The following is a 57,671-nucleotide window of genomic DNA, read 5'->3' on the forward strand; positions in this document are numbered from 1 at the left end:
ATACCACCGATTCCCGAGATTGGCAGTTGTTCCAAACCAGCAGCGGAACGAAGCTGTTGCAGGAACCGAAGGGCAATTGGCTTAACTCCCTTGCCGGACAAGCCAGATACGGAAGACTTGCCGTCGATGTTTGGCAGACCGACATGCTTGTCCAGGTCAACGTTGGCAACGGACTTAACAGTGTTAATCAGTGAGAAGCCAGCCGCACCGCCCTCAAGGCAAGCCTTGACAATAGGAACCATTGACGTGATGTTTGGCGTCATCTTAGGCATAATCGGCAGGCTGCTGCCCTTCCGTACGGCGATAACATCCTGCTTACACAATGCTGGGTTGGTACCAACATCGGACCCCATCTTGTGTGAGGTCATCTGTGGACATGACAGGTTCATTTCAATGATATCGGCACCGGCTTCTTCAACCCGCTTGGCCAGATAAGTCCATTCATCATCGTTTTCACCCATGATTGAGGCAATCAGCACCTTATTCGGGTATTCTTCCTTCAACCGCTTCATGTCGGCTAAATCCTGCTCCAGAGGGTGCTCAGAAAGCTGCTCCATGTTTTTAAAGGCAACAAAAGGAGTATCTTCCTTAGTTAATTCATCAAACCGTGGTGAAACTTCATCGATCACGAAACGGTCCGTTGAAACAGTCTTATAGACAATTCCGCCCCAACCAGCATCATATGCCCGTTTGCACATCTCGTAACAGTTGTCGACTGGCGATGAAGACAAGCAGAATGGGTTTTCAAAATGAACCCCTAAAAAGTCGACTGATAGATCTTTTTTAATCATTGTTTTGTCCTCCTAATACACGATCGATTTCCTCGGCAACTTCCTTACCTTTTTGTACGGCTACAACAACCGTCTTGTCGCCATCGACAATATCACCGGTTGCAAATACCTTAGGATCCTTGGTGTGGTAGCGAGCTTCCCGGAACGGGATTTCATTGTGCTGAATGTCGATATCTAAGCCATCAGCATCAACTTTCTGACCAACCGCCAGAATAATCTTGTCGGCCGTGATGGTCAGCTCACTATCGATCTTACGGTGCTTGAAGGTGGCCCGGTTCTGGTGAACCTCCTTTGGCTCGTAGCCATCGATAATCGTCACGCCAGCCTTTTGGGCACCCGCCAGTTCCTTCTTGGAGGCCCGGAACTCGTCGAATTCCTCGTAGACAACGTCCGTAACGTGCGGAACATCCAGCTTCTTCAGGGTCGTGACAACGTCCATCGCAACGTCACCACCACCGATAACCAGCACATTATCTGGAACATCGATGTTTCCCTTATTTTCCTTGGCCCGGGCCAGGAACGAGATAGCGGATTCTGTGCAGATATTGTGTTCAAACATCGGGATTGTCTTGGCAGCACTGGCACCGATGGCAACGATTACGGCATTGTACTTGGCCTTCAGTTCATCCATCGTGATGTCCTTGCCGACCGTCACATTGTAGTTAATCTTGGCCCCAAGGTTAACAATCCGCTGGACCTCGTAGTCGACAATCTCTTCTGGCAGCCGGTATTCTGGAATCCCGTAGGTCAGGTAACCGCCGGCCTTAACCTGCTTTTCGTAAATATCAACGGCATAACCCTTCTGCCGCAGGGTCGTCGCTGCTTGCAGGCCAGCCGGGCCACTACCAATGATAGCAACACTCATGCCGTTGTCCTTACCGGCATGCAGGATCTGCATGTTTTCCTTGCGTTCCATGTCAGTAACGTAACGCTGAATCCCGCTGATATCGATTGGACCATCGATCTTGGCACGGGTACATGCCTTTTCACAGTAGCGTTCCGTTGGGCAAACCCGGGCACAAATGGCCCCCAGGGCGTTGTTCTCCCGGATAGTTTCGGCCGCCCCCTTAACGTTACGGAAACGAACACTCCGGATAAACTTAGCTGGGTTAGTGTGGGCAGGACAAGCCTTGGAACATGGGGCATCTTCACATAAGAGACAACGTGCTGCTTCCTGCATCACCGTTGACATTGTGTAGCCCTTTGGCTCTTGGTTATATTTTGAAGTCATCAGGATAACCTCCTCAAGTTACTAGGTATCAAAACAATTTAGTGATTAACGTCACTTACTACACTATTAATGATACATTTCAATCGCTTCCATAAGAATTAGGGAAATCCCCATGTATAAACGCTGTTATATTCCATCTATATTTATTTTACTATATACAAAAATCATATTAACGATCAGACCGTTATCCTCTATCCAAAAATGGTCTACCTAGTAAATCCCAATAATATCAGTAATCTATAGCGGATTTTAGATAATTGACATATATAATAGCACAGTAATTAATCCCGAATTATAACTACTATCGGAATATTTTTTCTTACTTTAATCACCGGCCTTTCTTCGGTAAATCACTCTAACTTATAACAGTATTTATATTTAACTTGATTTTGTGAATATTCAAACTTATACTTTTAATTGTAAGCGCCGTCAATAATTCTTCGATAGTTAAAAGGATGGTGATATTATGTCTATTACAGATATCTTAATAGCCCTGGTTCCTGCATTTGGCCTTGGTTTTCAAGTCATTAGCATGCAGCTAATTGGTGGTAAATATACCAATAAGGTAATGGGGATGGCGCTTACCACCTTACTGGTCGGAATTGTCGTCTTCTTCATCCGGCCACCGCACATCACTCCCGGTTTGCTGATCGGCTCAGCACTATGTGGAATTGGCTTTAGTGTTGGTATTATTCTTCAGATCAAGAGTTTTGACCTGGTTGGGGTCACAATGACAATGCCAATTTCTGTTGGTGAGCAGCTAGTCGGGACCGCCCTGGTGGGGGCAATCTGTTTCCACGAATGGACTACCGCGACCCAGTGGATGCTGGGGATCGGTGCCCTGGCATTGATCATCGGCGGAATTGCCATGACTGCTTACCATGAGAAAGGTGGTGGCGCCGGGACCAACGTCAAGAAAGGGATGATTTACCTCCTGATTTCTTCGCTTGGGTTCATTGCCTACGCCTCCTTCCCGACCGCCTTCCACCTCGACGGCTGGGAAATGATTCCCCCACAGGCAGTCGCAATCTTCATTACCATCTTCATCATGGTCGCCTTCCAAAAGGGCAACGATATGTGGAAGATCAAAACCTGGGAGAACATGATTACAGGTGTTTGTTTTGCATTTGGTAATCTTGGGATCATCTTCTCCAACGCCATCAACGGGGTGGCGGTTGGTTATACCTTCTCACAGTTAAACGTAATCATCTCGACACTGGGCGGATTCCTAATCCTCCACGAGGTCAAGACCAAGAAGGAAACCACCTTCACAATGATTGGTCTGGCGCTCGTTGTTATCGGGGCCATTATGATTGGAATTACCAAACAGTAGCATAAAAGGAAGCATGTGATGCTTCCTTTTTTTGCTGCTATTAAAGGATTATAATAAGGGGTGATAAAGAGGCTGGCGAGAAAACAGATTTTTCTCCCAGCCTCGGTGACGTAAGGATGTGCAAGAGTGAAAAACGTATTGATTGCGGATAACCACGCGATTGTCCGCCTGGGCCTGAACACCCTGCTTGACTCACTTTCTGATTTTCAAGTGATCTGCCAGGTTGACAACGGCGTCGATGCTTACATGCAAATTGAGCAAGGAAACGTAGATATCCTGATTTCCGGTCTGGCAATGCCACCAGGCGAAAGCGGCTTGCTGACAACTAAAAGGGTTCATGATGCTTTCCCCAATGTTCAGATCATGATTCTTTCAGGCTGCGAAGATCAGTCCTTAATTAACCAGGCAATCCATAACGGGGCAAAGTCTTATATCTTCAAGAGTTCCCCCACCAGTGAGATTGTAACCGGTCTGTACCATCTGGCAAACGGTGAGCGTTACCTCGACAACAATATCATGATCACCAAGCAGGACCTTGCGGAGATCAACTATGGCAATACAGCAATCGACATGGCTGGTTACCAGGGGCTTTCCAAACGGGAACGGGAGCTCTTCCCTTTTATTGCCCTCGGCTATTCCAATAAGGAAATCGCCAAGAAGCTGTTTATTTCAACAAAGACTGTTGAAGCTCATAAGGCCAGCATTATGCGGAAACTGGCCCTGGATAATCAAGCAGCGCTAATTCGCTACGCTGTTCATCATCACCTGATTAATTTTTAAAATGACAAAGCGACTGGAAGAAAACAGTATTTTCTTTCAGTCGCTTGTATTTTTAGGTATTGCAGCGTCATGGTCTATTCCGACTATGAACGGTGTTTGATCTCCTTATGATAGTTATTACGGACAGCCGCAACCTGAACCTGAACCACGCTATTACGGTTGAAACGGGCAAATACCATCGCCTCATCTAGCAACTGGTCAACCGCATCAGTTGACATCCCAGCAGCAATTGCATTATTAGCCAGTAACAGCTTGATCCGAGGCATGAAATAGGTAACGTGGTTAGTCGCACAGATATTGATGGTCTCCGTCAACACCCGGTCACTGATCGCCAAGCGATGGTTAAGGGCGTGATACTCCGCAGCATAATACATCATTGAGATAATCCGGAGATAGCGTTCCTTGCTCGTATGTGCCCATTTGCCGTTGGCATTTGCTTGGAGGTAGTTGATCACCTTAGCAAAGAAAAAGTCCGCCTGATCCATCGACCCCTGGCGAGCATATAGGACCCCCGAGCCTAGGTAAGCCAGCTGTGAGTAAATCGTCTGATGACGCTCGTCTAGCTCCTCTAGAATCTTTGTAAAGTTAAACAAAGCTGCGGACCCCGGCTGGTTAGTTAGTGTGGCCAGCATCCCACGCAGGTAGTAGTATTGCATACGGTCCTGAGATGCTGTCAGGGTGGTTGCATCCAGTTGGTCAAGCTGCTTTAGGGCCTGGGGAAAGTGTTCTGCCATCAAATTCTCCTCAATGCCATTCAGGGTTGCTCGCAGATAGCAGACGGTCGTCTCGTCGTCGCGGTTAAGGTCATCAATGGTCAGCCCCAACCGCCGACAGAGTTGGTCAAGGATACTTAGCGACGGTACTTTCCCGTTGTTTTCAAACTTACTCAGGGTTGATTGTGTACAGATTCCCTGACTAAGGGCTATCTGCGAGTAGCCAAGGGCCTTGCGCTGACGGATAAACTTCTTGATATCCATGTGATTTCCTCCTGGCTAACCATGGATTCCCAAGGCAATCTTGGCAAACCGGCTCATTCGTGAGATATCCCAGACGGGCTCCCAAACAAGGTTGATCTTGCAGCTTGTAACGCCGTCAACGCTCATCACTGCTGCCGTAATCTTCTCGTTCAAAACATCACCGAGCGGACAGCCCATCGTCGTCAAGGTCATTGTCACGGTACAGTTGCCGTCATCATCAACCTTGACATCATAAATCAGCCCCAGGTTGACCAAGTCAATCCCTAATTCCGGGTCAATCACCTTTTCTAGGGCATCCATGACCTTGTTTTCGATTGGCGAAAATGGTACTGCTTCTTCATCTGCCATCGTTTCTTCCCTCCATTTCAAAACAATCATTATCCCAAAAAGCGGCTTGGTGCCTGCGGAAATTGCGCCGCCAGGTATCAAAAGCCGCTCAGTTTTTATTAACCGATTGAGCCTTCCATCTCAAAGCTGATCAAGCGGTTTAATTCAACCGCGTACTCCATCGGTAGTTGCTTGGTGAATGGTTCCACGAAGCCCATAATGATCATCTCGGTGGCCTTGGCCTCGGAAATTCCCCGACTCATCAAGTAGTATAGTTGCTCTTCTGAAATCTTAGAGACCTTGGCCTCATGTTCCATGGCCACGTGTGAATTATCAATTTCATTGTACGGAATCGTATCCGACGATGATTGATCATCCATAATAATGGTATCACATTCAACATGACCCTTGGAACCATCAGAATGCTTGCCAAATCGTACCGTCCCCCGGTAGTCCGTTGAGCCACCGGTCTTGGCAATTGACTTGGAAACAATAGAACTCGACGTATTCGGGGCATTATGAATCATCCGGGCACCAGAGTCCTGGTGGATTCCATTGCTGGCTACGGCGATCGAAAGCATCGTGCCCCGGGCACCCTCACCGTTGAGGTAGACACTCGGGTACTTCATGGTGACCTTAGAACCGAGGTTACCATCAACCCACTCCATAGTGGCATTTTCGGCCGCGGCCGCACGCTTGGTTTCAAGACTGTAGACGTTATCTGACCAATTCTGAATGGTCGTGTAACGACAGTAGGCATCTTTGCAGACATTGACCTCAACGACTGCGGCGTGCAGGCTATCAGACGAATAGTTTGGCGCGGTACAGCCTTCGACGTAGTCAACACTGGCCCCTTCGTCAACAATGATTAGGGTCCGTTCAAACTGCCCAGTATTCTCCGCGTTTAACCGGAAGTAAGACTGGATTGGTGTCTTTACCTTGACCCCTTTTGGTACATAGATAAAGGAACCACCAGACCAAACAGCAGCGTTTAAAGCCGCAAATTTATTGTCAGTCGGTTGTACAAGTTTGCCAAACCACTTCTTGAAGAGGTCTGGATACTCTTTAAGGGCCGTATCAGTGTCGGTGAAGATGATACCGAGCTTAGCGAAGTCTTTCTTCATGTTATGGTAAACCACCTCAGACTCGTACTGCGCCGAGGCCCCCGCCAAGTATTTACGTTCGGCTTGGGGAACCCCCAGTCGGTCGAAGGTCTTCTTGAGGTCTTCGGGAACGTCCTTCCAATCCCTGAACTTCTTATCAGTCATCTTCTGGTAGTAGAGCATATCCTTAAGATCCAATCCAGACAGGTCTGGACCAAACTTCGGCATATCCAGTTTCTTGTAGATATGGTAGGCTTTCAGGCGGTAATCTAACATCCACTGCGGTTCGTGCTTCTCAGCAGAAATCTGGCGAACGATTTCCTCAGTAAGCCCCCGCCCGGTTGAATATACCGGCTTGACATCGTCATGAAAACCGTATTCGTAGTTTTCGTCTTTAACGATGCTTGCTGCTGTTTCTTTACTCATTGTTATCCTCCTCATCACTTTGCTTCAATAGTGCCCGCTGTAATGCCCACCATGACAAGGTGGCACACTTGATCCGGGCCGGGAACTCCATGATACTGGTCAGAATCTGGGCATCGCCAAGCTGGGCAAGCTCCGATGCTGAGCGTTGTTTACCAATCGCCATGTCGGAAAAGATCTTGGCCATCGCCAGGGCCTGCTCCGTAGTCTTTCCCTTGACGGCGTCGGTCATCATACTGGCTGAGGCCTGGCTGATCGTACATCCTTCCCCGGTATAGGCAATATCCTCGATCTTATTATCAGCAACTTTGACCTGCAAGTTAATCGTGTCACCACAGGTCGGGTTGTGCAGGGTCATCGCGTTGGTGGACGTTGGCAGCTCCCCCTTGTTGTGCGGGTGGTTAGCGTGGTCTAAGATCACTTCCCGATATAATCCATTTAATTTAGAAAGTCCCACCGTTAAAGAACTCCTTTGTCTCTTTGATTGCTTTGATTAACTGATCGGCATCGCTCTTCGTGTTGTAGAAGTAGAAGCTGGCCCGGGCAGTTGCTGTCAAGCCCAGTTCTTCCATCAGCGGCTGAGCGCAGTGGTGGCCGGCACGGACCGCTACCCCATCCATATCAAGAGCCGTAGCGACGTCGTGGGGGTGCAGGTTGGCCATGTTAAAGGCAATCACCCCCGTATGTTGACTGGGATCCTGAGGGCCATAGACCGTCACGTATGGTAGGGCCGTCAGCTTAGGCAGGACGTAATCAACCAGTTTCTGTTCCTGAGCCTGAACATTAGCCATCCCCAGGGACTGCAGGTAGTCGATTGCGGTACCCAGTCCCACGGCTCCGGCAACGTTTTGGGTTCCCGCCTCAAACTTGAGTGGGATATCCGCCCAGGTACTGCGATCGCGATGAACATCACTGATCATCTCACCACCGTACTGGTACGGTGGCATGGCCCGCAGGAGGCTGGCCTTGCCATAAAGGACCCCGATCCCCATCGGACTCATCATCTTATGGCCGGAAAAGGCATAAAAATCAACATCGAGGTTGCGAACATCAACCGGCATGTGTGGGGCCGCCTGGGCACCATCGCCAACGATGATTGCCCCGTGCTGATGTGCCAAAGCTGCCAGTTCCTTGAGCGGGGTTACGGTCCCTAAGACGTTGCTGGCGTGAGCGACAGCCACGATCTTGGTCTTGTCGGTAATCTTCTGCCGGGCATCCGCCATGTCGAGCTGCCCCTGATCGGTGAGACCGATGTACTTAAGGGTGGCGTGCTTACGCAGGGCCAACTGTTGCCACGGGATCAAGTTGCTGTGGTGTTCCATAATCGAGATAACAATCTCATCACCAGCCTCAATATTGGCCTCCCCATAAGTAGCAGCGACCAAGTTCAATCCATCCGTGCACCCCTTGGTAAAGACGATCTCATCACTGGATTGGGCGTTGATGAAATGCTGGACCTTACTCCGGGCGTCTTCGTAATCTTTCGTTGCCCGCTCGGCCAGGGTATGGACACCCCGGTGGACGTTAGCGTTGTCGTGTTCATAGAAATCCTGCAGGGCGGATAAAACCTGGCGCGGCCGTTGCGCGGTGGCCGCGTTATCCAGGTAGGCCAACCGTTCATCGTTGACCCGTTGCTTGAGGATCGGAAAATCGGCTAGAACATCATTGATACTGTAAGCCATCGGCGAGCTTCCTTTCTAGAATATCGACCATTTTGCTTTGCACATCCTTCGATGGAATGGCGGATAAGACCGCCCCCAAAAAGCCCCGGATAACCATTCGCTGAGCCTGTGGACGGGGAATACCCCGGCTCATCAGGTAGTACATCTGGTGCGGGTCGACGGGACCAACGCTGGCGGCGTGACCGGCTTCAACATCGTTCTCGTCAATTAGCAGGATCGGGTTGGCATCCCCACGAGCCTGTGGCGACATGATCAATACCCGGTTCTGCTGGTCGGCTTTGGAACCATGGGCACCATGAATGATCTGCCCAATCCCGTTAAAGATCAACTCTGACCGCTCCATGATGACTCCCCGCTGGTTGATCAACCCGGTCGTATGCTTGCCATGATTGGTAACCCGGTTATTGATACCAACCCGCTGCTTGCCAGTGGTGACCGCAATCATCTTGGAATTAGCGTAACCACCCTCACCAAGTAGTTCGGAGTCCATATCACCGACCGTATCACCGTCGTTCATGACACCAACCGCCCATTCTACGTGAGCGTCTCGGCCGATGTCAGCCCGGCGTTTGAAGTAGGTATGGGTGTGGGCCCCTAATTCGTCCAGGGATGAGAAATCAATCTCACTGTTATCCCGAGCAATCAACTCGATCATCATATTGGCCGGATTATCATGATCACCGACCGATGAAAGGTGTTGGATAAACTTGATCTGGCTACCCTGGTCGGCAATGACCAGGATGTGCGATATCAACGGTTCGTCCTGGGTGTTATCCTGGATCAATTCCGCCTCAATTGGCTTTTCCACCACCACGTTCTTTGGAACATAGAGGAACAGCCCGGCATTTAAGTAAGCCTGATGATAGGCCGTCAACAGGTTCTCCTCAGGCTTAATAGCGGACATGTAATACTTGTCGAACAGGTCGGCGTGATCGCGGGCGGCCGTGAAGATATCGGTTAAGACGATCCCCTGATCCCGGAGATGCTGGGGAATGTCCAGGCGAACGGTGCTCTGACCGAACTGGGTCACTCGGATTACCTCATCATCTGGCTGGGCAGTCGGCAAGGCGTCTGGGGATGATGGGCACCAGTTTAGTGGCCGATCCTTGATCAGTGGCCAGTCCTGAAACTTAAAGCGCTGCATCCGCGGTAACCGGAGCTTGCTCATCAGTTCTAGGCCCTGTAACCGACGTTTGCGAAATGTTGCTGGTTCATTGTTTTGCTGGCTGGCAGCCGTTAGCTGTGCCTGCTTTTGATTCTCATTCATCATGGCAGCGGCCCCCTAGTCTTCATCATCGACAAGTTTGATGTTAAGCCCCAGTTCATCCCGCAGGCCAGCGTAACCTTCATCTTCCAGCTTTTTGGCCAATTCAGGGCCGCCCGTCTTAACAATCCGACCATCCATCATAACGTGAACCGTATCAGGAACGATGTAGTTTAATAGGCGCTGATAGTGGGTAATAATCAGGGAGCCAAAGTTGTCGCCACGCATCGAATTAACCCCTTTAGATACGACTTTCAGAGCATCAATATCCAGTCCAGAGTCAATCTCATCGAGCAGGGCAAAACTTGGTTCAATCATCAATAACTGCAGAATCTCGTTCCGCTTCTTTTCACCACCAGAGAAGCCCTCGTTCAGGTACCGCTCCGTCATGGATTCACTCATATCTAACAATTTGAGATTCTTGTCTAGCTTCTTGATGAAGTCCATAACTGAAATCTGACCATCTTCTGGGCGACGAGCGTTAATGGCCGCCCGCAGGAATTCAGCGTTAGTTACTCCCTGAATCTCAGCCGGGTACTGCATTGCCAGGAACAATCCCTTCCGCGCCCGCTCATCAACCGGCATTTTGAGAATACTTTCCCCGTTCAGTAAGATATCTCCCTGGGTAACATGGTAGCTTGGCTGACCCATGATCGTCTGAGACAGAGTTGACTTACCGGTACCATTCGGCCCCATGATTGCATGAATCTCACCGGTCTTCATCTTCAGGTTGACTCCCTTGAGGATCTCCTTTTCCTGCTTTTTTTCCTCATCCTGAACAGAAACGTGTAGGTCTTTAACTTCTAGCGTCGCCATAAAATATTCCTCCTGGCATAATAATTATTCTCAACAACCGATAAAAAAATATAATTACGGTCGTTTACAAGAACGTGAACTGTTTTACAAAACCATTATATCCGAATACTTATAATAATAAAATAGGCAATTTATATTTTTGAAACGCTTCCTTGCTTTAAAAATAGTGTGTATAATAAAACTATAACTTTATATTAATAATATATTTTGAGAATATTCAAGGGGAAATTATTATGTCAAAGCAATATATTCTACATTCATTTGCGGGCATTAACCAGCCAACGGTCATCCGGCTTCACAACCTTGGCCTCTGCGAAGGTTGTCCAATCAAGGTTATCCAGCGCTATCCCTTTCACGGACCAGTAATCATTGAAGCCGACCACCAACGAATCGGGCTCCGTTACCATGTCTTCGCTTGTTTAGCGGGGGATTAAGATGGCAACCGTTGCACTAATTGGAAATCCAAATACCGGTAAGACCACCCTTTTCAATTCACTGACCGATCGGTATGAATACGTCGGCAACTGGACTGGAGTTACCGTGGAGAAGAAGCAGGGCCTGCTCAAGGGGACCGACGTTACCATCATCGACCTACCAGGGGTTTACTCATTAGATCCCCTTACCAAGGATGAGGCGGTTGTGGCAGACTATCTAATGCACAACCAGCCCAACATGATCTTAAATGTCACCAACGCTAGCCAATTACGGCGTAACCTATTGCTGACCATTGAGGTCCTGGAGCTGGGCTACCCGGTAATCCTCGTGCTCAACATGATTGATGACCTCCGCCGCACCGGATATGACTATGATCTTGGGGTTTTGAAACAGCGCCTTTGCTGTCCAGTGGTTACCACAAATGCACGCAGCCACAAAGGAATCACAGCTGTCCGTGACCAGGTCCGCCACTGTGAGCAACAAACCGCTACTCCCCTCGTCCTGCAATATCCGCCACGAGTAAAGCAGGCGATTCACGATGCGGCCACCGCGCTGGTGAAGGACTACGGCTACTCACGATCACTGGCCCGCTGGCTAGCAATCCAGTTCATCGACAAGAATAAGGTGGTGCGAGAATATGCCCGCCGCCACCATCTTACCCCACTCATCAGTCAACAAAACACCTTCGATAAGGCTAAACTGGCTGATCAGCTGTTTGAGACCCGGCTAGCCTTCATCGAACAAACGCTGAAGGATGCCCGGCGAAACATCGCTGGCAGCCATCACCCTCAGTTCACCAGTCGCATTGACCGGATCGTCACCCACCCGATACTAGGCCTGCCGATCTTTGCCCTGATCTTCTTTTTGATGTTCAAAGTCTCCTTTGATTGGGTGGGAACGCCCCTGTCCAACCTGCTAGACCAGTTTCTCTCCGGACCAGTCTCTACGACAGCTGATAATCTGCTTATCCAGGCCGGAGCCATCCCTGCCTTACGTTCCTTGGTAGTCAATGGGATTATCGCCGGGGTTGGCGGAGTACTAACCTTCATTCCCCAGATCTTCATGCTCTTTGCCTGCATTTCTCTGCTTGAGGATTCGGGCTACATGGCCCGGGCCGCACTGGTCACTGACCGAGTAATGCAGCTGATCGGGCTCAATGGGAAGTCCTTCATCCCCCTAATCATTGGTTTTGGCTGCAACGTCACCGGAATTATGGCCGCCCGGACAATTGAACAGCCTAAGGAGCGCCTGGTTACCACCTTAATCATGCCGTTCATGAGTTGCTCAGCCCGCCTGCCGATCTACAGTCTGGTGGTGGCGGCCTTCTTCCCGCATCACCAGGCCCTAATTATTCTCTCAGTCTACTTTCTGGGAATCGTAATCGCCCTGCTGATGGCTAAGCTCTACCAATTGATCTTTCACATGAAGGATAGTTCAGTCTTTGTGATTGAGCTTCCTCAGTACCACCTTCCCCGCATTGACATTATCTGGCATGGGACCTGGGATAAGGGCAAGGGCTTCATTCGCAAGGCTGGCACCATCATCTTTGCGGGTACTGTCTTAATCTGGGTACTATCAAGCTTTGGGACGACTGGATTCGTCACCGATTCTACCCATAGTTTTGCCGCCGACCTCGGTCGGGCCCTGGTGCCCGTCTTTGCGCCGCTGGGGATCGTCCAATGGCAGGCAATCAGCGCCCTCTTCACCGGTGTCCTCGCCAAGGAGGTTATCACGGCCAGCATGATGGTGATGTTTCATACCAGTAGCAAGGCGGTCCTCGTGGCTGCCCTCGGCCAGTTCGTCTCGCCGGTCGCTGCCTACGCCCTGTTGGTATTTATCCTACTCTACGCTCCATGTTTTGCCACTTTGGCCACTATTAAACAGGAAACCGGCTCCGTAAAGTGGATGCTTTATTCCGCATTCTCCAGCCTGGTCATCGCCTACCTGATTGCTTTATTAATATTCCAGGTCGGTTCACTCATCTTCTAGGGAGGCAGCATCATGAAGTTGCTAATCAATCTATTGATCATTATTGCTATCGTTGCTTTGGCAGTCTACCAGATCTACCGGCATTTTCGGTCGAGTAGGCAGGGAAAGTGCGCCGCCTGCGAGTATGATTGTGAAATCAAGCGGCTAGCCAAGCATCGGCCGCCATCAGACTAAAAAGTTCTTCATTGAAACACCCCCATAGTTGGACAAAACAATCCTACTATGGGGGTTTTAGTATGATTAAATTTAGTTTGACAGCTAACAAACCTCTGAATATAATTTCAAAAGGATAAGATTTAAGGAGGAAGTATTAAAGTGGATAATCCAATGATCAGTATTGGTCGCCTGATCAAACAGGCTGACATCAGTCTCACCCGGCAAATGAACAACCTCGCCCGCCAGAATAACCTGACTGGTAACCAGATGAACATTATTGACTACCTAAGTCGGCAAGAAAACATGGCTACCGACCAGCAGGCTATTGAGCATGAGTTCAACATCCGCCGATCGACTACGACAATTATTTTACAACGAATGGAGAAACGGGGCCTGGTTCAACGGATTACTGACCCTCACGACCGACGGCGGCGCCAGGTTCAGCTGACGGCTATCGCCCGCGAATTGGTTCCGGTGGTAAAAGATTACATCAGGAAGCAGGAAGGCCTGCTGACTAGCCAATTCTCACCTGCAGAGCTGATCATAACTGCTCGCGTACTAAAATATATCAAGGAGGCTAATTAACCCATGTCAAAAAGCAGCGCCAGAATCCCGGTAAAGGTGGTTGCCGCGGTAGTCGCCACCGGCCTACTATCATTTTGCGGGGTCATTGTCGAAACCGCAATGAATATCTCTTTTCCCAAATTGATGTCCGAATTTGGGGTGACGACCAACGTGGTCCAGTGGATGACCTCGATTTACCTGTTAATTGTCGCCATCATTGTTCCCCTATCAGCATTGCTGAAGCGGGCATTTCGTACTAAACCGCTCTTTTTAACCGCGGTGATCTTTTTTATCATCGGAACCTTTATTGATGCCCTAGCGCCAACTTTCCCGATTCTCCTACTAGGTCGATTAATTCAGGGGATTGGTACGGGAATTTCTCTACCACTGATGTTCAACATCATCATGGAACAGGTGCCCCGCCAACGGATCGGCCTGATGATGGGATTTGGTAACCTAATTACCGGGATTGCCCCAGCAATCGGTCCAACTTTCGGGGGAATTATCGTTTCCAGTCTGGGCTGGCGGTGGATCTTCTATACTCTCCTTCCCTTCTTACTAGCGTCATTACTGCTCGGTTCCTGGGGGATCCGGCAAAGGTCTGCTATCGTCCAGCAACACTTCGATATTATTAGTTGCCTACTAATTGCAATTATGTTCACCGGACTGGTTTATGGTTTCAGCAACCTAGCTGTTTTACCGCTGCTCAGCTGGCAGGTCAGCGGAGCCCTCCTCACTGGAGCGATTGCAATGGGACTGTTAAGTTGGCGATCCCTAATCATCACCACCCCTATTCTCGACCTCCGTCTATTTAGCAATCACCGTTTTAGCGGTCATGTTCTGATCTTCTTTCTAACCCAAATGTGCTCCCTCGGTTTTGCCTTCCTGCTACCCAACTACATTCAGCTAGTCAACCATAACACGGCCCTACTCGCCGGACTGGTGGTAATGCCAGCCGGCTTTTGCGGCGCTCTCTTTGCTCCGATCGGCGGTCGCCTGCTGGATACGTATGGACCGAAAAAGCCCATTTTAAGCGGTGCAATGCTAATGACTATTTCAATCCTGATCTTTACGATTTGTTCACCCGCTATGAGTAACTTAGCTATCATGATTGTCTATATGTTCTACATGGCCGGAATGGGGGCCTTGATGGGAACGGTCATGACTAGTGCTCTCGCTAGTCTTCCACAGGATAAGCAAACCCAAGGCAACGCCATCCTCAACACCCTGCAGCAGTTTGCCGGTTCGATGGGAACCTCCATAGTGGCCATGATTGTGGCTAAAGGCCAGATTAGTGTTGGCAAGACGACGGTTGCCACTGCGTTAGGGACTCAGCACGCCTTCATGCTTTTATTGGCCTTTGTCATCCTTATTTTGGGACTAATCATACGCTTTGTACCTCGACGGTTACATTGATTTTGTTTGTATGGAAATTAGTTAGAGTAAATCGCAACTTAAATATATCGGCACAAAAAAGCAGTCCAATGAGTATACTCACTAGACTGCTTAAATTATCTCTAGCTGAACAGGTAAGCCAGCCATTCCTTAATCGTCTGTGGACGTTTTTGCTTGATGCTTGCCTGCTTGATTGACAACAGGTTGGTGTCGAGGCTGCGTGCAATATTCATCCGTATCCACCCCTTAGTCTGTCAGGTAGCTGAGTGGCTTATCAACGTTAACCTTGGTTCCTTGGTACTTCTTTTTAATCCACTGTTGGATCTGCTGGTTGTGATAGAGGGTGACCAGTTTCTTGTAAGTCTTGTTGTGGCGGCTTTTCTTGGCCGTCGCAATCACGTTAATGTTGTTCTTGGTGCTCTGGTTAACCTGCTCGTGGTAGATCGAATCCTTAAGGACGTTCAGGTGACCAGTCAAAGCAATCGTGTTTCCAATCAGGACGAGGTCAGTGGACTTCAGTACCCGGGGTCCCGTCGTATCGTCGATTTCCTTAAACTTAAGGTTCTTTGGGTTGGTGGCAATCCCCTCGGTGCCGCTAGTCGGACCAAAGTTCTTCTTCAGAGTAATCAAACCAGCACTTTGCAAAAGAAGCAGGCCCCGAGAGGTGTTGGCCGGGTTGTTGGCGATGGCCACCGTAGCACCGTCAGGCACCTGGCTCAGCTTGTGGTAGCGGTCGGAGTAGATGCCCATTGGCTCCAGGTAAGTCGTTCCCAGGGCGGCCAATTGGGCCTTCTTATTCTCCTTGTTGTAGGTCTCAAGGTACGACCATGACTGGAAGGCGTTGACATCAATCTCACCGCTGGCCGTGGCCTTGTTCAGGGCAACCGGGTCAGTGAAACTCTTGACTCGGATCTTAAGCCCCGCTTTTTTGGCCTGGTCGGACTTGGCAATGTGCTGCCAAATCTGAACGTCAGGACCAATCGTCCCCAGAGTAATGGTCCTTTTGCCCAGGGGGCCACCGTTGGCCGCGCTACTCAACCCCAGGCCAACTGCGATCACCGCGATGATCCCAATCACCCACCACCAAAACGTGCGTTTCTTTCGTGACTTACGCATAAAACCTGCTCCTTTCCTAACCAGTTGCGTTATTGTCGTACCCGTTAGTCGACAACGTGCCGTTCAAACGGCTTATCTGAGATTCCCTCGCTGAGGATCTTCTTGGACCATTCCTTGGCAGAGAAGAGGGAGTGGTCCCGGTAATTTCCGCAAGACTCGATGGTCGTCCCTTGGACATCCTCCCACTTAGTCTTGTAGGCAATTTCCTCCAACGATGACTTGAGGGCCTTGGCAACCTCAGTCGTCGAGTGTTCCCCCCAGGTAATCAAGTGGAAGCCGGTCCGGCAGCCAAACGGCGAGCAATCAATCACACCGTCAAGCCGGTCCCGGAGTAGCCCGGCCAGGAGGTGTTCAATCGTGTGCAGACCCGCCGTCGGGATGGCATTCTCGTTAGGTTGAACCAATCGCAGGTCGTAATTGCTGATCTTATCGCCCTTTAGTCCCTCTTCAACAGTGATTAACCGAACGTATGGTGCCTTTACCTTGGTGTGATCTAACGTAAAACTTTCAACTTTAGCCATAATGATGATCTCCTTTTTTTATTTCTTAGTTCCAAACTTCATGTGCAATGTCTTTAATGAGCTTCAGCTTCTGCCATTCTTGATCTTCTGTTAAAACATTCCCTTCTTCCGTTGATGCAAATCCACACTGGGGACTCAGGCAGAGGTTAGCCAATGGCACATGCTCCGCCGCTTCCTGGATCCGCTTGATGATCGCCTTCTTATCTTCAAGGCTTCCACTCTTGGAGGTAACCAGGCCAAGGACAATCCGGACATCCGGTCGCTGGTTCCAGATGGTGGCTAACGGAGAAAAGTCCCCGGCCCGGTCGCTATCATACTCGAGGAAGAAACCGTCGTAATCAAGTTGAGCCAAGTACTTGGCAACCGGTTCATAGCCTCCAGAAAAAAGGAAGGTCGACTTAAAGTTCCCCCGACAGATGTGAGTGGTGATGGTCAGCCCTGCCGGCCGGTCCTTGAGTGCCCCATTGATCACCGTCACTGCATCCTCGGCTAGTTGAACATACTTAGCGTGGGCGGCCGGGTCATCGACGGTGGCATTGAGTTTGCTGATCAAGAATGCCCAGGTAGTATCGTCAATCTGCAAGTACTTACACCCCAGGTCGGCGAAGTGCTTGATCGTCAACCGGTAGGCCTGCGCCAGGTCGGCCAGGTAAGCAGCACGGCTATCGTAGAACTCAGGCCAGTTATCTGATCGGTTGTCGCGGAAAAGCATCGTTGGGGAAGGAATGGTCTGTTTGGCCACCACGTCGTCTCCTGCAACCCTCTTGGTAAATTCAAACGCCTTGAAAAATGGGTGGTCGGGATTATAGGCCACTTTGCCAGCCAACTCAGCGTTATCGGTCCGAGTTTTGGCCCCCTGGAACTTGTAGCTCTGCTGGTAGTCGTACTTGGCAACTCCCTTTAGCCCCCAGAGAAAATCGAGGTGCCACCAGCTACGTCGAAACTCGCCATCAGTTACCGCATGGAGGCCGATACTCTTCTCCTTGTTGATCAGGTCAGTAATGCATTCGTCTTCGACCCGATTCAAGGCCGCTTGATCGAGTTCACCGGCCTTGAACCGGACACGAGCCTGTTTGAGTTTGGCCGGGCGGAGAAAGCTGCCGACAATGTCATAACGATATGGTGCGCGTAAGTTTTCTGTCATATTGAGTCCATCCTTTCAATGCTAAATGAGAATAAGATGAGATCTTGGAAAATTAAAAAACGTCCCGCGGAACAAGCCATAATTTAGCTGTTCCCCGGGACGTTACTGAATTTTCACTAGTTAACGTGTTACCACCCTGGTTCGGTACGATTTCACAACCGCACCCTTATTGGGTACACCATCACTGGTAGACCCAGGCGCTGTATCGGGCGCCAGCCGGGAGTTGCTTACCAAATTGCTCGCAACTCACACTTGCTCCAAGACCATATTCACATTCCTGAGTAGCACCGGTTCTCATCGGGTCCAGTTCTCTGTAACTACATTAGAATGTTACTCATCTTTTCTAAGCATTCCTTAATTTGATTGTCATTATAGTATAACGGTTTTTGGAAAAAGGCAAGGAAAAATTTGAATTTTATAATAAAAAATCGTCCAACCGATGATTAGTATCCCCCGTTAGACGACACAAAGTATTTACATTGGTAGATCATCAAGATCGTCAAAAATGCTTTCCTCATTCTCATCGTCTGTAACCAGATGTTCTTCCGGCAACTGCTTGAATATCTGAGTCAGTTTCCCCCATCTGACCGCCTGTGCCGGCGTCTGGTAGATGACACTCACATCAAACTTTTTCGGACAGTAGTTGGGATGGTCGTGGAAGTCATAGCGTGCCGTCGCAGTTAAGTGGCCGCTAATGTCGACTAAGAAGGTGTCCACCCCGAGCTGCCGGATGGCTTGCGCATCACGGTTAAAACGTTCACCGGCAGTCTTAGCCATTGTCAGGTCAGTCGTCCCCGTCATCAGATAAGCCCCGCAGTTGCCAATGACGCTTCCCGCATTCTTGCCGAACTTAGCTCTCAGCTGTGACTCATCTTGGACCATCATGCACAGAGAGAGGTTCCGGCTCCGTGCTGTCGCTAGGTAGTCGTCAAAGTGTGACACTTGGATGTTCTTAAAGTCATCAAGAAAGAAGCGGACCTTGACCGGCAGACGCCCCACAGACTGGTGAAAGGCGTGGTGATAGAGGAAACTGAAGAGTTGACTGTAGAGGAGGTTGGCGAGGAAGTTTTTGGACGGGTCAGCGTCATCATACAGGACAAACAGGGCCGTCTTCGGCTTGAGAAGGCGTGCAAAGTCCACCTGATTGCTGGCCAGTAAGCGATCAACGTCCCCGACCATGTACGGTGCCAAGGCGGTTCCCAGGATACCAACAATGCTGCTCCAGGTTTTCTCTGACCCCTTGCTCCGGGCAACGCTGTTCCAAAGCCGCAGGGCACCTGAATGCGGATTTTGTTCCTGAACCCAATCGAAGAGCCGTTCCCATCGTCTGCATCCCCACCGGCAGGAACTCTTCGGTGAACATGATCAGGGCCTCAAGCAGGCTAGCGGGCGCATTCGTCCAAAAGGGATCATCGAATCCCCGGTGGTTGGCATTACCAGTGATGTCGGCACCGATTACCTGGTGGGCAAAAGCGACCACGTCCATTTCATCGTGCATATAGTATAACGGGTTGTAAGTCATCGAATGCTTTAGGTCAACCAAGTTCAGGACCTGAATATGATACCCCTGGGCCCGCAGACTCATCCCCGTGTTGGCCAGGATGTCTCCCTTAGCGTCTGCCACCACATAGTTGGCATTGGCTTGAAGAATATTGGGTTCAACAAATGAATAGGTTTTCCCAGTCCCACTGGAGCCAACAACCAGGGTATTATCGTTGCGAGCCTGACCGTAATCGATTGGCAGATAGGTACCCCGACCGAAAATGGTAGCCCCCGACTGATAGTGCGTTACCCACGGGGTCGTCGCTGGCCGCGTTTTGTCAGTGTTATGAAAACCAATTGTCCGCATATCTATTTCATCCTTTCCTTCCTGTCGGTCATCACTAAATGAAGTCTACTCAACAGTCATCAAAAGCAGGTCATCCTTGGTTTCGGTCTTGATAGCCGCGTTGATGTCCCAGCTATCCCCGTCACGCCAGGGAAGGCTAATCGTGGTCACCCGTCCCTTGGTGTCCACCAGGTCAACGTCGACCAGGTCCGGCATGGTGGCAAGCCGCTCATCTAACATCAAACGTTTACCTTCACCGTTAAATCCATCGGTCGGCAAGCGATGAAGGTAGTCCAGTCGAGCCTGTAAAACAAGGTAATGACAGGCATGTGACCGTTGCAATTGTCCATCCTGATCAACCGTGACATTGCTGGTGATACCGTCAATCTGAAGTTCATCGATCGCCTTCACTGGGATGGTAAAGGACTCAAAGTTTTCGGAATTTAGAATTAACTTAGAAATCTTTGGTTTGGTCATCATTTTCCCCCTAAGAAACAGTTAGCGACAATAAAAAAAGCAAAATTACACAAAAAAGCCGTATTATGAGAGCTTTATCAGTTAAAAGGTTCATTTAGCAAACACGTATAACAAAATTGGGTACACTAACCCCAACATGTAAATTTGCTATTAGAACCTCTATCGCGTTTGGATAACGCACTTTATAATAAAACTTTCATAATACGGTTCTTTAAATTGTAATTTTGCTTAGTGGACAGTATTGCTGATCCACAGTTACCATTTTACTACGTCATCGCTAGGATGCAAGTAGTATCCAGATATTTTGATAAAAAATCGCCCACCCAAACTGGCGGACGATCTTATTACGTAATCAAGTTATCTTAACAGTATTCAATTGGAATTAATTGTATCTGCTAAATTGAGTATTATTATGCATTATTTATGGATAAATTGCAAGGAAAATTTTCATCATAATCAAAAAGCCACCTCACAGCAACTGTGGGATGGCTAAATTCAATTTAGTCCTCAAAGATATCCTGTTGCTTGCCTGTCAAAGAAATCTTATCGAGACCGTTGCTCAACTTGTAGTGGTCGGCATCAACCTGTTGTTTACGGTAACCGGCTCGAACAAAGGCGTCCGTCAGGTTAGCCATAAACTTCTGGCCTGCAGCAGCGGACTTGTAGACCATCTGATCAAGGTACATCGGTTGATCGGTGCTCTCCTTAATCAGTGTTACCAAGTAGACCTGCTTGCCAGTCTTGTTGATGTCTGACGTATTTTGCATTAATGACATTCTGCATCCCCTCCTACAACATAATTATACTTATTAATTGCCAAGAACCAAGTCCTCCTGACAATTGCTATACAAAATTTAGTTTCGTATTCAGAAGTTTAGCCTGATCTGTAGGGAACCCGTCTCGACCATTGACCCCAGACACTTCATCGCTAACGTATAGGCCCGCTGAGCAATTTGATCATTAGCTGTCATCAGTTTGGCCTGGAGATCATCACCATCAAGATCACTGACTGCTGTATCAGTGGTCAGCAGGATATGGCGCCCAGCTGCAATGGTGTTCTGCTTCATATCCTCAATGGCTGCCTCGTAGCGCTTCGGATGCTCATCGCCGATTGTAGCCAGAGCGTGAGTCATCCAGTACATATTGTTAATGTCGAAGTGCTCCTTGGTATCCCGGTAAGCTGCCGGGGTATCGGTGACGTTCGTGTAAAATGGCGCCAGGGCATTGTAGGCGTTGGGGCCAAACGCCAACCAGCAGATCCCCGCTAGCTTCTCGGGAACATCAGACCTAATCTGAAGGATGTGGACCTCAGAGTTTCGCTGGAGACCAATCGGCCGGAAAGCGTGCTGTTGAGCCGGCGTTCCAAGGTCACTGTAAGGGTCATACGGCGTGTGCTGGTAATGCGAACTCAGGGCGTATTTGATGTCCTCAATTGTCAGCAGGTGTTCCGGCCGACGAGCAAATGGCATGTCCGGATCGTCAACGTCACCATGCGCACCCGGGTTGAAGAGGCGCTGGACGTACCACTGCCGCGGGATATTATAACGGTAATCAGAATCGTTGTGACTACCGAAAATGTGACGGAGATTATAACTATCGCCACCGTCAACGTTCAAGTGGTGATCACGAATTAACTGCTCCAGATCACTGGATGCCATTGTATCTGGGGATCGGAAGTCAAAGTTGGTCACCGCAAACCAGTTTGGGGCCACCACGTAGCAGTCGTCAGGGACCCGCTGAGCAACCCAGTGGTGACCACCGATAGTTTCCATATACCAGACCTCGTCTTTATCCGAAAAGGCCACCCCATTGGATTCGTAGGTTCCATACTTGGCAAGGTACTTACCCAGTAGCTGGACCCCTTCTCTAGCCGAATGGATGTATGGCAGGACTAGGGTCACCAGATCCTCTTCGCCGACTCCCTGCTTGACCAGCGGGTCGATCCCCAGCACCCGTGAATTGGTCGTGCTGGTCTCGGTTGCCGACATGGTAACGTTAGCAGCATTGATGCCGGCTTCACCCCAGATGCCCATTTTCTTGGCCACAGACGGAATCTCCGGGACCGCCGTGTAACGCATTGGGTTGGCCGGCAGTGTAAACGTCGCCTTGTTAGTCACTGATTGATACTTACGTGGTTGCTGGTCCGGTTCAACCACAATAAAACGCTTTGGATTATAGGCGTGACCGAAGTCTTCGTTACGGGCCACCAGCGTCGAGCCGTCCGCGGTAGCCATTTTTCCGGCCAGGATTGTTGTACATGCCATGCTAAGATCTCCTTTTTATTCATCAACTATATAACTACCCTTATTGTAGTCATTTAATAGACTCTCCACAAATTTTTCAAATAAAAAAGCGGTCAGAGCTAAACTCAGACCACTTAATTGGTAAACGATTAGCCTTCAAAGGCCTTAGTCAATGGTGGAACAACCTGCTTCTTCCGGGAAACAACTCCTGGCAGGTTCATCCGCTTGTTGTCACCAAGCTTATGACCGAATGCTTCCTCAACCTTATCCGTGTCGTCACCGACTACCAATAGTTCAGAGTCACTGTTTAAGATGTTAGTAGCGATCAGAATGAAGAGTTGGTAACCATTAGCATCCATCAGTTCGTGCATCTTCTTCTCCAGGTCGTCCTGACGCTTGAAGACGTCATCCAGCTCCACAGCGTTGACCTGACCGATCCGCATCTTGGTGCCACCAAGCTCGAAGGTCTTTGCGTCACCGTCAACGATAGTAGCATCGTCCTTAGCATCAACGTTGGCCCCGGCCTTCAGCATTTCAACACCATACTTCTTGTAGTCATCCACGCCGGCCACCTTAGCCAGGTACTTGACAGCTTCCCGATCATGATCAGTCGTCGTTGGAGAGTTAAGCAGCAGGGTGTCGGAGATGATGGCGGAAAGCATCATTCCAGCCAGGTCTGCCGGAATGTTGATATGCTTCTCTTGGAACATTTCCGTCAGGATCGTGCTGACACAACCGTATGGGCGCAGGGTTGCCCACAGTGGCTGGGCCGTGTTGAAGTTGGCCAGACGGTGGTGATCAACCAGGTGGGTCACCGTAACCTTGTCGATGTCACTGACACTCTGCTGTGGTTCGTTGTGGTCAACCAGCATAACCTTGCTGACCTCGTTGGCAACAGTCTTAACCACACGAGGTGCCTGCATGCCAAACTTGTCTAAAGCAAACTTAGTTTCGTCGTTTGGTTCGCCCAGAGCTACCGCCTCGGTCTCGTAACCCAATTGATTTTGGAAGTATGAGAACGCCATTGCCGCGGTAATGGCATCAGTATCCGGCTTTTGGTGTCCAAAAACTAACTCTTTTTCCATAAAAGATTCCTCCTGTTTGTTCACATTTTGCACCGATCCATTCCGTGCGTGAACCAGTCTCTAATAGTCATTTTATCATGATAATGCCAAACGTGCATGGCTTTCTAGTGGTTCGCCAGATATTCTTGCAGGACCGTCCACATTTCAACGTGCTGATGGTTGAAGAAGCGCGGTGCTGGTTTCCTCAGGTTAAAGTAACGGGTCGTCACCGTTTCACTAGGCTTGGTTGGGTATTGACGGCTGTCAACTTGGGTAACCAGGTAAAAGGCGTTGACCGGCTGCACCGTATCCCCATTTGGGTAAGTATAGGTATCATGGTCAAACATCCCCAACATTTTCTGGGGACGGACGACGATCCCGGCATCCTCTTTAAATTCACGAACCACCGTCTCGGCAAAGGTCGCTCCAAACTCCATGTAACCACCGGGAAAGCTCCAGTCACCGGTATCGGCCCGTTCCTGGAGCAGGACTTCCCCATGCTCGTTTAACAGGGCTCCAGACGCACTGGTTAAGATTAGTGGTCGGTGACCCACCAGTTTCCGAATTTCCTTGATATATGCCATTGTCCTTCCCCCTCAGTCTTGCGTTTCGTGGATGGTAGCAAAGAAACGATCGACACTGGCCTTGTACGCCACCGCCAGGGCAAGCTGACGTAGCATTTGCTGGGCAGTGGTCCGCACGACCGGGACGGCTAGCGGCTGGCCAGTAAAGGCCGCCTGCACCGCCGATTCTAGTTCCTGGCAAAAGCTGTCATAAGCACTGGCCCGGGTAAAGCGGCTATTCTGCTGGATCCTGATGGCTACCCGCAAGTCTGCCAGTGGCAGGACATTCTTGGCCACCGCAATGAAGGCTAGGTCCGCCAATTGTTCACGCCCGTATAGCTTCCTAACTGGTCGGTCAATCAGGTGGTGTTTGACGTAGTTGCTGACCATTGCACTAGTCAGCCGTACGTCTCCCAGCGGGGCTAGCTGATTATTCAGGTAATCAACCACCTGCTCTAAGTACAACCCCACTGTAGGCAATGACGTGTACCGGGGCAGGTGTAAGACCTGCCCACCTTCTTGTTGCATCCTTATCCCTCGTTTCGTCCCCGCAATTATCGCGGTTATTCAGTAGCCGGCTTCTCAGGCCTCACTGGTCGACTCCTGTAAGATACCGGTCTTCTTGAGTTGGATCTTAACCGGGGTTCCCTGAGTATCGGTGTCGATAACAAAAGTGCCGTTCGATTTAATCGATCCTAGGTGGTGGTCACCGACTGCAATATCTTGGAACATCGGTCGATCGGTAATCACTTCAAAGTTGCCGGCAAAGTCCGCGTCGTAGGTCAGAAAATCAGCAATCTGGTGTGGATTGCGTTTCAGTCGATGGAGAACCAGCTCACCCCGTCGAGAACGGGCACCGACCGTAATCTCGTCCAGTGGCATTTCCTTGAAGGCTCCCCGCTGGGTAATGGTGGCGATCCGCTGACCATCAGTGACCAGGGCTAGGTTGACCATCATGTCATCGTCCTTCAGGTTGATGGCCCGAACCCCGGCCGTTCGAATCCCAGTAACCGGAACATCGGCCACGTCAAAACGTACGGCGTAACCATCCCGGCTGATTGCTAGCAGGGATTGATTCTTATCAGCCGGTTCATAGTAATCGACACTAACCAATCGGGCCGACGGGTTCTTCAGCTTAATGGCTACACTGGCATGGCTCCGGTATCGAGAACCCGGTTGATAGTCGGTGAAGGCCGATTGCTTAACCTGACCATCACTGGTCCCCATCAAGAAGGTCCCTGGCAGGTCCAGACGGTCGAACAGCATGGCCGTGATAATTTCTTCGTCATCTGCCAGGCCGATTGTCTGAGAAATATGCTCTCCAGTGTCCTTCCAGCGGGCATCGGTGATCTCATGGACTGGCCGATAGATGACATGGCCAAGATTAGTAAACATGAATAGGTGAGCTAGGGTGGTGGTCTGCTGGATCAAGAGCGGGTAATCATCCTCGCGCAAGCCATTCTCATCCAGGGCCGAAGCCTTGAACGAGCGCAAACTACTCCGCTTGATGTAGCCCGCATGGGAGACCAGGACAACCACGTCCTCCTTAGCTACCGTGACCTTGGTGTCAACCTCAAGCTTTTCCACTTGATCCTCGATCTTAGTCCGCCGTGGGTTACTAAACGCTTTCTTAATCGTCCGCATTTCCTTGCGCAGGACCGTGGCCAGTTCCTGGTCATCATTTAAGATCAGTTGGAACTCATCGATCTGCTTGTTCAGCTTGGCCTGTTCGTCTTTTAGCTCGGTAACATCGGTATTGGTTAGCCGATAGAGCTGGAGAGTAACAATGGCCTCAGCCTGCTCCGGAGTGAACTGGTACTGGTCGACCAGGTTTTGCTTGGCATCTTTACGGTTCTTGCTGGCGCGGATCGTCTTGATAACCGCATCAAGGATCGATAGGGCCTTGATCAAACCCTCGACGATGTGAAGGCGATGCTGCGCCTTGGCCAGGTTATATTGGGTTCGCCGCCGGATTACTTGCTTTTGAAAGGCAAGGTAGGAGGTCAAAATATGCTTCAGGCCTACCCGCATTGGACGTTGGTCATCGATGGCCACCATATTGAAGTTGTAGTTAATCTGCAGATCAGTATTCTTCAATAGGTAGTTGAGAACGCCCTGGGCGTTGGCACCCCGCTTAAGCTCAATAGCAATCCGCAGCCCGCTCCGGTCGGTCTCGTCCCGGGCCTCAACGATCCCTTCAACCTTCTTAGCTAGGCGGAGGTCGTTAATCCGCTTGACCAGCTGAGCCTTATTGACTTCGTAGGGAATCTCGGTAACGTTGATCTGCTGACGGCCACCACGCAGGGTCTCAATGGCAGTCTTGGCCCGCACAACGATCCGGCCGCGCCCCGTCTGGTAAGCCTTCTTGATCCCGTCTGCCCCTTGAACAATCCCACCAGTCGGAAAGTCTGGGCCCGGAATGAACTCCATCAGCTTATCCAGGCTGGCATCAGGATGACTGATCAGGTAGATCAAGGCGTCCAGGACCTCTGCTAAATTATGGGTTGGGATCTCGGTAGCATACCCGGCGGAAATCCCCGTGGCGCCGTTAACCAGGAGGTTAGGAATCCGGGACGGCAAGACAGTTGGTTCTTTCTCTGTATCATCGAAATTCAAAGTCATTTCGACGGTATCTTTGTCGATATCCTCAAGCATCAATCCAGCAATCTTGCTCAAGCGGGCCTCGGTATACCGCATGGCCGCAGCCGGGTCCCCATCCATTGACCCGTTATTTCCGTGCATTTCAACCAAGGGCTCGCGCAGTTTCCAGTCCTGGCTGAGCCGGACTAGGGCCTCGTAAATTGAACTGTCCCCGTGGGGGTGGAAGTTACCCATGACATTCCCGACAGATTTAGCGGACTTTCGAAAGCCCTTATCGTAAGTATTGCCATCTTTATTCATGGCAAACAGAATCCGTCGTTGAACGGGTTTTAGACCATCCCGAATATCAGGCAGGGCCCGCTCCTGAATGATTGATTTTGAATACCGACCAAAACGGTCACCCATGATCTGTTCGAGTGACATGGTCTCAATTTTAGCACTCTTCACCAAAACGCATCCTTTCTATTCGTTTCATAAAAAAGAAAGAGACCGGGTAATATCTCAGTCTCATTACTGCTAGGCCTACTTAGCACTCAGCTGTCCCTTGCTCTCGACCAGCTTGTCAGATTCCTGATCATCGCTTAAGGTGAACTGAACATTTTGTTCGATCCAGTCCCGCCGCGGTTCAACCTTATTTCCCATCAGGGTGGTGACCCGGCGTTCGGCTAGCTCAGCATCTGCGATCCGCACTCGGATCAGTGTCCGGGTGTCTGGGTTCATGGTAGTCTCCCATAGCTGGTCAGCATTCATTTCACCAAGCCCCTTGAAACGCTGGAGCTGGGCTCCCTTGCCCATCTGCTTAGTCAGCTTGGTCAGCTCGGCGTTTGTCCAGGCATAGGTAATCTTTGTCTTGGCTCCCCGCCCCTGTTGGAGACGGTAGAGGGGTGGCAAGGCAATGTAAATCTTGCCAGCCTCGATCATCGGCCGCATGTACTTATAGAAGAAGGTCAAAAGCAAGATCTGGATGTGAGCCCCATCGTCATCAGCATCGGTCATGATAATAATTTTGTCGTAGTTAGAGTCCTCAACGTTAAACTCCGATCCGGCACCGGCGCCGACCGTATAGATGATCGTGTTTAATTCTTCGTTTTTCAAAACATCATCCAGCTTGGCCTTCTCGGTGTTGAGAACCTTTCCCCGCAATGGAAGGATGGCCTGGTATTTACGGTCCCGTCCCTGCTTGGCAGAACCACCGGCCGAGTCACCCTCGACTAAGAAGAGTTCGTTTTTATTGGCGTTCTTAGACTGAGCCGGAGTCAGCTTACCGGAGAAGTTTCGTTCCTTCTTGCTCCTACGCTTGCCACCGCGAGCCTGGTTGCGGGCCTTACGGGCAGCCTCACGGGCTTCGCGGGCCTTCAAAGACTTACGGATCAGCATCTGGGCAAAGTCGCCATTTTCCATCAAGGCGTAGTTGAGCTGCTCACTGACAATTCCATCAACGATCTTACGGGCTTCCGGAGTACCGAGCTTATCCTTGGTCTGGCCCTCAAATTGAAGGAGCCGTTCGGGAATCCGCACGGAGATGACCGCGGTTAAGCCTTCACGGACGTCGCTCCCCTCCAGGTTCTTGTCATTGTTCTTGAGAAGTCCAACCTTCTTGGCATATTCGTTAAAGGTCTTGGTCCAAGCACTGCGGAATCCAGCCTCATGAGTCCCGCCATCCGGTGTTCGAACGTTGTTGACGAAGGAGAGGAGATTCTCTGAGTAGCCGTCGTTGTACTGAGCAGCCACTTCGACCTCGACCCCATCCTGTTTGCCGTCAAAGTAAAGGATCTTCCCCAGGGTGTCCTTGCCTTCGTTGAGGTAAGAAACAAATTCCTGAATTCCATCCTTGTACTGGAAAACATCCTGTTTCTCCTGACCGGGCCGCTTATCGGTAAGAACAATCTTGATTCCCTTTAACAGAAAGGCCGATTCACGCAGGCGGTTGGCCAGGGTGTTATAGTCGTAGACGGTTGTAGTGAAAATCGCCGGGTCTGGTTTGAAGGAAACCGTGGTCCCGTTACCATCCCGGGTCTTGCCAAGTTTTTTTAAGGTACCAACCGGTTGGCCGCCATCCTTAAAAATTTCCTGGTAACGCTGGTGATCCCGAACAATCGTTAATGTCAGGTGGGTTGACAGGGCGTTGACAACTGAGGCCCCAACCCCGTGCAAACCGCCGGAAGTCTTATAACCGTCAGACTGTCCAAACTTTCCACCAGCGTGCAGGACCGTCATGATCACCTCTGGAGTAGGTTTCCCGGACGCATGCATCCCAACTGGCATTCCCCGACCGTGGTCCTGAACCGTGATCGCATTGTCAGGCTCGATGGTGACGCTGATCTCCTCTCCGTAGCCGGACAAGGCCTCATCGACCGCGTTATCGACAATTTCGTACACCAGATGGTGCAACCCACGGGCATCGGTCGAGCCGATGTACATCCCAGGACGCTTTCGCACCGCCTCTAGGCCCTTCAAGACCTGAATTGATGAATCATCATATTTTACTTTTTTCGTGGTCACAAAATGACCTCCCATAAAATAATTATAACGTACTAAACGTATGTTCGATAAAAATATTTTATCATTGCCACCTGCCGAACGCAAACCCTTTTCATTATCCGACAAATTGACAAGGTAGACACAATATGAATGATACTCAAAATGAGACCATTTCGCAAATTTTAATTCGCTACCAGTTTTAAATCCGAGTGGCGAATGACACGGTTTCATGCTATTCTTGATGAGCAATAATGCATTGATAACGAGGAGTAAAATAAATGATATTTAAAGTAATTGTCATGATTATCGTCGCTTACCTATTAGGGTCTATTCCCTCGGGACTCTGGATCGGTAAAATCTTTTACCACCAGGATATCCGTCAGTTGGGCAGCGGTAACATTGGCACCACCAATACCTTCCGTACCCTGGGGCCCAAGGCCGGTGTGGTGGTTCTCTTTATGGATGTTCTGAAGGGAACCCTAGCCGCATCCCAGCCCTACTTCTGGGGAGTTAGTGCCAGCATCAACCCGCTCTTGATTGGAATCTTTGCCTCACTAGGCCACACCGTCTCAATCTTTGATCACTTTCATGGTGGAAAGGCGGTGGCGACCAGCGCCGGGATCTTGTTAGCCTACAACCCACCCTTGTTTGGGGTTGCCTGCCTAATCTTCATTACTACCCTGCTATTGACTAGCATGGCCAGTATGGCCAGCATTATTGGAATCAGCGCTATTTTCATCATCGCCCTGTGCGAACATGACTGGATTCTTTCCCTAGTGGCCGGGATCTTGACGGTCGTGGTCATTAACCGCCATCGAAGCAACATTAAACGCATCTTTGCCGGTAAGGAGTCAATGGTCGGCTTTGGCCTTGGCCACTACCTCCGCCAGCGTCACCAAAAGTAAATAAGGGAGTTCAAAGAGGCCTCCAGTGTTCGGAAAATCTGAACGCTGGAGGCCTCTTCGTGTACTGTGCTGTTGCATTTCATTTATGTTGGAAATTTTAAAACGGCCGAATGCTGAACCGGTACTGGGCTACCTGTCCCGGAGCCAGTCGATGCATATCCTGCTTGTGGAGGAGCTGACCATCGGCATTTACGTTATCAGCAATCCCCCACCATGGCTCGACACAGACAAAGTTAGCCCGGGCCGGATAAGCTGACCAGACCCCCACATACTGCGTTCCCACGCTGGTCACCGTCACCCCATGCTCACCAGCGGGATCGGTCAAGGTAGCCGCAAAATCACTACCCGCTGTCTTGAAAATCACCGCATCGTTCTTGAAAGTCTCGTGACTGAACGTTAATGGCTGGTGCATATCAATCAATTGCGGGTGATTGGAATCGTTGTAAGGCCCGTGCAAGACAATCCGGGAATATTCCTCGGCTGGCTGGACGCTTAGCTTGACCTGGTCAAAGTTCGTTCCTGCCGTCAGTGGCATGTTAAAGCCAGGGTGGGCACCAATCGCGTAAATCAGCGACTGATCGGTTGCGGGGTTTTTGACTGTGTAGGTGACCTGTAGACGATCTTCAACCAAGGCCATCGTTACACCCAGACGAAAGGCAAAGGGAAAGACCTGACGAGTCTGGTCATCATCGTGCTGCTCAAAAGTGACCCGATCATTCTCCTGGCTGACTACCGCAAAACGTCGATCCCGGGCAAAACCGTGCTGAGTCTGGTGGTAGGTATGGCCTGCAAAAGTGTACTGGTCATCCTTCAATCGTCCCACAAAGGGGAACAGGATTGGGGCCTGTCGTCCCCAACTGTCTGGATCCCCTTGCCAGAGATACTCGTAGGAATTATCACAACGTTTGACGCTGTGGAGCTGGGCCCCTAGTTCATCAACTTGTACCGTCAATTGATCATTCGTTAGTGTAATCATTGTTGTCCCTCCATTGTCAAACGATTATCATTTAACCTGTAAAAAATTTCCTAACCCCACCATAGCAGGTTAGGAAACCCCTTTCAATAACTTCAACCGGGTAATTTTAGTAAACTTTGCCCGATGGTTTTTACTATTTTTACTTCTGGACAGCCTCTTGATAGTCACCGTTTGGACAAACGACCTGCTTGCCACCCTTAACTTTCTTTTCGACTAGGTAGTGACCATCCTTTGGACACTGGCGGCCAATCGGCTTGTCCCAGGAGACAAAGTCACAGTCTGGATAGCGAGAACAACCGTAGAATACCCGGTTTTTCTTGGACTTGCGTTCAACCACGGTTCCCTGGTGGCACTTTGGACAAGTGACCCCAGTATCCTTAACGATTGCTTTCGTGTTCCGACACTTTGGAAAACGTGAACAGGCGTAGAATTTACCGTAACGTCCCATCTTGATAACCATTGGAGCCCCACAGATGTCACAGTCCATTCCAGCCAATTCATCACGCATCTGGATCTTGTCAACCTGCTGTTCAGCATCCTTGACTTCCTTAGAGAATGGCTGGTAGAAACTGTCAACCACCTTGATCCAGTTTTGCTTGCCTTCCTCGACCCGATCCAGTTCACCCTCGACATCAGCAGTAAACTTGGCGTTGACAATCTCAGGAAACTGCTGCTCAATGATCCGGTTGACGATCTCGCCAAGCTCAGTTGGCTCAAAGTGACGGGAAACCAGCCGGACGTAATAGCGCCGCTGGATCGTGTCTAGAGTTGGTGCATAGGTTGATGGCCGGCCAACCCCGTTCTGCTCCAAGGTCTTGATTAGAGCCGCTTCGGTATAACGAGCCGGTGGCTGGGTGAAGTGCTGTTCTGGATTATCATTGACCATTTTAGCAGTGTCGCCCTCGTTTAGGTCAGGAAGGAGGTTATCTTTTTCCTCACCGCGTTTGTAAACCTTGGTAAAGCCGGGGAATTTAACCTTGGAACCGTTGGCCCGGAAGTCAACCCCGTTTTGTTCGAGGTCAACCGTCATCGTGTCTACCACTTGAGGTGTCATCTGACTAGCCACAAACCGCGACCAGATCAGGCTGTAGAGCTTGTATTGGTCCCCGGTAAGGTACTGCTTCATTGCTGCCGGAGTCCGGTAGACGGAGGTCGGCCGGATGGCCTCATGGGCGTCTTGAGCTCCCTCAGGCAGTTTTCCCTTCACCGGCTTAATAGCGGCGTACTCACCACCGTACTGCTCGTGGATAAACTTAGAGGCTTCGTGCTTGGCAATCGAGGCAACCCGGGTGGAGTCCGTCCGCATATAAGTGATCAGGCCAACCGGTGCCCCCTGCTTGATGTCAATTCCTTCATAGAGCATCTGCGCCGCCATCATGGTTTTCCGAGTCCGGAAGTTCAGACGGCGGTTAGCATCCTGCTGCATGGTTGAGGTCGTATACGGTGGCTGCGGCTGCCGCTTCCGCTCCTTGCGTACTACTTTGGTAATGGCAAAGTTCTTCCGCTTATCCAATTTGCCCAAGATAGCCTGAACATCAGCATTATTGTGTAAGCGAGACTTCTTACCACCCTCACCGTAGAAACTTGCCTGGAAACGATCATGGTCGTGGGTAAACTCAGCGTCGATCGTCCAATATTCCTCTGGCTTGAACTTCTTGATCTCATTCTCCCGTTGGATAATCAAGTTAAGGGCCACCGACTGTACCCGTCCAGCACTTAGTCCCTTCTTGACCTTCTTCCAGAGAATTGGACTGATAGAATACCCCACCAGCCGATCCAAGACCCGGCGTGCCTGCTGGGCATCTACCAAGTCCATGTTAATGGTCCGGGGTTCCTTGAAAGCCTCCTTGACCGCATCCTTGGTAATCTCATTGAAGGTCACCCGATTCTTCTGATGGTCATCGAGTTTTAGAATGTTTGAAACGTGCCAGGCAATCGCCTCTCCCTCCCGGTCGGGGTCTGATGCCAGGTAGATAGCCTTGGCGTTCTTAGCATCCTTCCGCAGTTCCTTGATGACGTCCCCTTTGCCCCGGATTGAGATATAATCGGGTTGATAATTGTTCTCAACGTCGACCCCCATCCGGCTCTTGGGTAGGTCACGGATGTGTCCCAGACTGGCGACGACCTTGTATGACCGTCCCAGAAACTTACCGATTGTCTTCGCCTTCGATGGTGATTCTACGATTACCAGGTTTTTTCTTGGTTTAGCGCGCCGGGTGGTCTTCCGACGGCTAGTCTTTTTTGTCTTACTTGTCGTTGTTTTGGTTGCCATAAAGTAGGCTCCTCACGTTCTAGATTAATTTCTCTTCTATTATTAATCCATTTAACCATTATCTGTCAAATCAGAAAAGCCCTTTTTGAGAAATTAACCCAAAAAGACACAATCACGCAAATTCGTCAATTATATCTTGTGCCCGCAGGATTGGCTTGGCTCCAGCCGCAATCAACTCGTTACAGCCCAGTGACCGGATGGTATCGATCCGACCCGGAACAGCGCAGACGTTGCGATTTTCATCAAGGGCCAGGTTGGCCGTGATTAGGCTGCCACTGCGCCGCTTGGCCTCCACCACCAGGAGAGTCTGGACCAGTCCAGCAATAACTCTGTTACGCTCGGGAAAATGATAAGCCAGTGGCGGCTCGCCCCAACCATATTCCGACAGGACCAGTCCCCGACTGGCCACTGCCGCCTGCAGCTGTTGGTTCTCCGCTGGGTAACACCGGTCAATCCCGCAGCCAATCACACCGATGGTCATCCCCCTGTGTTCCAGGGTAATCCGATGACTCAGCCCGTCAATTCCCCGTGCCAAACCGCTGACCACCACTAGCCGGTGCTTGACAATCTCAGGAATAAACCCCCGCAGGACGCCAACCCCGTAGGAAGACGCATCCCGAGCCCCAACGATTCCTAACCGCGGTCGCTGAAGCAGGGCCAGGTCCCCGGCATAAAAAAGAACCAAGGGCGGACAAAAAATCTCCTTGAGCGATACGGGGTAAGCCGGGTCGACGATTGTAATATGAGGTTGGTCTTGATTAACCTGGACAGCCTGATCTAATACTGGGCTAGTCCAGTTGTTCAGCAGGGCAGTCTGGGACCGCCGACTGAGCTGACAATCGTCCACCAGGCGCGATAGATCATTGAAACACCGTAATTGTTGCGCCCGGGTCCATAATCGAACTTTTGAAATTCGGCCAAGACCGCGGCAGAGACTTAATCGTAGTAAGAAATCACGTGCTTGTAACATAAAAAGAACCTCCTACTAACTAAGTACGAGGTTCTAACCCAAAAACACTAATTTAAGTAATCTTGTACCGGCCGAAACGACCGCCGGTGAATCGGCGTTGCCCCGTGGGCAGCTAGCCCAGCCAAATGCTCCTGAGTCCCATAACCCATATTCTCTGCAAAACCATAGCCTGGGTAAACCCGGTCATAGTCGCGCATCAGGTGGTCCCGATATTCTTTGGCAACGATACTGGCGGCGGCGACACTAACACTCTTCTGGTCCCCCTTGATTAGGGTTGTCTGAGGGATATCGAGCTGTAACGGTACCGCGTCAACAATCAAGTGGTCTGGCCGGTGGTGAAGGTTTTGCACTGCCCGAATCATAGCATCCTGGGTAGCTGCATAGATATTCAGCCGATCGATTGCTATCCGATCGTTGACGGCAATACTAACTTCCACGGCCTTGTTAACGATCTTCAAATACAATTGCTCACGTTCATGACGGGTCAGCTGCTTAGAATCAGTCACCTCAACCAGGTCAAAGTCTGGTTGCAAAATCACGGCACAAGTCACTACTGGCCCGGCCAATGGGCCCCGGCCGACCTCATCCATTCCTGCTACATATCGACAGCCGTCCTTCCAGAGAGCTTCCTCGTAACGAAAGCGCCGGCGAAAAGCCGCACGGACCGCATTCAGCCGGTCGATCCGCCGATAAAACCGGGTCAGCGCCTGCTGGACGCCCTTGCGTGTATCTGTCTGGAGAGTAGTAACATACGGGTCACCCCGATCAGTCAGTTGACTGAGGTGTTTCTGGATCTGTTTTACAGTCTCACTCATTGATGCCCTCCGCGTTCAAATCACCCGGTACCTCCATCGTGATTGGTCCTAACTTACCCTTGCGTAAGTCAAAGATCAGCCGCTCACTCGCCCTGTCATAGTCATCACGAAAGCCCATCTTCTCAGTGATGGTCAGAAGCAGGTCTGGGTCGGGCACCGCTTCTGCCATATCGGCAGCACTTAGCCGGTAACGCTGAGCCAGTTTCTCCGGCTGGTGTTCCCGCAAGTAGCGGAGTGCAAATAGGGCTACGTCGTCCTTAGGGTAGAGGCTATCTTTGATGGCCCCGCTCAACGCCAGCATCTGGCCCTGTTTGGCGCTGGCAAACTTGTGCCAGAGAACCCCCGGGGTATCCAGTAGCTCCAGGTCAGCAGAGGACCGTAGCCATTGCTGACCGGTTGTAACCCCTGGCCGGTTACCGGTGACGGCAACGTTACGCTTTACCAGATGGTTGAGGAGAGTTGATTTGCCGACATTCGGCACCCCGACACACATCGCCCGGATTGGCCGCTTCTTAAGCCCCTTGGCCGCTTCCTCAACAATCTTATCATGGAGGATCTCCTTGCTCTTGGCCGTCACTAGTTTGGCCACATTGTGCTGACGAGAGTCAAGAGCAAGGACCGGCTGCCCCTGCTCTTTAAAGAACTGCAGCCACTCGGCCAGCCGGTCTGGGTCGGCCAGGTCGGTCTTGGTCATGATCAAGAGCCGTGGCTTGCTACCGGCAGCCAGGGTAACCTCCGGATTCTGTGAAGAATACGGAACCCGGGCATCAACCAGTTCAAACACGATATCGACCAGTGGCATCTGTTCCCGGATCTGCCGTAGAGCCTTGGCCATGTGGCCGGGAAACCATTGAATCACTGCCATAACTCACTACCTCCTTAGTTCATTGCGTCTAAGTACCGTTGCCAAGCCGAATCAAAGATGGTCATTGACGGCAGGTACTCGGCGTTTTCCTCCAGGTACTTGGAAATCTCATCGAAATCGGTTGACTGCTTGGGAAAGCTGCTATCCAAAAAGGCGTTGTTAGCAAACTGCTCCACCTCGTCGGCATTAGTCGGCTTACGTTGGGTCATCAGAAAACGATAAAAACTATCACGCATTATTAATCTCCTCCTAGTTGTCAGTTGGCACGGTGATCAGGAAGCGGAAGCGTCCGTCTGCCATGTTGATCTCTTGAGCCGAATACTTTAGCGAACGGTGCTTGCTGTAACGATTGAGGTCGAGCAGAATCGTCTTCTTCTTAGCGTCGATTGAAACCCACTTTGGGATATTGTAGTTCTTAGCAATGTACCCCATCACAAAACGCAGTGGAATGTTCAGCTGGCCGACTGAGAGCCCTTTAGCCCGAAGTAAGACGTTGCCCTCCTTAGTCATCTGCGGAATGAAGTTGATGGCGAAGCGAACCTTGATCCCCATAAACTTGGTGTCACCAACCAAGGTAGCGTACTTTTTGCCCACCATGAAGTGGTACTTAACCTGCTGCCCCTTTAGAAACTTGTTCAAGTAGTTGGCCGACAAGGCATTGACCTGTTTGCGGTTTAGGTCTACCGTCAGTGAGGTATTGCTAACGGTGGCCGATCGACTGACCTCGGGAGCCGGTGCTGGCGCGGCAGCTTTATGAATCACCACCGCCCCACTGATGATAATCGCCGCCAATAAGACAAAGAAAGCCCACTTCCAGATATTAATACTCTTCTTCTCTAGCTTACTCATTATTATTCTACCTCTTTACGTATTCCCAACTGTGGTGGTGCACCATTACTTTGAATAGCTGTCGAGCAATGTGCTCATAGCCAGTGTGGTTCGGGTGGAAGTTATCATCAGTGGAAATATAATCGTTTAAATTCTTATCTTTATTATCCATGACCTGAATAGACTGAGCCTGGCTGACCTTGCCGTGGTTGACCTTGTTTTCCTTTGCTGCCAGTTGCTGACGAGCCGCCTTGGTTCGATACTGGCCATACGACATCAAATGATTAATGTCCACAAAGTACATCCGTGGGTACCCCTCCATCACCTGCTGAGTTGTCCGATTCCAATAAGCGATGGCGTCACTGATGGTAGTTACATCTGGAAAGTAGGTGTAAAAGGGATTGTAGATACTCATAACAAAGATCGGGGCATGCGGATTTTGTTTGCGGACCGCTGTAAAGAGTTTATTAAGCTTGATTCGGTAGGTCTTGCTGGCGGTCTTGACATCAGCATCGATTTGTTTGGGTGATTCAGTAGCATCCTGCTCCAATTTCTGCATCAGGTCATTGCCCCCGACTGTCATCGTGATTACGTTAGCCTGACGAAGATCCTGACGAATTTTCTTCTGGCTATTCAACCGGGCTAGAATCTGGTCTGATCGATCGCCGCTAACCCCGTAGTTGACAGTTGTCACCGTCGTTCGCTTATAACGATGTTCAATCTTCTTCTTGATAATTCCAACATAACCGCCGTTGTTGGTCTCGTCGCCCTGACCATGGGTGAGCGAGTCGCCTAAAGCTACCAGCTTAACATGCTTACGCTCCACATATCGAGGCTTTTGGACGCTAAGCTGTTCCTGGTTCTGCCCCCTGGGAGCGGGGGTATGCGAATGCCAGAACCAGCCAGCCCCAACCACGATAATGATCGTCAAGACAATGACCAACCAGCCTCTCTTTTTCACAAATAACACCCCTTTTAGATAAATAAAGGCGGCCGCTTATCATGACCGCCGTGTTTATTATTCAGTATAGTATAGCAGGCAACAGGCCCCCATCCCTGTGTGAGTGGCGATGATCGGAACCGTCTCCCGTACAGTAACCTTGATGTTTGGGTAAAGCTTGTTTAGAGCCTCCTTAAGCCGGGCAACTTCCTTATCAGCCTGGACGTGGGAGATACCGATTGCCTTAACCTTGGGACCGGCAGCCATCTCATCCAGCAGCTTGTCCCATTCCTTGTGAATAGCCTTGGTTCCTCGTCCCTTCATCAAAATATGGATCTGCCCGCCGTAAACCTGGAGCATCACCTTAATATTCAGCAAATTGGACAAGGCGCCGGCAAACTTACTAATCCGGCCACCAGCAACCAGGTTATGGAGATTATCAATTGCCAAATAGAGCTTGCTCTTATTCAAGACTTCCTTCATTTTAGCAATGGCATCATCGACACTTCCCCCGTTCTCCAGGATCTGGGCTGCCTCTATAACTTGAAAGGCCATCCCCTGGTCGGTCGTTTGTGAATCGTAAACCGTCACCTTGGTTTTAGAGAGCTCGGCCGCCTGTTCTGCTGCATGCACGGTACCAGAGATGGAAGCCATCATTGTCACACAGAGGACCTCACTACCATCCGCACCGAGCTTGTCAAAGGCATCAACAAACTTACCAATTGGCGGTTGGGACGTCTTCGGCAAGGACTTGGCATTCTTCATCATCTCGGGAAACTGCTCGTTGGTGATCGTTTCCTGTTCCGTATAAACCGTCCCATCGATCATTACGGTTAATGGAACAATTGTAATATTATATTTTTTAATCTCCTCTGCGGTCAGGCCGACAGAAGAATCACAAACTATCTTTACCTTTGCCATGGAAAATCTACTCTCCCTGTGTATATCTATGTTATAATTTATCTAGTTACAAAAACTAGATAAGAGGTTTATAAAACTATTATACACACTTTATTAAATGTCGAATAATTAATTTAGTTAATATTCAGTTTTTAGTATAGCAAATATCGATGAAGAATTCATCGCTGATCAACCAGAAAGGGGTTAAATATTATGATTAAAACACCGACTAATTCTAACCGGCCACAGAACCGGCAGGAACTGTTAATAGAGATCGCCAATGCAGTGACCCACGGAATTGGGGTTGGCCTTGCGATTGCTGGATTGGTTTTCTTAATTATCCGTGCTGCCCAGACTGGTGATCCGATGCGGGTTGTCACCTTTACAATCTATGGTAGCATCCTGATTCTCTTCTACATGTCATCGACCCTATTTCACGCCCTCTATTTCACCCGGGCCCGCCACCTCTTTCGGATATTTGACCATGCCATGATCTTCATCCTGATCGCCGGCACCTATACTCCCTACTGTCTGGTTGCCATCCGCGGTTGGGCAGGCTGGACTCTCTTCGGGATCATCTGGGGACTAGCAGTGCTCGGTGTCATCTATAAGAGCATCTGGCTTAAGCACAAAAGCAAATACTCGACCTTAATTTATATCCTAATGGGCTGGTTGTGCGTTTTCGCCTTCGTTCCCCTCTGGCACGCACTGGGACCGGTCGGCTTCGGCCTCTTGGTAGCCGGGGGCGTCACTTTCACGATCGGTACCCTGCTTTACAGTCGACCAACCCGCTACACGCACCTCATCTGGCACCTGTTTGTCCTGTTGGGGACAGCCTTCATGTACTTCTCTATCCTATTTTTCGTTTAATCGCCACTGTTCAAACCAGCAAACCGGTACAGGTCCATCATCGCTGACGGTCTGCCGATCCACCAAATGCCACCGGGAATAATCAACCGGCGGCATTTTTGTGTCGCCGTCGTAATGTCCGTTGATCACCGTCTTCTCTAGGACCGTTGCTAATGGCAACAGAGCCGCAAACACCCTGGCCCCGCCAATTACACAAGCATTTTCACCAATTGGAAGCTGATCAAGTAGTTCTTTTAGAGCTGGCAGGTCATGAACTACTGTCACTCCGGGAATCGCCAAGTTCTGACGGGTCAGAACGATGTTTTCCCGGTGAGGCAAGGGACGACCGATCGATTCATAAGTCCGTCGACCCATGATGACTGGATGCCCCATCGTTACCCGCTTGAAATGGCGCATATCGGCTGGCACATGCCAAGGCAGGGCATTATTCTTACCAATCCAGCCATCCAAATCCTCGGCCCACACAAAACTAATCGCTGTCATTATCGTCACCTCACACCGCTACTGGAGCCTTGATGGCCGGTTCGTGGGTGTAGTTCACCAGGCGGATGTCGGCCATTTGATACTGGTCAATCGGCTTAGGAGCAGCTGGCAGGAGCAGCTTAGGCGCCGCATGAGGAGTCCGGGAAAGCTGTTCTTTGACCTGGGTAAGGTGATTGAGATAGATGTGGGCATCCCCTAGCGTATGTATGAAGTCCCCCGCTTCCAGACCGCACTGATGAGCGATCATCTCTGTCAGCAGAGCGTAACTGGCAATATTAAAGGGAACCCCCAGAAAAATATCTGCGCTGCGCTGGTAGAGCTGGCAACTCAGCTTACCATCGTTGACGTAGAACTGAAACATGGTGTGGCACGGTGGCAGGGCCATCGATGGCACATCCTCAGGATTCCAGGCAGAAACGATCATCCGCCGGGAGTCGGGAGTCGTTTTGATCTGATGAATCACGTTGGCCAATTGATCGATCGTATCCCCCTGACTCGTCTTCCAGTGTCGCCACTGGCTCCCGTAAACCAGGCCCAGGTCCCCATATTTCTTGGCAAACTCATCGTCTTCAAGGACTCGTTGACAAAAAGCCTTTTTCTCGGCCAGGTACTGTTTCTTGAACTCTGGGTCCTTCAGCCAGCGGTGACCGAAGTCCGTCATATCCGGGCCATGATACTCTGAACTGGTAACCCATTTTTTAAAGGCCCACTCGTCCCAGATGTGGTTATGGTGCTGAAGAAGGAATCGGATATTGGTGTCCCCCCGGAGGAACCAAAGCAGTTCACTCTTGATCAGGCCAAAGGGGACTTTCTTGGTAGTCAGCAGTGGGAAGCCCTGACTGAGGTCAAAGCGCATCTGGTAGCCAAAGACCGACCGCGTGCCCGTTCCCGTCCGGTCCGATTTCTCGTGGCCATTTTCCAGAACGTAGCGGGCCAGGTTGAGGTACTGCTGTTCATTAATGTTTTCTGCCATCTTGTTGTCGCACTCCTTATCGTAGTTGGTAATAATATAACACAGATCGACCAGTAAAAAATGGGGTAGCCAAGTTGGTACCCCATTTTTTAATTTCACTCGTCGACAAAGTTGCTCAGATACTCCCAACGAGCCGTTTTCTCATCAATCTGTTTCTGGACCGCGTTCAGCTGTTTCTGCAGATCAGCCAGTTTAGTGTAATCGCTGGCCGCCGCAGCCATCTGCTTCTCCAAGTCTTGATGCTGCCGATCAAGGGCATCCAAATCGTCATCAATGTGTTCCCACTCTAACTGCTCCGCGTAGGTCAGCTTGGTCTTCTTCTTTGGTGTTGTTGCGTTCTGCTTTGAAACTGGCTTAGTCCTCTTGGCTGTCGCTTTAGCTGTCTGCTGGGCTTCCTTGGCAGTCTGCTCTTCCTTGAGATAATCCGTAAAGCGGCCAGTATAGCGCTGAATCTGGCCATTACCATGGAAAATCAACAGGTCGTCGGCAACTTTATCAAGGAAGTAACGGTCGTGGGAAACCGTGATAACCGTCCCAGCAAAACTATCTAAGTAGTCTTCCAATACCGTCAGCGTACCGATATCCAGGTCGTTGGTCGGCTCATCCAGCAGGAGGACGTTTGGCTGCTGCATCAGAATCTTTAGCAGGTACAACCGCCGCTTCTCACCCCCGGAGAGCTTCCGAATCAAGGTACCATGCATGAAACGTGGAAAGAGGAAACGTTCCAATAACTGGGTGACACTGATCTTGTTGCCATCCTTATCGGTGACGTTCTCGGCAATCTCACTGAGAAAGGAGATCATCCGCTTACTGTCATCAACCCCCTCGGTTTGCTGGGTATAATAACCGAGCTTGACGGTCTCGCCGATTTTCAGCACCCCGCTGTCCAACGGCACGCGTTGGGCGATTACGTTGAGCAGGCTGGTCTTACCAGCCCCGTTCTCACCGGTAATCCCGATCCGATCACCGGCCTGGACCAGCCAGCTGAAGTCTTGCAGGATCCGGTGATCACCAAGGGTCAAGTTGGCATCCTTGAACTTGATAACGTCCTTGCCCAGTCGCTGTGAGCCCAGATTGATTTCGATGTCCTGATCATTCTGCAGGTTGCCAACCTTGCCCTCTAGTTCGTGGAAACGGTTTATCCGTCCCTTCTGCTTGGTACTACGGGCCTTGGCTCCTGTCCGCATCCAAGCTAGTTCCTTCTTGTAGAGTTGCTGGTTCTTCTTCTCAGTCTCCTGGGCCAATTCGACCCGTTCAGCCTTCTTGGCTACAAAATCCTGGTAATTACCTGTGTAGTGATAGAGGTTACCAAAGGAGAGCTCCCAGATATGATTGGTAACCTGGTCAAGGAAGTAACGGTCGTGGGTAACGACTAGGACAGCACCCTTGTAGCTCCGCAGGAAATCCTGAAGCCAGATAACCGAATCAAGGTCAAGATGGTTGGTTGGTTCGTCGAGCAGAAGGAGGTCGGGTTGTTCAATCAAGACCTGGGCAAGGCCGACCCGCTTCTGTTGCCCCCCGGACAACTCACTAATCTGTTGGCTGGTATTCTTGATTTTCAGCTGGGTCAAAATCGTCTTGACTTGGCTATCGGCCTCCCAGGCATCCTCTTGATCCATCTTTGCCTGCATCTTGGTATAACGATCAATAGCCTGAGGATCCTCAGGATGATCACTAAACTTTTGGAGGGCGTCCTCATAAGCCCGGATCGTCTTAAAAACTGGCTGCTGGCCCTCAAAGATTGCCTCCATAATTGTCTTATTCTCATCGAGTTCTGGCTGTTGCTTCAAATAGCCAATTGTGTAGTCGTTAGGCTTGGTAATTGTTCCTTCCTCAGGACTGACCGCACCACTGATAACATTCAGCAGACTGGTCTTTCCACTGCCATTGACTCCAATTAGACCGATTCGATCGTTTTCATTGATAATAAAGTTCACATCATTAAAGAGGGTTTTCTCGCCATAAGTGCTGGTCAACCCTTCCGCACGCATTGTTTGCATTCTTTACCCCTTTTCTTTTGCAAGTTGCTGGGCTGCCGTCAGCAGGATATCCCGATCATTTGCTATCCGACCCTCGACCACGGCCGTCGTCAGGTCATTCAAAATGCGCCCTAGCCGCGGTCCCGGCTTGATCTGTCCATCGGCAATCAGTGCTCGGCCATCCACAGCTAGCTCCTTGCTGTTTTTGATTGGCAGTGCTTGATACAGTTCTGCAAGCGCTGCATCATCCTTAGCCCAACCATAGAGCTTAGCAACCTGATTAGCATCGTGGAGGGCATTCTCGCCACCGTTATACATATTCATTGCATCTAAGGAACGCTCCCGCAGACAGGACACCAGCGGCACGATCCGCTTAACCTGTCTAATCAGATTATTAGAGGCCTTCCAACGCTTGAGAAAGCTGCTGACCTGCTTGTTTGACAGTCCCAGTTGGAAACAGAGCATCGCCCAAGCCTGTTGGATGTTTTCCAGCTGCCAATTATTCAGTACCAGAAGCTGGCTCAAAGCTGCCTTTTGACCGGCCAGACCGGGACAATAACGATAAAGACCGGTAGCGATAAAGTCCTTCAGCCCACTGACTGGTCGCTGACCCAGCAGCATCTTCTCAAACTCCACCTGAATCCGCTCCACCGCAATCTTGGCCAAGAGCGGGGCATTCTTTCTAATTCCTGTCAGGGTCGACTGGTCAATCACGAAATCGAGCTTGCTGGCAAAGCGAACCGCCCGCATCATCCGCAGGGCATCCTCATGAAATCGTTCATCAGGATTACCTACCGCACGGATTAAGTGCTTATTCAGATCAGCAAGACCGTCAAAGAGGTCGATCACCTCGCCGTTCTCGCGCAAGGCTAAGGCATTGATCGTGAAATCGCGTCGCTTGAGGTCCTCAGACAATGAACGGACAAAAGTCACCTTGTCGGGACGCCGGTAGTCTTGATAACCAGACTCGGTCCGGAAAGTTGTCGTCTCGTAGCCGGTACCATGGTCCAAAATCATCACTGTGCCGTGTTCAATTCCAGTATCAACCGTCCGTTTGAAGATTGCTTTGATCTCACTAGGGTAAGCACTGGTCGCAATGTCGATGTCATGGATAGGATCACCCAAAATAGTATCACGGACACATCCACCAACAAAGTAAGCCTCAAAACCCGCCTGCTCAATTTTTTGCAAGACAGGGCGGGCTGGCGTAAAGATCGCCGGAAGCTTTTTTATTTTCATTTTATCAAGTCCTTTTTTCCGTCTGTTATCGATTATAACAAATTGGTTTTTGCTGTGCGAATTGGTTTTGTGGTATAGTTAAAGTAAATTACGACTACAAGGAAAGGAGCGGGTTCAAGTGAATTACCCATACCAGAAACAATTTCAGGAATTTCTCCGTAACCAAAAAGGTTTGGCCCCGCTGACTGTCCACACCTATGAGACCAGCCTGATCAACTTCTTCAACTTTCTGCTGGCCAACCGTCCTGCTTTCGCCCGCGATCCACGACTGGCCAACCTCACCGAAAGCGATGTGCGCGCCTACTTCAATATGCTGCGTACCCAGCAGGGTATCACCATGGGAACCTACAACAAGATCCTCTCCCACCTCAACCGTTACTTCCGCTACCTCTTTACCCATCAGCTGATCACCACCTATCCGACCCTAACCCTGCATGGGCAGGCAATTGATCCTCACCAGCGAATCTCAACCAAGTGGCTACAAAAATTAGGTGCAATCCTTCAAGATGACCATGTTCACTATTACACCCGGATGACACTCCTACTCAGCAAGCACGGTTTCACGGTTGGCGAGTTTCTTCAACCCGGTTTCTACCGGGTCCTGAGCCAGTTGGTGATCACTGATCCAGTTGAACGGGACTTTATCCAGCAATATCAGGACTTCATCCAACCCCGCCAAGCCCTACAGAACTCCCCAGATATCTTTCTCAAACAGCGCTACCAGCCAGATACACCCCAGCTGACCAACGCCGGTCTCCACAAGTACCTACGTGGTGATCAGAACTACCTTGGCTTTCACCTTGCTCCCAAGTACCTCCATCAGAGTTATGTGCTGAATCAGCTGGCTACTCATCGCGACCTGTCTGATGCGGCACTGATGGAGCGCTTGAAGCTTGATCCGGCTTCCCTGCTCTACTACCAGCGTCTTCTACTTAAACTCAAATAAAAAGCATCGGCAATTCCTCCTTACGAATTGCCGATGTTCTCTTTAAATTATACTGTCTTAATATTCTTCATACTCGTCCAAGAGATCCTGCATTGCCGTGTCGGTTGGCACCAGGGCTAGATAACGGTGGAGTTCGGTCAGCAGGTCTTGAGTGTTGCCCATCTCCCGGTCAAAGTCAATTAATTCTCTCAAGAAGGCTGGATCATCCTGATAGCTTGGTGCCGCAGCCCGGAAGTATTTACCAGCTAAGTCGAATTGCTCCGTCCGCTGATAGGAACGAGCTAAGTTCCAATATACCTGAGGATCGACCTCATCAGCCTTGATCAACGGAGCCAGGAGCTTAATATTGGCCTGGTCATCATGCTGGTGGAGGAGGAAATTACTGTACTGGAGAATGATGGTCAAGTTATCTGGAGCCAACTCGTGAGCCTTCTTGAGGTATTTAGCCATCAGCTGATGATTACCAAGGTGGCTGACAATTTCAGCTGCCTGGGCGTAGAGCTGCTCATTGTACTGATCAACTGCCAGTCCCTCCTGAATCGCACGCAGGGCCTGAGGATAGTTGCGCTGCTTAGCAAAAGCCTGGGCCAAGGCTGGATAGGCCGAGGCATACTGGTCATCATCCTTAATCAGGTTTTTCAAGGTCTTGATTGCCGCTTCCAATTGCCCAAGGTGAAGTTGGGTGAGACCGGTCTGAAAGCGAATGTCGCTCGTCTGATAAGCTGGCTTGACCTGCTTGAGGTAGCCTAAGGCCTGCTTGAACTGGCCGCTTTGGGCATAGCACATCCCCAGCCGACCGGCGATATCGACCTTGGCAAAGTCAGTATAACCATTCTTGATGAGACGGAAATAGTAGTCGATTGCGTCATCGAAACGACCGACCAGGAAGTAAAACTCGGCCAGGGCAAACTGGACTGCGGGTTCATCAGGAGCCAGCTGTTCGGCCTCCTTTAGCTTCTGCTCGGTAATCTCAAACTCCTCTTCGGTCTGATAGAGATCGGCCGCCACCAGCAAGGCCTCTAAGTATGCTGGCGAGTCAGGCTGAACTTGGGCTAGGTAGGAAAGGGCCTCGTCGTTGTGCCCCTCATCAATGGCAATTGTGGCCAGGTTGGTCCGCAACTCATCCTCGTCTGGATAGCGATCAAGCAGGGTCAGGTAGGTACGACGGGCCTGGCGGAGAAAGCCTAATCCATATAGCTCCTCAGCGAGGCTAAAAAGCATATCATCGCTGTCGTGGGCGAGTGCCCGACGAAAAGTTCCCTTAGCTGCCGTCAGTTCTCCCTTCTGCAGCTGGTCAAGCATCTGTTCTGAATATGTCAATTATGATTGCTCCTCTTCATTCATTTGTTTTTAGAATAACAGAGATTACGGCAAAAATAAAACGAGAAAGCTAGCAATGCTAGCCCTCTCGTTTTTTAGTATAAAACTGTTAATTACTTAACAGCATCCTTCAAAGCTTTACCAGGCTTGAATGCTGGTACCTTGCTTGCAGGAATTTGGATTTCTTTTCCAGTTTGTGGGTTACGGCCCTTACGTGCAGCACGTTGACGAACTTCGAAGTTACCGAAGCCGATCAATTGAACCTTTTCACCCTTAGCCAAAGATGCTTGGATAGAACTGAAGACAGCGTCAACAGCAGCCGTAGCATCCTTCTTAGTCAAGCCAGTTGCGGCAGCAACGTTACTTACAAGTTCTGCTTTGTTTGCCATTTGATTTCACCTCCCACAAATCAACGTTATTTTACTAACGCCAACAAATGTTAATTTTGAGTGGTCCAAAATTAACGAAACAATTACGAGGAGTTCGCATCATTTCAATGTTAAGGTTAGCATAGTGAAACCCTACTGGCAAGCGCTTTTCTCCAATTTTTAAGGCTTTTTTCGCTTTCAAAAGAATCATAATTTTATTGCCGCTGACGCTTGATCAAATGGATCGGTGTCCCACTAAAATCAAAGGCCTGGCGGATCTGATTCTCCAGGTACCGCTGGTAGGAGAAGTGCATCAGTTCAGGATCGTTGACAAAGATCACGAAAGTTGGCGGAGCCGTCGCTACCTGGGTTCCGTAGTATATCCGCAGACGCTTGCCATTCGTCGTCGGTGTCGGGTTGGCAGCAATGGCGTCCATCAAGACATTGTTAAGAACTGAGGACTGGACACGACGCTTATGGTGGCCGTTAACCTCCTCAATCAGGCCCGGCAGTTGATTCAACCGCTGCTTGGTCTTAGCGGACACAAAAATAATCGGCGCGTAACTTAAGTACTGAAACTCGTGACGGATTAAGTTGGTAAAGTCGGTCATTGTCCGGTGATCCTTTTCTTTTAGGGTATCCCACTTGTTGACAACAATGATCACCCCGCAACCAGCCTCATGGGCATAACCAGCGATATGTTTATCGATCTCCCGAATACCCTCTTCAGCGTTCAATACAACACAGACCACGTCACTATCGTCGATGGCCCGCATAGCCCGCATTAAGGCATAACGCTCGGTATTCTCGTAGATCTTTCCCTTCTTCCGAATCCCAGCAGTATCGACCATTGTGAATTCCTGGCCGTCTGCGGTCGTGAAACTGGTGTTGATAGCATCCCGGGTCGTTCCCGCAACATTTGAGACGATTACCCGGTTCTGACCAAGGATTGCATTAACCAGCGACGATTTACCGACGTTCGGCCGGCCGATAAAGGAGAAATGAATGCTGTCATCCTTATCGTTAGCTACATTATCTGGGAAGCGGTGGATCACTGCATCCAGGAGGTCCCCCATCCCGACTCCATGAACACTGGAAACCGGATATGGTTCGCCAAGGCCGAGCGAGTAGAAGTCGTAAATATCACTACGTCGCTCCGGATTATCAACCTTATTGACCGCCAAGACGACCGGCTTATCGGAACGGTAAAGGATCCGTGCCACCTGTTCATCCGCATCGGTGACCCCGTTCTCAATGTCGACCACAAAGATAATTACATCGGCCTCATCGATGGCCACCTCAGCCTGCTCCCGTATCTGAGTCAACAGGGGCTGATCAGAGAGCTCTATTCCTCCCGTATCAATCAGGTTAAAGTGCTTGCCCAGCCATTCACCGTGGGCATAGATCCGGTCACGAGTAACCCCCGGCGTATCCTCAACGATTGAGATTCGTTCCCCCGCGATCCGGTTAAATAGGGTTGACTTGCCGACGTTCGGCCGACCAACCACTGCAACAACAGGATTTGCCATAATTTTCACCCCTTTGAATAAAAGAAAGGCTGGGAAGAAATACCTTTCTTCCCAGCCTCTCCCGAATACAACTTAATCGTAATTAGTTGTTACGTAAGTCCTTCAGCTTGTCACCAATCAGATCACCCATGGAGAAGCCGGTCTCTTCTTCAGGAGCGTTGTTCATGGCGTTGCGGTTGTTGTTCCGACGTGGACGACGACCACCACGACGGTTGTCATTGTCTTCACCCTTTGGACGTTCTTCAAGAGCCTTCATGGATAAGCCCAAACGTTGACGTTCTGGGTCAACGTTCAATACCTTAACCTTAACCTCTTGACCCGGCTTCAGCACGTCAGCTGGCGTAGCGATGTGCTTGTGTGAGATTTGGGAAATGTGGACCAAACCTTCAACACCAGGGAATACTTCAACAAAGGCACCGAAACTCGTTAGGCGCTTAACCGTCCCAGTAAGAACAGAGCCAGCTGGAGCCTTTTCTTCGATGTCATCCCATGGTCCAGGCAGCGTTTGCTTGATAGAAAGGGAGATCCGCTCACGGTCAGGATCAACGCTCAGTACCTTAACCTTAACGTCTTGGCCAGCAGACAGAACGTCAGATGGCTTGTCAACGTGGTCGTAGGAAATTTCAGAAACGTGAACCAGACCATCAACACCACCGAGGTCGATGAAGGCACCAAAGTTGGTCATCCGAGCAACCTTACCTTCAACAACATCACCTGGTTGTAATTCGGCAAAAATCTTCTCAGCAGCCTTTTCGTGTTCAGCCTTAACGATTTCCTTGTGAGAAAGAATCAGACGGTTTTCACTTGGTTCGATTTCGATGATCTTGAATTCAAGTTCTTGACCCTTGAATTGGTTCAGATCTTCAACGTAGTGATCAGTGATCATTGAAGCAGGGACAAAACCACGTACTCCAGCATCAACAACTAAACCACCCTTAACTGCTTGGGTAACCTTAGCAGTGATGGTTTCACCATCATCGAACTTCTTTTGAATGTCATCCCATACCTTACGGGCTTCAAGACGACGGTGAGAAAGTAAGTAACTACCATTTTCCTTATCGTTACCAATCTTGGAGATGACAACTAAGTCTAATTCGTCACCTACTTTAACTGCATCATTGATGTCTTCAACTGGCTTGGTTGATAATTCCTTAGCAGGGACGACACCTTCAACCCCTGCATCTTTGATACCAACGATAGCTTGACGATCGTCATCGATTGCCAAAACTTCACCCTTGACAACATCGCCCACCTTTACAGTTTCAATGCTGTCGAGTGCCTTTAACATATCGTTGTTCTTTTCATTGTTTTCAGCCATTAAAAAAAATCCTCCTTGCAACAATCAACTCTAGAAACTATTTTACTAAAAAAAGCTTAGTATTTCCAGTATTTAATGTAATTGTTCCTGAGTTTTTTTGATAATCTTGCTAATCTCGTCTACCACCTGGTCGATCGTCAAATTGGTGGTATCCAGACGAACAGCGTCAGGTGCTTGGGTAAGCGGTGAAACCGCCCGGGTTGAGTCCTTCTTGTCCCGGAGCTCAATCTCTTTTTGCAAGTCAGCCAATGAAGCCGTTGCAATTCCCTTAGCCTGATTTTCAACATAGCGGCGACGGGCCCGCTCATGGGCTGTGGCTACCATGAAGATCTTTACTGGGGCGTTAGGCAAGACGGTCGTACCTATGTCCCGACCATCCATCACGATTCCGCCAGCTGCCGCAATCTCACGCTGCTGCCGAGTCATCTCGGTGCGGACTGCCGGAATGGCTGCTACCGCCGAAACATTACTGTCAATCTCCCCCTGACGAATGTCTTGGGTAACCTCATCGCCATCAAGGAAGACCCGCTGTTCGGGTTCACCGGGTTTGAACCCAATCTTAATCTGTTGGGCTAAGCGGATGATCTGATCAGTGTCATCCATTGCCAGACCATGACGCAGGGCGGCTAGGGTAACCACCCGATACATTGCCCCCGTATCACAATACACATAGTTGAAACGCTTAGCCACCAGTTTAGCGACTGTGCTCTTCCCTGCTGAGGCCGGGCCATCAATGGCCACTTGGATCCCCTTTGTCATAATTAACATTCACTCCAAATCTATTTTACTCGTAGTTGCTGACCAGGATGAATCGGTGTCCTGACCGTCATGTTATTCAATCGGGCAAGTTCCTGCGCCGACATCCCGTTTCGTGCAGCAATCCGGTAAACACTCTCACCGTGCTGGACCGTCACAAAACGCCGTTCCTGATCGCCACTGGTCACTTCACTGCTGCCTGCCTGACTGCTCTGGCTGCTGCTTTGCACGCTGCTGCTTGTGCTAAGTGTACTCGACGATGTGCTGCTTACAGATGAAGCAGTCCGTCGGTGTCTTTTAGCAGAGGTTGTGGACCGTTGTGAAGCTTTTTTTTTACTACTCACGGACGACGAGGCCTGCTGCTCGGTGTGCAACGGATGATTGAATGACTGCTTATTATTGACCCAATAAATCACTGGAGCGGCAGCCAGAATAATAATCAACACAATTAAAATGGTCGTAATCATTGAGTTGTGTGACCGCTGACGACGGTGTTCCGTACGCGATAAATGACCCTCGCTATCTAAATCCTCGTTGTCCGCAAAGGTCTTGTCCCACAGCTCGTCACGCTGTTGACGCGTCTCCTCATGATGCTCACTCACTAAACAAACCTCCTTCACGATAAAAGTTTAACGTCTTTGATTGTAGCGCACGTCTTTGCTCCTTGTCTAGCACCGAATTATTGATCGGCTTTCTGGTTGAAGAGCCAGCGCAGTCGCTGGCGCCAGTCCCCCCGCCGTTTGTCTGCCGGTTTGGGTGTTTCCGGCAAGGTTAGTTCCCCCGCCCACTGCGGCTGGTCAACATCGCAACACGGTGGTGGAAAGGCAGCCTCCCCCTCGCCAAAGTAGTCAAGCAGAAAACGCCGCCGGCAAGTCTGCAAACCAGTGTAATCCAGCATTTTCTGCAGGCTAACGACCAGCTGACGGCGCCGTTGCCGAAAAGCCGTCACGATCTGCTCCGGCTGGTAGCCGTGATCCAGGTAAAAGGTAAACAATTCCTGGTTGTCACCAAGAACACTGGGGCGCAGTTGGTGATGCTGAACCTGCGTCAAAAGAGTAATACTAGGCAAGCTGATGGTGGTCAGCTGACTCGTGAGGCCTTCGTCACCAGGGGTATAGAGGAGAATTGCCACACTTTGCTGACCATCACGTCCAGCCCGACCAATTTCCTGCATATAGCTTTCCAAGTTAGCCGGAAGGTGATAGTGGATGACGTAGCGAATATCATTCTTATCGACCCCCATTCCAAAAGCACTTGTTGCACATACCAACTGAATCTGGTTATCCATAAACTGCTGCTGAATCTTGAAGCGATCCACTGCCGTCATTCCTGCATGGTAAGGCGCTGTCACTACTCCTGTCTGCTCCTGAAGCCATTCCGCCATCTGACTCGCTAGCTTGCGACTAGCAAAATAGATGACGCCGGGGCCCGGCAGGCTAGTCACCAATTGGCAAAGGCAGTCATTTTTAGCTGCTGGAGTAGTCACCCGTTTCACTGCCAGGAAGATGTTGGGACGGTTGACCGAGCGAATTACCTGACGAACATGGTCAGGATCCAACCCCAGCTTGGTGAGGATATCCCGACGAACGCGCGGGGTGGCAGTGGCGGTCAGCATCAGCAAACGGGGATGACCAAGTGTCTGCCGAACCTGCTTCAATAAGAGGTACTCAGGCCGAAAGTCAGGGCCCCACTGCGAGATACAATGCGCTTCATCCACCACCAGCATACTCGGATGAACCCGGCGCAGGGCCGTCAGAATGACCGGGTTGGTCAAAATCTCCGGTGAGGCAAAGATGAAACGAAAAGTCCCTAGGCTGTGGAGAACCTGGTCGCGAGCTGATCCTTGAAGCTGGCTGTTCAGCATCACCACCCCTTTCTCCCCCTGCTGACGCAGGCGATCGACCTGATCTTGCATCAGGGAAATCAGCGGTGAAACAATAACCACTCCATGTGGTAGCAGGTATGCCGGAAGCTGATATAACAGGGACTTACCAGCACCGGTCGGCAGAACCGCCAGGGTATCATGTCCGGCCAACAGGGATTCGATGGTCTCCTGTTGCCCGTCACGAAAGTACTGGTAACCAAAGCGGTCTCGTAGTAGACGGTGTAATTGGTCGTCCTTACTCATGTTCTTTCCTCCCCTGATAGATCTGAAAGAGACGGTAGTCGAAGAAACTCGTCCCGTCATCCGGTTGACGCGACTGGAAGTGCCAAGTCGTGACATCGGCAGCAGGATACTGCTTGGCCAAGGCAACACGCTTACTCGTAGGAAGTAGTCGGTCCCAGTCTAGCTGGTCTGGACACAGAACCGCTACCTCCAGCAAGTGTTCGCGTACCGTCCCCAATTTCAAATGACGCTGAACTGCAATCTGGTCTAAATTGCGTCCCCGCCGAAAAAAATCAAGGGTCTGGACCGCACTTGTCGACAAGGGACTGGCGTTAAGCAAAGAGGCCAGGAGATCATGGAGAGGACCAGGCATGTGTTGACAGTAGGCAGCCACGCCCAGGAGAAGGTCATGACTAAGAACCAGCATATCAGCCGACGTTACCCCCAGCCGCTGGCCAAGTTGATCATTAGTCCACGCCGCCAGTTTGTGACCAACCAGACCGTCGATCAGGACCATTGCTAGGCGCGGATCAACCCCGGCCAAGCCCGTAGCCAGTTGGGAAAGGTCACGGTAGACCGTATCCACCAGTTGGCGCCGATCCGCCTGGTAAAGCCATCGCTTGACTGCCAGCAGGTGACCATAGCCGACGGTTACCGGAGCGTACCGGGTATTATGGTAGGCAAGCTCTGACACCACTTGCATCCCTAATAGGAGTCGCTGACCAAACTGATTGGTGTTGGTTAGCCAGTACCAGTTCAAAAAGTGTGGCTGGTATTGCTGGTCAAAACCCTCCTGGTACTGGACTCCTGCGGTAGTCAGGCGGGCCTGCTGCTGGTCGTCAACGACTAGTAAGCCCTGGTCCACTAGCTCGGCGATTGCTGTGTCGTATTCGCGCCGTGACAACGACCGGTTAGCTCCCAGCCACTGCAGCAGGCCATACTGCTGACCCCAAAATAGGTTGGCCACCGTCCGCCGACTCGTCAGTATATTTTCAATTACTCGGATACGCCGAGGCTGGTGATAAGAAAAGAAACGCAATATGTATGAATTCATGATCAAAACCTCATTTCCCATTCTCTCACTAGTTATAGACGGAAACAAACCTTAAATACACGAAAAAGAAGATGACATCACTCCCCAATATAACTAAAAATTCAAGAATGCAGTACACGAAGGGCCCCCAGTGCTCAAGAAAATCTGAACACTGGAGGCCGCTGCATACTTGAGGAGGTGAAAATGAACTAACAGGCTGGTTCATTTTCACCTCCTTACTTCTTAACTATTAATATCGATGAGCCTTCAACCATGGCCTCAGCTGGGTAGCAACGATGGCAAAGACACCCGTGACTAAGAGTCCCTTGATAATGTTGAAGGGTAGGACCCCGACGGCCACTAACTGGGCCACCGGCAAAGTCGACTTCCAGTTCCAAACAGCCATGTAGAGTGGAGTTAGGACCCACAGATTAAGTAACGACATAACAACTGTCAGAACCACCGTAGCCACCCCACAGCCGACTAACAGCTGTTTTTTTATTGACCATTGGGGCCGCTGCCGCCAAATCATGCAAAACGGAAGCAGGATGGCCAGTGAAGAAACGAAGTCGCTGAAAATTCCGATTAGTTCGCCGACCGAGAAGCCCCGAATCATCCCATGAATTAAACACTTAATCACGGCAATCAAGACCCCGCCAATGGGACCGTAGATGTAGCCTCCAATTAGGACCGGGACATCCGAGAAATCAATTTTCAGGTAGGAAGCCATTGGAATGATTGGAAACTCGAATAACATCAAGATAAAGGCAAGTGCCCCGAGACAGGCAATTCCTACCAACCGTTGAATTCGTAAATGCGACACTGTCATAATAACAACCTCCATTGAGATTGCCTTCAGTGGCCCCCATTCACGATAAAAAAGCGCTACCAACAACTTAACTGTCAGCAGCGCCTATCATAATTAGGGTTAATGTACGTAGAAGCTTCTTCTATATACCAGACTATACTGTCGGCTCCAGAATTCAACTGGATCAACCACATGACGTGGGTTGCGGGCTTGCACCGCCGGTCGGGAATTTCACCGCGCCTTGAAGACAACTTTTTTAAATTTTACAATTTTATTATACGGGTTTCACCGCGATCTGTCAACGTTTTCAGTGCTTTAATGCTCCAAGATATTCGTACTTTTCCATAGTTTCTCTATTATATTAGATTTATTATACGTACGATATCACTATCTATTCCGCGCGTTACAGCTGTTTCAGCTTAGTAACTTCCTCCGGCCGCAACTCCCGAAACTCGCCGGACTGCAGGCCCCGGAGATTGAGAAAACCATATGTTTCCCGATGAAGCTTAATCACCGGGTGACCAATCGCTTCGAACATTCGTTTAACCTGGTGGTAACGGCCCTCATGGATCGTCAGCTGAACCAGACTGGTCTGGCGATGCCGATCAGTCTCCTTCAACCGGGTCTTAGCCGGCTTAGTCTTGTGTCCATCAATCCGAACCCCCAAGCGGAGGCGTTTTAACTCATCGTTGGTGACGATGCCCTTAACTTTGGCCACGTAGGTCTTGGCCACCTCGAAACGCGGATGCATCAGTTTATTAGCCAGGGCCCCGTCGTTGGTCAGCAGGAGAATCCCGGTAGTATCATAATCTAGCCTGCCCACCGGATAGACCCGTTCTTCCACCTCGTCTTCATGAAGAATGTCTACCACCGTCTTACGGCCCTTATCATCGTGGGCACTGGAGATTACCCCCCGCGGTTTGTTCAACAGATAGTAGACGGCGGTCTCGCGATGAATCGGAACCCCATCAACCTCCACCTTGTCATGACGGCCAACCTTGGTGCCCAGCACAGTAACTGTCTTACCATTAACCTGAACGCGGCCTGCAGAAATCATTTTCTCGCAGGCCCGGCGGGAAGCAACTCCCGCCGCAGCCATTACTTTTTGTAATCTCTCCATTAGTCTTTTCCCCCTTGCTTACGTGACTGGAATGCCGACAGGAAGAGATCCCCACTGAGGTCGGTCGTATCAATATCGGCCCCTTCCGGCAACGGCGGCAGATCATCCAACGATGAGAGGCCAAAATAATCCAGAAAACGCTCGGTTGTAACATAGCGGAATGGCCGACCAGGTGCATCTAGCCGACCGTGGGTATCAACCAATCCCCGCGCCATTAACTTCTGTAGCGAGCCCGAACTCTGGACCCCCCGGATCTCATCAATCTCCAGGCGGGTAATCGGCTGACGATAGGCGATAATCGCCAGGACCTCTAAGAGAGCGTTGGTCAACGGCACCGTCAGCGGAATCTCAAAGTACTGCTTGATCACTGGGGCTAGTTCCGGCTTGGTTGCCAAGCGGTATGTCTGGCCACTATGGAGTACCACTAGGGCACTGGTGGAATCATTGGCGTAACGATCCATTAACTTATCCAGAATGGCGATGATAGCTGGCTTCATGAACCCCGTAATCTTAGCCATGTCACCGACCGTAATTCCTTCATCCCCACTGATGAACAGTAAGCCTTCAATCTGGGCGATATTCGTTGTTTCGGTAGTCATCACTCTTCAATCCTTCTCTGATAATTATTGGTGCAAACAACCCCGCCTGCTCAATGTGAACTGCCTGGTGCTTGGCCAGCTCCAAGATGGCCAAGAAGGTAGTCACCAGTTCATCCTTGGTCACCGTCGACGTCAAGAGGTCGACAAAACGCTGCGGCGCTACACTAACCCGGTTAAAGACAGTCTGCATCTGTTCGGCAACGCTAACCTTTTCAGCCGCCACCGTTTCAACAACCGGTTGGGTAAAGCGACGTCGCTTGAGAACCTGGGCAAAGGCAGCCTGCAGCTGGTCCAGGCTGACCCCGGGGGCCACCTGCTCGCTTACCAGATCCTGCGGTACCCGCATCGCCGGCCGAGTATATTCCTGCCGACGAAAACTCTCCTTGTCCTTAAGACGATCAGCCGCCTGCTTGTAACGTTGGTACTCCACCAACTGGTCGACCAGCTCTTGGCGAGGGTCAACCGGTTCCTCTTCGGGTTCCTCCTCATCCAGCGGTGGAGCCTGAGGAAGGAGGAGTTGGCTCTTAATCCGCATCAGGGTCGAGGCCATCACAAAGTACTCCCCAGCAACCTCCAAACGGTGAGCTTTCATCTGGTGAAGATAGCTCATATATTGGCTGGTGATGGTAGCGATCTTGATATCGTAGATCTCCATCTTAGCCTCCCGGATCAGGTGCAGCAGCAAGTCGAGAGGACCTTCAAAGCCACCGAGCTTCAGGGTTGGCTGTTGGCGATCCGCCATAGTTGTATGCTCACTCATTTGCCTTCCCCCAACTCGTGATTAGCGGTTGCGTGTCCAGAGTCCCCATCAGCCGGCGATCAGGATACTGCTCATGAATAGCGGTCAAGAGGGCGTAAACATTGCGACCAGACCGTTCGCTCGGTGTGAAGGAGAGTCGGCGTAAGAGAACATAGTCAGTTCCTAATTCCAGAATGATCACCGCAATGAAGTGATTATCCTCCTGGTCCTTCCAAAGGTAAATCTGGTTTCCCGACGTCAATGCCCAGTTGAGTTCTTCCCGAAAGCGTTGCTCATCACGAAGCTCGGGAAGCAGCGAAAGCAGCCCCAGTGCAATCTTCTGGTAGTCTTTTCGGTAGTGTACTAACATGTACTGTCAATCTTCTCCCTTCGTATCTAGGCACGCGGATGATATTTCTTGTAGGTCTGGGTCAGCTCCTGGGGAGTCACCGTTAAATACGGCTGCAGCATCCGTAACTCAGTATAACCCAGCATCTCCTGGACCACCTGGCCACTGGCCCCCCGTGATAGCATCTGGACCGCTAGGGTATAGCGAAAAGTCTGCGGGGTTACCGGTTTTTGAATCCCGGCTACTTGAACCAGCTGTTTAAAATTCTTCCAGATTCCCTGTCGACTCAGCGGTCGTCCGTGGGCATTGAGAAAGACCTCAGACCGCTCCCCATCGACCAATCGTGGTCGCACCATAGTC

58 protein-coding genes, 2 pseudogenes and 1 riboswitch (2 of these 61 cut by a window edge) are annotated in these 57,671 nt (G+C 50.3%); of the genes and pseudogenes, 11 read left to right on the top strand and 49 right to left on the bottom strand.

All coding sequences use genetic code 11. The annotated features are described in order from the left end of the window. Both preA and CK797_RS05300 read right to left on the bottom strand, forming a co-directional pair. Positions 1–791 carry the 5' portion of an NAD-dependent dihydropyrimidine dehydrogenase subunit PreA gene (gene preA / locus CK797_RS05295; protein WP_104688715.1) on the bottom strand. Its footprint begins 499 nt before the window's first position, so 791 of the gene's 1,290 nt are visible here — the first part of the coding sequence; its start codon is at positions 789–791; its stop codon lies off the left edge, out of view. Then, positions 784–2,022, bottom strand: coding sequence for an FAD-dependent oxidoreductase (locus tag CK797_RS05300; RefSeq protein WP_104688716.1), 1,239 nt, complete (start codon positions 2,020–2,022; stop codon positions 784–786). The genes preA and CK797_RS05300 overlap by 8 nt, the downstream gene beginning before the upstream one ends. A 466-nt stretch (positions 2,023–2,488) precedes the next feature. Here CK797_RS05300 and CK797_RS05305 point away from each other — a divergent pair, with 466 nt between their 5' ends. Next, complete coding sequence (locus CK797_RS05305) at positions 2,489–3,355, top strand: GRP family sugar transporter (protein ID WP_104688717.1); 867 nt, start codon at positions 2,489–2,491, stop codon at positions 3,353–3,355. Positions 3,356–3,481: 126 nt separating this feature from the next. Beyond that, positions 3,482–4,135 (top strand): LuxR C-terminal-related transcriptional regulator, encoded by a 654-nt coding sequence (locus CK797_RS05310; protein ID WP_104688718.1) that lies wholly within the window; start codon positions 3,482–3,484, stop codon positions 4,133–4,135. Positions 4,136–4,218: 83 nt separating this feature from the next. On the opposite strand, the gene CK797_RS05315 is transcribed toward CK797_RS05310, so the two are convergent. From CK797_RS05315 to sufC, 7 genes are all read right to left on the bottom strand, one after another. Further along, on the bottom strand, positions 4,219–5,112 hold the full coding sequence (locus CK797_RS05315; RefSeq protein WP_104688719.1) for a helix-turn-helix domain-containing protein: 894 nt from the start codon (positions 5,110–5,112) through the stop codon (positions 4,219–4,221). Positions 5,113–5,127: 15 nt separating this feature from the next. Further along, positions 5,128–5,460, bottom strand: a complete 333-nt coding sequence (locus tag CK797_RS05320) for a metal-sulfur cluster assembly factor (RefSeq protein WP_104688720.1) — start codon at positions 5,458–5,460, stop codon at positions 5,128–5,130. A gap of 98 nt (positions 5,461–5,558) precedes the next feature. Further along, a complete protein-coding gene (sufB, locus tag CK797_RS05325) occupies positions 5,559–6,968 on the bottom strand; it encodes a Fe-S cluster assembly protein SufB (RefSeq protein WP_104688721.1) in 1,410 nt (469 codons plus the stop codon). Then, positions 6,961–7,422, bottom strand: a complete 462-nt coding sequence (sufU, locus tag CK797_RS05330; RefSeq protein WP_104688722.1) for a Fe-S cluster assembly sulfur transfer protein SufU — start codon at positions 7,420–7,422, stop codon at positions 6,961–6,963. Before sufU ends, sufB begins: the two co-directional genes overlap by 8 nt. After that, a complete protein-coding gene (locus CK797_RS05335) occupies positions 7,409–8,647 on the bottom strand; it encodes a cysteine desulfurase (protein WP_104688723.1) in 1,239 nt (412 codons plus the stop codon). The genes sufU and CK797_RS05335 overlap by 14 nt, the downstream gene beginning before the upstream one ends. Beyond that, a complete protein-coding gene (gene sufD / locus CK797_RS05340; protein WP_104688724.1) occupies positions 8,628–9,917 on the bottom strand; it encodes a Fe-S cluster assembly protein SufD in 1,290 nt (429 codons plus the stop codon). The genes CK797_RS05335 and sufD overlap by 20 nt, the downstream gene beginning before the upstream one ends. A gap of 12 nt (positions 9,918–9,929) precedes the next feature. Continuing rightward, positions 9,930–10,727, bottom strand: coding sequence for a Fe-S cluster assembly ATPase SufC (sufC, locus tag CK797_RS05345; RefSeq protein ID WP_104688725.1), 798 nt, complete (start codon positions 10,725–10,727; stop codon positions 9,930–9,932). A 233-nt stretch (positions 10,728–10,960) separates the two neighbouring features. Here sufC and CK797_RS05350 point away from each other — a divergent pair, with 233 nt between their 5' ends. From CK797_RS05350 to CK797_RS05370, 5 genes are all read left to right on the top strand, one after another. Beyond that, a complete protein-coding gene (locus CK797_RS05350; RefSeq protein WP_104688726.1) occupies positions 10,961–11,161 on the top strand; it encodes a FeoA family protein in 201 nt (66 codons plus the stop codon). A gap of 1 nt (position 11,162) precedes the next feature. Next, positions 11,163–13,151, top strand: coding sequence for a ferrous iron transport protein B (gene feoB / locus CK797_RS05355; RefSeq protein ID WP_104688727.1), 1,989 nt, complete (start codon positions 11,163–11,165; stop codon positions 13,149–13,151). A 12-nt stretch (positions 13,152–13,163) separates the two neighbouring features. Then, a complete protein-coding gene (locus CK797_RS05360; RefSeq protein WP_104688728.1) occupies positions 13,164–13,325 on the top strand; it encodes a FeoB-associated Cys-rich membrane protein in 162 nt (53 codons plus the stop codon). Between the two features lie 141 nt (positions 13,326–13,466). After that, the gene (locus tag CK797_RS05365) at positions 13,467–13,892 is read left to right on the top strand and encodes a MarR family winged helix-turn-helix transcriptional regulator (RefSeq protein WP_104688729.1); all 426 of its coding nucleotides are present in this window, start codon (positions 13,467–13,469) and stop codon (positions 13,890–13,892) included. A 3-nt stretch (positions 13,893–13,895) separates the two neighbouring features. Next, positions 13,896–15,287 carry an MFS transporter gene (locus CK797_RS05370; protein WP_104688730.1) on the top strand — a complete coding sequence of 464 codons (1,392 nt, stop codon included), beginning with the start codon at positions 13,896–13,898 and terminating at the stop codon, positions 15,285–15,287. Positions 15,288–15,512: 225 nt separating this feature from the next. On the opposite strand, the gene CK797_RS05375 is transcribed toward CK797_RS05370, so the two are convergent. From CK797_RS05375 to parE, 13 genes are all read right to left on the bottom strand, one after another. Continuing rightward, entirely contained in the window at positions 15,513–16,382 is an 870-nt protein-coding gene (locus CK797_RS05375; protein ID WP_104688731.1) for a MetQ/NlpA family ABC transporter substrate-binding protein, read from the bottom strand. Between the two features lie 44 nt (positions 16,383–16,426). Further along, positions 16,427–16,903 carry an S-ribosylhomocysteine lyase gene (locus tag CK797_RS05380; protein WP_104688732.1) on the bottom strand — a complete coding sequence of 159 codons (477 nt, stop codon included), beginning with the start codon at positions 16,901–16,903 and terminating at the stop codon, positions 16,427–16,429. A gap of 25 nt (positions 16,904–16,928) precedes the next feature. Then, entirely contained in the window at positions 16,929–18,047 is a 1,119-nt protein-coding gene (locus CK797_RS05385; RefSeq protein ID WP_104688733.1) for a vitamin B12 independent methionine synthase, read from the bottom strand. A gap of 474 nt (positions 18,048–18,521) precedes the next feature. Further along, on the bottom strand, positions 18,522–19,238 hold the full coding sequence (locus CK797_RS05390) for a type IV secretory system conjugative DNA transfer family protein (protein WP_263851302.1): 717 nt from the start codon (positions 19,236–19,238) through the stop codon (positions 18,522–18,524). Beyond that, positions 19,210–19,896, bottom strand: a complete 687-nt coding sequence (locus tag CK797_RS05395; protein WP_104688735.1) for a type IV secretory system conjugative DNA transfer family protein — start codon at positions 19,894–19,896, stop codon at positions 19,210–19,212. Before CK797_RS05395 ends, CK797_RS05390 begins: the two co-directional genes overlap by 29 nt. 45 nt (positions 19,897–19,941) lie before the next feature. After that, positions 19,942–20,352 carry a hypothetical protein gene (locus CK797_RS05400; protein WP_104688736.1) on the bottom strand — a complete coding sequence of 137 codons (411 nt, stop codon included), beginning with the start codon at positions 20,350–20,352 and terminating at the stop codon, positions 19,942–19,944. A 500-nt stretch (positions 20,353–20,852) separates the two neighbouring features. Then, the gene (locus tag CK797_RS05405; RefSeq protein ID WP_104688737.1) at positions 20,853–21,128 is read right to left on the bottom strand and encodes a hypothetical protein; all 276 of its coding nucleotides are present in this window, start codon (positions 21,126–21,128) and stop codon (positions 20,853–20,855) included. A 90-nt stretch (positions 21,129–21,218) separates the two neighbouring features. Next, a complete protein-coding gene (locus CK797_RS05410; RefSeq protein ID WP_104688738.1) occupies positions 21,219–22,616 on the bottom strand; it encodes a C69 family dipeptidase in 1,398 nt (465 codons plus the stop codon). A gap of 128 nt (positions 22,617–22,744) precedes the next feature. Continuing rightward, complete coding sequence (locus CK797_RS05415; RefSeq protein WP_104688739.1) at positions 22,745–23,680, bottom strand: manganese-dependent inorganic pyrophosphatase; 936 nt, start codon at positions 23,678–23,680, stop codon at positions 22,745–22,747. Between the two features lie 104 nt (positions 23,681–23,784). After that, the gene (locus CK797_RS05420) at positions 23,785–24,243 is read right to left on the bottom strand and encodes an NUDIX hydrolase (protein WP_104688740.1); all 459 of its coding nucleotides are present in this window, start codon (positions 24,241–24,243) and stop codon (positions 23,785–23,787) included. Between the two features lie 12 nt (positions 24,244–24,255). Then, positions 24,256–24,750 (bottom strand): DUF1836 domain-containing protein, encoded by a 495-nt coding sequence (locus CK797_RS05425; protein ID WP_104688741.1) that lies wholly within the window; start codon positions 24,748–24,750, stop codon positions 24,256–24,258. A gap of 54 nt (positions 24,751–24,804) precedes the next feature. Then, a complete protein-coding gene (gene parC / locus CK797_RS05430) occupies positions 24,805–27,270 on the bottom strand; it encodes a DNA topoisomerase IV subunit A (protein WP_104688742.1) in 2,466 nt (821 codons plus the stop codon). A 75-nt stretch (positions 27,271–27,345) separates the two neighbouring features. Then, on the bottom strand, positions 27,346–29,340 hold the full coding sequence (parE, locus tag CK797_RS05435) for a DNA topoisomerase IV subunit B (RefSeq protein WP_181049527.1): 1,995 nt from the start codon (positions 29,338–29,340) through the stop codon (positions 27,346–27,348). 242 nt (positions 29,341–29,582) lie between these two features. On the opposite strand from parE, the gene plsY reads away from it, so the two are divergent. Further along, positions 29,583–30,209, top strand: a complete 627-nt coding sequence (plsY, locus tag CK797_RS05440) for a glycerol-3-phosphate 1-O-acyltransferase PlsY (protein ID WP_104688744.1) — start codon at positions 29,583–29,585, stop codon at positions 30,207–30,209. 97 nt (positions 30,210–30,306) lie between these two features. Here plsY and CK797_RS05445 read toward each other — a convergent pair whose 3' ends face one another. Continuing rightward, on the bottom strand, positions 30,307–31,185 hold the full coding sequence (locus CK797_RS05445) for an aldose 1-epimerase family protein (RefSeq protein ID WP_104688745.1): 879 nt from the start codon (positions 31,183–31,185) through the stop codon (positions 30,307–30,309). A gap of 139 nt (positions 31,186–31,324) precedes the next feature. Continuing rightward, positions 31,325–33,457 carry a type I DNA topoisomerase gene (gene topA / locus CK797_RS05450; protein WP_104688746.1) on the bottom strand — a complete coding sequence of 711 codons (2,133 nt, stop codon included), beginning with the start codon at positions 33,455–33,457 and terminating at the stop codon, positions 31,325–31,327. A 27-nt stretch (positions 33,458–33,484) separates the two neighbouring features. Between topA and CK797_RS09240 the strand changes: the two are divergent. Then, positions 33,485–33,658: pseudogene (locus CK797_RS09240) on the top strand (hypothetical protein); the annotation flags it as partial. Here CK797_RS09240 and dprA read toward each other — a convergent pair. The 7 genes and pseudogenes from dprA to CK797_RS05485 form a co-directional block, all read right to left on the bottom strand. Beyond that, a pseudogene (gene dprA / locus CK797_RS05455) lies at positions 33,576–34,427 on the bottom strand (DNA-processing protein DprA); the annotation flags it as partial. The pseudogenes CK797_RS09240 and dprA overlap by 83 nt on opposite strands. Before the next feature lie 47 nt (positions 34,428–34,474). Continuing rightward, the gene (locus tag CK797_RS05460) at positions 34,475–35,242 is read right to left on the bottom strand and encodes a ribonuclease HII (RefSeq protein WP_104688748.1); all 768 of its coding nucleotides are present in this window, start codon (positions 35,240–35,242) and stop codon (positions 34,475–34,477) included. After that, positions 35,235–36,107 (bottom strand): ribosome biogenesis GTPase YlqF, encoded by an 873-nt coding sequence (ylqF, locus tag CK797_RS05465; RefSeq protein ID WP_104688749.1) that lies wholly within the window; start codon positions 36,105–36,107, stop codon positions 35,235–35,237. Before ylqF ends, CK797_RS05460 begins: the two co-directional genes overlap by 8 nt. A 14-nt stretch (positions 36,108–36,121) precedes the next feature. Beyond that, a complete protein-coding gene (locus CK797_RS05470) occupies positions 36,122–36,343 on the bottom strand; it encodes a YozE family protein (RefSeq protein WP_181049528.1) in 222 nt (73 codons plus the stop codon). Between the two features lie 13 nt (positions 36,344–36,356). Beyond that, complete coding sequence (locus tag CK797_RS05475; RefSeq protein ID WP_104688751.1) at positions 36,357–36,956, bottom strand: YpmS family protein; 600 nt, start codon at positions 36,954–36,956, stop codon at positions 36,357–36,359. A gap of 7 nt (positions 36,957–36,963) precedes the next feature. Then, complete coding sequence (locus CK797_RS05480; protein ID WP_104688752.1) at positions 36,964–37,896, bottom strand: SGNH/GDSL hydrolase family protein; 933 nt, start codon at positions 37,894–37,896, stop codon at positions 36,964–36,966. 57 nt (positions 37,897–37,953) lie between these two features. Then, a complete protein-coding gene (locus CK797_RS05485) occupies positions 37,954–38,796 on the bottom strand; it encodes a DegV family protein (protein ID WP_104688753.1) in 843 nt (280 codons plus the stop codon). A 192-nt stretch (positions 38,797–38,988) separates the two neighbouring features. Here CK797_RS05485 and trhA point away from each other — a divergent pair, with 192 nt between their 5' ends. Then, on the top strand, positions 38,989–39,645 hold the full coding sequence (gene trhA, locus CK797_RS05490) for a PAQR family membrane homeostasis protein TrhA (protein ID WP_104688754.1): 657 nt from the start codon (positions 38,989–38,991) through the stop codon (positions 39,643–39,645). On the opposite strand, the gene CK797_RS05495 is transcribed toward trhA, so the two are convergent. From CK797_RS05495 to CK797_RS05510, 4 genes are all read right to left on the bottom strand, one after another. After that, the gene (locus CK797_RS05495; protein ID WP_104688755.1) at positions 39,631–40,128 is read right to left on the bottom strand and encodes a dihydrofolate reductase; all 498 of its coding nucleotides are present in this window, start codon (positions 40,126–40,128) and stop codon (positions 39,631–39,633) included. The two genes, trhA and CK797_RS05495, sit on opposite strands and share 15 nt — an antisense overlap. 10 nt (positions 40,129–40,138) lie before the next feature. Next, complete coding sequence (locus tag CK797_RS05500) at positions 40,139–41,101, bottom strand: thymidylate synthase (protein WP_104688756.1); 963 nt, start codon at positions 41,099–41,101, stop codon at positions 40,139–40,141. 95 nt (positions 41,102–41,196) lie between these two features. Then, on the bottom strand, positions 41,197–43,101 hold the full coding sequence (locus CK797_RS05505) for an ABC-F family ATP-binding cassette domain-containing protein (RefSeq protein ID WP_104688757.1): 1,905 nt from the start codon (positions 43,099–43,101) through the stop codon (positions 41,197–41,199). Between the two features lie 3 nt (positions 43,102–43,104). Then, on the bottom strand, positions 43,105–44,319 hold the full coding sequence (locus CK797_RS05510) for a CCA tRNA nucleotidyltransferase (RefSeq protein ID WP_104688758.1): 1,215 nt from the start codon (positions 44,317–44,319) through the stop codon (positions 43,105–43,107). A 118-nt stretch (positions 44,320–44,437) separates the two neighbouring features. Between CK797_RS05510 and CK797_RS05515 the strand changes: the two genes are divergently transcribed. Next, positions 44,438–45,265 (top strand): site-specific integrase, encoded by an 828-nt coding sequence (locus CK797_RS05515; RefSeq protein WP_104688759.1) that lies wholly within the window; start codon positions 44,438–44,440, stop codon positions 45,263–45,265. A 57-nt stretch (positions 45,266–45,322) separates the two neighbouring features. On the opposite strand, the gene CK797_RS05520 is transcribed toward CK797_RS05515, so the two are convergent. The 14 genes from CK797_RS05520 to CK797_RS05585 form a co-directional block, all read right to left on the bottom strand. Beyond that, the gene (locus CK797_RS05520; protein ID WP_104688760.1) at positions 45,323–46,585 is read right to left on the bottom strand and encodes a tetratricopeptide repeat protein; all 1,263 of its coding nucleotides are present in this window, start codon (positions 46,583–46,585) and stop codon (positions 45,323–45,325) included. Between the two features lie 113 nt (positions 46,586–46,698). Next, positions 46,699–46,974 (bottom strand): HU family DNA-binding protein, encoded by a 276-nt coding sequence (locus tag CK797_RS05525; protein WP_057808260.1) that lies wholly within the window; start codon positions 46,972–46,974, stop codon positions 46,699–46,701. A gap of 194 nt (positions 46,975–47,168) precedes the next feature. Continuing rightward, a complete protein-coding gene (gene der / locus CK797_RS05530) occupies positions 47,169–48,482 on the bottom strand; it encodes a ribosome biogenesis GTPase Der (protein ID WP_104688761.1) in 1,314 nt (437 codons plus the stop codon). Positions 48,483–48,564: 82 nt separating this feature from the next. Continuing rightward, positions 48,565–49,800, bottom strand: coding sequence for a 30S ribosomal protein S1 (rpsA, locus tag CK797_RS05535; RefSeq protein ID WP_104688762.1), 1,236 nt, complete (start codon positions 49,798–49,800; stop codon positions 48,565–48,567). 72 nt (positions 49,801–49,872) lie between these two features. Continuing rightward, the gene (gene cmk / locus CK797_RS05540; RefSeq protein ID WP_104688763.1) at positions 49,873–50,559 is read right to left on the bottom strand and encodes a (d)CMP kinase; all 687 of its coding nucleotides are present in this window, start codon (positions 50,557–50,559) and stop codon (positions 49,873–49,875) included. 20 nt (positions 50,560–50,579) lie between these two features. Further along, positions 50,580–51,158, bottom strand: coding sequence for an SAG1386/EF1546 family surface-associated protein (locus CK797_RS05545; RefSeq protein ID WP_104688764.1), 579 nt, complete (start codon positions 51,156–51,158; stop codon positions 50,580–50,582). 77 nt (positions 51,159–51,235) lie between these two features. Beyond that, positions 51,236–52,684 (bottom strand): RecQ family ATP-dependent DNA helicase, encoded by a 1,449-nt coding sequence (locus CK797_RS05550; RefSeq protein ID WP_104688765.1) that lies wholly within the window; start codon positions 52,682–52,684, stop codon positions 51,236–51,238. Further along, entirely contained in the window at positions 52,677–53,717 is a 1,041-nt protein-coding gene (locus CK797_RS05555) for a helix-turn-helix domain-containing protein (RefSeq protein WP_181049529.1), read from the bottom strand. The genes CK797_RS05550 and CK797_RS05555 overlap by 8 nt, the downstream gene beginning before the upstream one ends. Before the next feature lie 229 nt (positions 53,718–53,946). Continuing rightward, positions 53,947–54,525, bottom strand: coding sequence for an ECF transporter S component (locus tag CK797_RS05560; RefSeq protein ID WP_104688767.1), 579 nt, complete (start codon positions 54,523–54,525; stop codon positions 53,947–53,949). Positions 54,526–54,637: 112 nt separating this feature from the next. Beyond that, a riboswitch (FMN riboswitch) is annotated at positions 54,638–54,757 on the bottom strand. A 150-nt stretch (positions 54,758–54,907) separates the two neighbouring features. After that, positions 54,908–55,624 carry a pseudouridine synthase gene (locus CK797_RS05565; RefSeq protein WP_104688768.1) on the bottom strand — a complete coding sequence of 239 codons (717 nt, stop codon included), beginning with the start codon at positions 55,622–55,624 and terminating at the stop codon, positions 54,908–54,910. Next, positions 55,624–56,223: an SMC-Scp complex subunit ScpB gene (gene scpB / locus CK797_RS05570; protein WP_104688769.1), complete on the bottom strand. Its 600-nt coding sequence runs from the start codon at positions 56,221–56,223 to the stop codon at positions 55,624–55,626. The genes CK797_RS05565 and scpB overlap by 1 nt, the downstream gene beginning before the upstream one ends. After that, positions 56,189–56,983, bottom strand: coding sequence for a segregation and condensation protein A (locus CK797_RS05575; RefSeq protein ID WP_225365027.1), 795 nt, complete (start codon positions 56,981–56,983; stop codon positions 56,189–56,191). The genes scpB and CK797_RS05575 overlap by 35 nt, the downstream gene beginning before the upstream one ends. Continuing rightward, on the bottom strand, positions 56,976–57,332 hold the full coding sequence (locus CK797_RS05580; RefSeq protein WP_104688770.1) for a reductase: 357 nt from the start codon (positions 57,330–57,332) through the stop codon (positions 56,976–56,978). The genes CK797_RS05575 and CK797_RS05580 overlap by 8 nt, the downstream gene beginning before the upstream one ends. Positions 57,333–57,358: 26 nt before the next feature. Beyond that, positions 57,359–57,671: the end of a tyrosine-type recombinase/integrase gene (locus tag CK797_RS05585; RefSeq protein ID WP_104688771.1), read on the bottom strand. The gene runs 578 nt beyond the window's last position; 313 of the gene's 891 nt are visible here — the last part of the coding sequence; the start codon falls outside the window, past its right edge — the gene reads right to left on this strand; its stop codon occupies positions 57,359–57,361.

The organism is Limosilactobacillus pontis (genome assembly GCF_002940945.1).
Classification (GTDB): domain Bacteria; phylum Bacillota; class Bacilli; order Lactobacillales; family Lactobacillaceae; genus Limosilactobacillus; species Limosilactobacillus pontis_A.

Coding starts and splice junctions, on each gene's coding strand:
- CK797_RS05300 (WP_104688716.1), bottom strand. CDS start 2,022: ATGACTTCAAAATATAACCAAGAGCCAAAGGGCTACACAATGTCAACG.
- CK797_RS05305 (WP_104688717.1), top strand. CDS start 2,489: ATGTCTATTACAGATATCTTAATAGCCCTGGTTCCTGCATTTGGCCTT.
- CK797_RS05315 (WP_104688719.1), bottom strand. CDS start 5,112: ATGGATATCAAGAAGTTTATCCGTCAGCGCAAGGCCCTTGGCTACTCG.
- CK797_RS05320 (WP_104688720.1), bottom strand. CDS start 5,460: ATGGCAGATGAAGAAGCAGTACCATTTTCGCCAATCGAAAACAAGGTC.
- sufB (WP_104688721.1), bottom strand. CDS start 6,968: ATGAGTAAAGAAACAGCAGCAAGCATCGTTAAAGACGAAAACTACGAA.
- CK797_RS05335 (WP_104688723.1), bottom strand. CDS start 8,647: ATGGCTTACAGTATCAATGATGTTCTAGCCGATTTTCCGATCCTCAAG.
- sufD (WP_104688724.1), bottom strand. CDS start 9,917: ATGATGAATGAGAATCAAAAGCAGGCACAGCTAACGGCTGCCAGCCAG.
- sufC (WP_104688725.1), bottom strand. CDS start 10,727: ATGGCGACGCTAGAAGTTAAAGACCTACACGTTTCTGTTCAGGATGAG.
- CK797_RS05350 (WP_104688726.1), top strand. CDS start 10,961: ATGTCAAAGCAATATATTCTACATTCATTTGCGGGCATTAACCAGCCA.
- feoB (WP_104688727.1), top strand. CDS start 11,163: ATGGCAACCGTTGCACTAATTGGAAATCCAAATACCGGTAAGACCACC.
- CK797_RS05360 (WP_104688728.1), top strand. CDS start 13,164: ATGAAGTTGCTAATCAATCTATTGATCATTATTGCTATCGTTGCTTTG.
- CK797_RS05370 (WP_104688730.1), top strand. CDS start 13,896: ATGTCAAAAAGCAGCGCCAGAATCCCGGTAAAGGTGGTTGCCGCGGTA.
- CK797_RS05375 (WP_104688731.1), bottom strand. CDS start 16,382: ATGCGTAAGTCACGAAAGAAACGCACGTTTTGGTGGTGGGTGATTGGG.
- CK797_RS05380 (WP_104688732.1), bottom strand. CDS start 16,903: ATGGCTAAAGTTGAAAGTTTTACGTTAGATCACACCAAGGTAAAGGCA.
- CK797_RS05385 (WP_104688733.1), bottom strand. CDS start 18,047: ATGACAGAAAACTTACGCGCACCATATCGTTATGACATTGTCGGCAGC.
- CK797_RS05395 (WP_104688735.1), bottom strand. CDS start 19,896: ATGCGGACAATTGGTTTTCATAACACTGACAAAACGCGGCCAGCGACG.
- CK797_RS05400 (WP_104688736.1), bottom strand. CDS start 20,352: ATGACCAAACCAAAGATTTCTAAGTTAATTCTAAATTCCGAAAACTTT.
- CK797_RS05405 (WP_104688737.1), bottom strand. CDS start 21,128: ATGTCATTAATGCAAAATACGTCAGACATCAACAAGACTGGCAAGCAG.
- CK797_RS05410 (WP_104688738.1), bottom strand. CDS start 22,616: ATGGCATGTACAACAATCCTGGCCGGAAAAATGGCTACCGCGGACGGC.
- CK797_RS05415 (WP_104688739.1), bottom strand. CDS start 23,680: ATGGAAAAAGAGTTAGTTTTTGGACACCAAAAGCCGGATACTGATGCC.
- CK797_RS05420 (WP_104688740.1), bottom strand. CDS start 24,243: ATGGCATATATCAAGGAAATTCGGAAACTGGTGGGTCACCGACCACTA.
- CK797_RS05425 (WP_104688741.1), bottom strand. CDS start 24,750: ATGCAACAAGAAGGTGGGCAGGTCTTACACCTGCCCCGGTACACGTCA.
- parE (WP_181049527.1), bottom strand. CDS start 29,340: ATGGGAGGTCATTTTGTGACCACGAAAAAAGTAAAATATGATGATTCA.
- plsY (WP_104688744.1), top strand. CDS start 29,583: ATGATATTTAAAGTAATTGTCATGATTATCGTCGCTTACCTATTAGGG.
- CK797_RS05445 (WP_104688745.1), bottom strand. CDS start 31,185: ATGATTACACTAACGAATGATCAATTGACGGTACAAGTTGATGAACTA.
- topA (WP_104688746.1), bottom strand. CDS start 33,457: ATGGCAACCAAAACAACGACAAGTAAGACAAAAAAGACTAGCCGTCGG.
- CK797_RS05460 (WP_104688748.1), bottom strand. CDS start 35,242: ATGAGTGAGACTGTAAAACAGATCCAGAAACACCTCAGTCAACTGACT.
- ylqF (WP_104688749.1), bottom strand. CDS start 36,107: ATGGCAGTGATTCAATGGTTTCCCGGCCACATGGCCAAGGCTCTACGG.
- CK797_RS05470 (WP_181049528.1), bottom strand. CDS start 36,343: ATGCGTGATAGTTTTTATCGTTTTCTGATGACCCAACGTAAGCCGACT.
- CK797_RS05475 (WP_104688751.1), bottom strand. CDS start 36,956: ATGAGTAAGCTAGAGAAGAAGAGTATTAATATCTGGAAGTGGGCTTTC.
- CK797_RS05485 (WP_104688753.1), bottom strand. CDS start 38,796: ATGGCAAAGGTAAAGATAGTTTGTGATTCTTCTGTCGGCCTGACCGCA.
- trhA (WP_104688754.1), top strand. CDS start 38,989: ATGATTAAAACACCGACTAATTCTAACCGGCCACAGAACCGGCAGGAA.
- CK797_RS05495 (WP_104688755.1), bottom strand. CDS start 40,128: ATGACAGCGATTAGTTTTGTGTGGGCCGAGGATTTGGATGGCTGGATT.
- CK797_RS05500 (WP_104688756.1), bottom strand. CDS start 41,101: ATGGCAGAAAACATTAATGAACAGCAGTACCTCAACCTGGCCCGCTAC.
- CK797_RS05505 (WP_104688757.1), bottom strand. CDS start 43,101: ATGCAAACAATGCGTGCGGAAGGGTTGACCAGCACTTATGGCGAGAAA.
- CK797_RS05510 (WP_104688758.1), bottom strand. CDS start 44,319: ATGAAAATAAAAAAGCTTCCGGCGATCTTTACGCCAGCCCGCCCTGTC.
- CK797_RS05525 (WP_057808260.1), bottom strand. CDS start 46,974: ATGGCAAACAAAGCAGAACTTGTAAGTAACGTTGCTGCCGCAACTGGC.
- der (WP_104688761.1), bottom strand. CDS start 48,482: ATGGCAAATCCTGTTGTTGCAGTGGTTGGTCGGCCGAACGTCGGCAAG.
- rpsA (WP_104688762.1), bottom strand. CDS start 49,800: ATGGCTGAAAACAATGAAAAGAACAACGATATGTTAAAGGCACTCGAC.
- cmk (WP_104688763.1), bottom strand. CDS start 50,559: ATGACAAAGGGGATCCAAGTGGCCATTGATGGCCCGGCCTCAGCAGGG.
- CK797_RS05550 (WP_104688765.1), bottom strand. CDS start 52,684: ATGAGTAAGGACGACCAATTACACCGTCTACTACGAGACCGCTTTGGT.
- CK797_RS05555 (WP_181049529.1), bottom strand. CDS start 53,717: ATGAATTCATACATATTGCGTTTCTTTTCTTATCACCAGCCTCGGCGT.
- CK797_RS05560 (WP_104688767.1), bottom strand. CDS start 54,525: ATGACAGTGTCGCATTTACGAATTCAACGGTTGGTAGGAATTGCCTGT.
- CK797_RS05565 (WP_104688768.1), bottom strand. CDS start 55,624: ATGGAGAGATTACAAAAAGTAATGGCTGCGGCGGGAGTTGCTTCCCGC.
- scpB (WP_104688769.1), bottom strand. CDS start 56,223: ATGACTACCGAAACAACGAATATCGCCCAGATTGAAGGCTTACTGTTC.
- CK797_RS05575 (WP_225365027.1), bottom strand. CDS start 56,983: ATGAGTGAGCATACAACTATGGCGGATCGCCAACAGCCAACCCTGAAG.
- CK797_RS05580 (WP_104688770.1), bottom strand. CDS start 57,332: ATGTTAGTACACTACCGAAAAGACTACCAGAAGATTGCACTGGGGCTG.